Source organism: Marinomonas vulgaris, assembly GCF_018145875.1.
GTDB classification, from domain to species: Bacteria; Pseudomonadota; Gammaproteobacteria; order Pseudomonadales; family Marinomonadaceae; genus Marinomonas; species Marinomonas vulgaris.
Map to the genome: position 1 here is coordinate 1 of NZ_JAGSSV010000010.1, position 57671 is coordinate 57671.

Annotated in this window: 34 protein-coding genes and 2 tRNA genes (1 of these 36 running past the window's edge); 24 read left to right on the plus strand and 12 right to left on the minus strand. The window is 45.2% G+C overall.

The features are described 5' to 3' along the window. The first annotated feature begins 416 nt into the window (after positions 1–416). The 5 genes from J9B83_RS09440 (at position 417) to J9B83_RS09460 (ending at position 18347) form a co-directional block, all read left to right on the plus strand. On the plus strand, positions 417–11480 hold the full coding sequence (locus J9B83_RS09440) for a beta strand repeat-containing protein (RefSeq protein ID WP_211536511.1): 11064 nt from the start codon (positions 417–419) through the stop codon (positions 11478–11480). An 86-nt stretch (positions 11481–11566) separates the two neighbouring features. Continuing rightward, positions 11567–13645 carry a sulfotransferase gene (locus J9B83_RS09445; protein WP_211536512.1) on the plus strand — a complete coding sequence of 693 codons (2079 nt, stop codon included), beginning with the start codon at positions 11567–11569 and terminating at the stop codon, positions 13643–13645. After that, on the plus strand, positions 13642–14916 hold the full coding sequence (locus J9B83_RS09450) for a TolC family protein (protein ID WP_211536513.1): 1275 nt from the start codon (positions 13642–13644) through the stop codon (positions 14914–14916). Before J9B83_RS09445 ends, J9B83_RS09450 begins: the two co-directional genes overlap by 4 nt. Next, positions 14906–17104, plus strand: a complete 2199-nt coding sequence (locus J9B83_RS09455) for a peptidase domain-containing ABC transporter (protein ID WP_211536514.1) — start codon at positions 14906–14908, stop codon at positions 17102–17104. Before J9B83_RS09450 ends, J9B83_RS09455 begins: the two co-directional genes overlap by 11 nt. Then, entirely contained in the window at positions 17094–18347 is a 1254-nt protein-coding gene (locus tag J9B83_RS09460; RefSeq protein WP_236037235.1) for an HlyD family efflux transporter periplasmic adaptor subunit, read from the plus strand. The genes J9B83_RS09455 and J9B83_RS09460 overlap by 11 nt, the downstream gene beginning before the upstream one ends. A gap of 23 nt (positions 18348–18370) precedes the next feature. Here the strand turns inward: J9B83_RS09460 and J9B83_RS09465 are convergent, their stop codons facing one another. Then, positions 18371–19360 carry a 2-hydroxyacid dehydrogenase gene (locus J9B83_RS09465; RefSeq protein WP_211536515.1) on the minus strand — a complete coding sequence of 330 codons (990 nt, stop codon included), beginning with the start codon at positions 19358–19360 and terminating at the stop codon, positions 18371–18373. A gap of 195 nt (positions 19361–19555) precedes the next feature. On the opposite strand from J9B83_RS09465, the gene J9B83_RS09470 reads away from it, so the two are divergent. Beyond that, positions 19556–23446, plus strand: coding sequence for a CHASE domain-containing protein (locus J9B83_RS09470; protein ID WP_211536516.1), 3891 nt, complete (start codon positions 19556–19558; stop codon positions 23444–23446). Between the two features lie 30 nt (positions 23447–23476). On the opposite strand, the gene J9B83_RS09475 is transcribed toward J9B83_RS09470, so the two are convergent. After that, positions 23477–25804 carry an FdhF/YdeP family oxidoreductase gene (locus tag J9B83_RS09475; protein ID WP_211536517.1) on the minus strand — a complete coding sequence of 776 codons (2328 nt, stop codon included), beginning with the start codon at positions 25802–25804 and terminating at the stop codon, positions 23477–23479. Next, entirely contained in the window at positions 25797–26630 is an 834-nt protein-coding gene (fdhD, locus tag J9B83_RS09480; protein ID WP_211536518.1) for a formate dehydrogenase accessory sulfurtransferase FdhD, read from the minus strand. Before fdhD ends, J9B83_RS09475 begins: the two co-directional genes overlap by 8 nt. A 330-nt stretch (positions 26631–26960) precedes the next feature. Here fdhD and J9B83_RS09485 point away from each other — a divergent pair, with 330 nt between their 5' ends. Continuing rightward, positions 26961–28361, plus strand: coding sequence for a peptidoglycan DD-metalloendopeptidase family protein (locus J9B83_RS09485; protein ID WP_211536519.1), 1401 nt, complete (start codon positions 26961–26963; stop codon positions 28359–28361). A 38-nt stretch (positions 28362–28399) separates the two neighbouring features. On the opposite strand, the gene J9B83_RS09490 is transcribed toward J9B83_RS09485, so the two are convergent. From J9B83_RS09490 to folX, 3 genes are read right to left on the minus strand one after another with little or no spacing between them, the layout of a single operon-like run. Next, the gene (locus J9B83_RS09490) at positions 28400–29191 is read right to left on the minus strand and encodes a CsiV family protein (protein ID WP_211536520.1); all 792 of its coding nucleotides are present in this window, start codon (positions 29189–29191) and stop codon (positions 28400–28402) included. Further along, positions 29188–32601, minus strand: a complete 3414-nt coding sequence (gene mfd / locus J9B83_RS09495; protein ID WP_211536521.1) for a transcription-repair coupling factor — start codon at positions 32599–32601, stop codon at positions 29188–29190. Before mfd ends, J9B83_RS09490 begins: the two co-directional genes overlap by 4 nt. Positions 32602–32608: 7 nt before the next feature. Next, complete coding sequence (gene folX / locus J9B83_RS09500) at positions 32609–32977, minus strand: dihydroneopterin triphosphate 2'-epimerase (protein WP_211536522.1); 369 nt, start codon at positions 32975–32977, stop codon at positions 32609–32611. Between the two features lie 434 nt (positions 32978–33411). Between folX and J9B83_RS09505 the strand changes: the two genes are divergently transcribed. The 9 genes from J9B83_RS09505 (at position 33412) to sthA (ending at position 42045) form a co-directional block, all read left to right on the plus strand. Next, positions 33412–34749, plus strand: a complete 1338-nt coding sequence (locus tag J9B83_RS09505; RefSeq protein ID WP_211536523.1) for a Na(+)-translocating NADH-quinone reductase subunit A — start codon at positions 33412–33414, stop codon at positions 34747–34749. 3 nt (positions 34750–34752) lie between these two features. Further along, complete coding sequence (locus tag J9B83_RS09510) at positions 34753–35949, plus strand: NADH:ubiquinone reductase (Na(+)-transporting) subunit B (protein WP_211536524.1); 1197 nt, start codon at positions 34753–34755, stop codon at positions 35947–35949. Continuing rightward, complete coding sequence (locus J9B83_RS09515) at positions 35942–36742, plus strand: Na(+)-translocating NADH-quinone reductase subunit C (protein ID WP_211536525.1); 801 nt, start codon at positions 35942–35944, stop codon at positions 36740–36742. The genes J9B83_RS09510 and J9B83_RS09515 overlap by 8 nt, the downstream gene beginning before the upstream one ends. After that, on the plus strand, positions 36742–37404 hold the full coding sequence (locus J9B83_RS09520; protein ID WP_211536526.1) for an NADH:ubiquinone reductase (Na(+)-transporting) subunit D: 663 nt from the start codon (positions 36742–36744) through the stop codon (positions 37402–37404). The genes J9B83_RS09515 and J9B83_RS09520 overlap by 1 nt, the downstream gene beginning before the upstream one ends. Then, entirely contained in the window at positions 37405–38013 is a 609-nt protein-coding gene (gene nqrE, locus J9B83_RS09525) for an NADH:ubiquinone reductase (Na(+)-transporting) subunit E (RefSeq protein ID WP_211536527.1), read from the plus strand. It abuts the gene before it with no gap. Between the two features lie 42 nt (positions 38014–38055). Continuing rightward, complete coding sequence (gene nqrF / locus J9B83_RS09530) at positions 38056–39282, plus strand: NADH:ubiquinone reductase (Na(+)-transporting) subunit F (RefSeq protein WP_211536528.1); 1227 nt, start codon at positions 38056–38058, stop codon at positions 39280–39282. Between the two features lie 64 nt (positions 39283–39346). Continuing rightward, complete coding sequence (locus tag J9B83_RS09535; RefSeq protein WP_211536529.1) at positions 39347–40360, plus strand: FAD:protein FMN transferase; 1014 nt, start codon at positions 39347–39349, stop codon at positions 40358–40360. Positions 40361–40396: 36 nt separating this feature from the next. Further along, positions 40397–40630 carry a (Na+)-NQR maturation NqrM gene (gene nqrM / locus J9B83_RS09540; RefSeq protein ID WP_211536530.1) on the plus strand — a complete coding sequence of 78 codons (234 nt, stop codon included), beginning with the start codon at positions 40397–40399 and terminating at the stop codon, positions 40628–40630. Positions 40631–40650: 20 nt separating this feature from the next. Beyond that, complete coding sequence (gene sthA / locus J9B83_RS09545) at positions 40651–42045, plus strand: Si-specific NAD(P)(+) transhydrogenase (protein ID WP_211536531.1); 1395 nt, start codon at positions 40651–40653, stop codon at positions 42043–42045. A gap of 81 nt (positions 42046–42126) precedes the next feature. On the opposite strand, the gene J9B83_RS09550 is transcribed toward sthA, so the two are convergent. Next, positions 42127–42678 (minus strand): hypoxanthine-guanine phosphoribosyltransferase, encoded by a 552-nt coding sequence (locus J9B83_RS09550; protein ID WP_211536532.1) that lies wholly within the window; start codon positions 42676–42678, stop codon positions 42127–42129. 52 nt (positions 42679–42730) lie between these two features. After that, positions 42731–43555 carry a YihY family inner membrane protein gene (locus tag J9B83_RS09555; protein ID WP_211536533.1) on the minus strand — a complete coding sequence of 275 codons (825 nt, stop codon included), beginning with the start codon at positions 43553–43555 and terminating at the stop codon, positions 42731–42733. 325 nt (positions 43556–43880) lie between these two features. Between J9B83_RS09555 and J9B83_RS09560 the strand changes: the two genes are divergently transcribed. The 8 genes from J9B83_RS09560 (at position 43881) to J9B83_RS09595 (ending at position 52347) form a co-directional block, all read left to right on the plus strand. Then, positions 43881–43957: transfer RNA gene (locus J9B83_RS09560), tRNA-Arg, on the plus strand. A gap of 118 nt (positions 43958–44075) precedes the next feature. Beyond that, entirely contained in the window at positions 44076–45401 is a 1326-nt protein-coding gene (gene tig, locus J9B83_RS09565) for a trigger factor (RefSeq protein WP_211536534.1), read from the plus strand. Between the two features lie 72 nt (positions 45402–45473). Beyond that, the gene (clpP, locus tag J9B83_RS09570; RefSeq protein ID WP_211536535.1) at positions 45474–46106 is read left to right on the plus strand and encodes an ATP-dependent Clp endopeptidase proteolytic subunit ClpP; all 633 of its coding nucleotides are present in this window, start codon (positions 45474–45476) and stop codon (positions 46104–46106) included. 14 nt (positions 46107–46120) lie between these two features. After that, entirely contained in the window at positions 46121–47401 is a 1281-nt protein-coding gene (gene clpX, locus J9B83_RS09575; RefSeq protein ID WP_211536536.1) for an ATP-dependent protease ATP-binding subunit ClpX, read from the plus strand. Between the two features lie 171 nt (positions 47402–47572). Continuing rightward, positions 47573–49966, plus strand: coding sequence for an endopeptidase La (gene lon / locus J9B83_RS09580; RefSeq protein ID WP_211536537.1), 2394 nt, complete (start codon positions 47573–47575; stop codon positions 49964–49966). A gap of 124 nt (positions 49967–50090) precedes the next feature. Beyond that, on the plus strand, positions 50091–50363 hold the full coding sequence (locus J9B83_RS09585; protein WP_211536538.1) for an HU family DNA-binding protein: 273 nt from the start codon (positions 50091–50093) through the stop codon (positions 50361–50363). A gap of 7 nt (positions 50364–50370) precedes the next feature. After that, a tRNA-Asp gene (locus J9B83_RS09590) sits at positions 50371–50447 on the plus strand. 76 nt (positions 50448–50523) lie between these two features. Beyond that, positions 50524–52347, plus strand: coding sequence for a SurA N-terminal domain-containing protein (locus tag J9B83_RS09595; protein ID WP_211536539.1), 1824 nt, complete (start codon positions 50524–50526; stop codon positions 52345–52347). Positions 52348–52477: 130 nt separating this feature from the next. Here J9B83_RS09595 and J9B83_RS09600 read toward each other — a convergent pair whose 3' ends face one another. The 4 genes in view from J9B83_RS09600 to J9B83_RS09615 are tightly spaced (at most 45 nt apart) and all read right to left on the minus strand, a layout consistent with a single transcriptional unit that may run on beyond the window. Next, positions 52478–53398, minus strand: coding sequence for a Dyp-type peroxidase (locus J9B83_RS09600; protein WP_211536540.1), 921 nt, complete (start codon positions 53396–53398; stop codon positions 52478–52480). A 45-nt stretch (positions 53399–53443) separates the two neighbouring features. After that, positions 53444–55288, minus strand: coding sequence for a BatD family protein (locus tag J9B83_RS09605; protein WP_211536541.1), 1845 nt, complete (start codon positions 55286–55288; stop codon positions 53444–53446). Beyond that, a complete protein-coding gene (locus J9B83_RS09610) occupies positions 55282–57039 on the minus strand; it encodes a VWA domain-containing protein (RefSeq protein ID WP_211536542.1) in 1758 nt (585 codons plus the stop codon). Before J9B83_RS09610 ends, J9B83_RS09605 begins: the two co-directional genes overlap by 7 nt. After that, on the minus strand, positions 57036–57671 hold the 3' portion of the coding sequence (locus tag J9B83_RS09615; protein ID WP_211536543.1) for a VWA domain-containing protein. It continues 363 nt past the right edge of the window; 636 of the gene's 999 nt are visible here — the last part of the coding sequence; its start codon lies off the right edge, out of view; its stop codon occupies positions 57036–57038. The genes J9B83_RS09610 and J9B83_RS09615 overlap by 4 nt, the downstream gene beginning before the upstream one ends.

A 57671-nucleotide genomic window follows, 5' to 3' on the forward strand; every position in this document is an offset into this window, starting at 1 on the left:
AATCCACTGGTTTTCACTTACCGTCCCCTGTCTATTTATAATAACAAATGAGGCGACAACTATCCTGACACAGGGGGTAAATGCTCAACAGGAAAGTTGTGCTGTCCTAAAAGACGAGATGAATTATTTGTGAGGTCAATGGCAAGTAACTTTGCACTGCTTGCACTCACCATAGAACAGGCACTTTTTACAAAGATGCTCCAATCTTTCTGACCTAGCCCGCATTCATAAATTAGGTTGATAACACTCGCTAATGTGGAAGAACCCATTAAATTTTCCTTTTTATTGGGGTAAATACGCTAATTAACTCAAATATACCCTAAATGGGGTATGACGTAATCCACGTTGTCTCTTATATTGCAAATATAGTGAAAATATATGCACTTAAAAAATATTTGCCTACACGGAGTCCAGTAATGAAGAGTTCAATATTTATTCTTAAGAAAACCTCAGATCTACCTGCTCAACAACTTAAGCTGGGTGAGCATAGTCACATCTTCGCTGAATCTGGTTCTGTTTATTCACTTGTAGACGCTGAAACAGGTCTTTACCCAGAAGGCGTATTGTTACAGCAAGAAGGTGATGACTTGCTGCTGATGCTGGACGGCGATGTCCTGTTGGTACTGAATGAATATTTTAATGAAGAAAAAGACGTGTCTTTCGACCAAGTAGGCCATTATTTTGCGGCTTCTGATAGCAGCGAAGCGCAACAGCCAGCTGAACACGCGCCATCTAAGCCAATTTGGAGTGCAGAGACAGATACTCTTGTTAGTCTCGACAACCCTGATGCAGCAAGCAAAGCACCAGAAACTGTGTCGGCTGATGGCGCAGTGGATACCTCGCTACCAAACGAGCTGAGTTCAGCCAATGGTGAGGTGGCGGGTATGGATCCTGCACGTCCCGCTCCTGATCAAGCCCATGATAAAGGTCTAGGCGTAGAAGAAGGGGTTGTGGGTAAAGGCGGACTTGAGTCCATTGGCTGGGGATGGTATGCCGGCGCGATTGGCTTGGGGGTAATTGGCGCGGCGGCGGGCGGTGGTGGCTCTTCTTCAAGTAGTGACTCTTCAAGTGGGAGTGGTGTTGGAGCTGCTACCAACTCGATTTCTATCTCTGCCGCAGCGGGTACGTTTTTCTCGACTGTACAAATTGATGTTTACGATACGGATGGCAATTTATTAGTTTCTGAAGATCATAATTATTCGGACGGTGATTACGTTTATACAGGCACCTATTCTGGACCTATTTTGGTTGAAATCAGCGACATAAATAATGATGCTGCTGACTATACCGATGAAACCACAGGACAAGCAAAAAGCTTAGGCACAACATTACGCGCCATGATGAACACCGAAGGCTCGGCGGATGCCGCAGTGAGCGTCACGCCATTGACTGAACTTGCTACACAACTTGCTGGGGTTACTGGTAAGGCGATAACAGCTGAGAATGTTGGCTTTAACGGTCAAGTTGCTAAATTATTTGGATTGGACAGCATTACAGCTAAGCCTGCCCTTACAACAGACAATCCAGATGACCCAGCTACAGCAGACAGCTACGGTAAAATATTGGCGATTTTATCTGGTTCAGATTCCGATAAAGATGTGAGTGCAGCAGAGACTATTTCAACCATTAGCGCATCTTTAAAAGAGGTTATGGAGGTTGGAAAAGATCTTCAATTTAACTCTGAAGTAGCAGTCATTCTTTCTAACGGATTAGCGGAATTTAATGATAAGAATCCTGATAATACCATGACTTTAGATGTGGAATCGGGTCTCTCTAAATTGAATGTTCCTGTTCTAGTGCTTGGGAATGATGAAGCAGAAAAAGCAGTAAAAGTGCTTAATTCAGACGATGCTGGCAGTGAGACAAAACTAAAATTGAACGGTTTGTCTGCTAGCAATGAAGTTGTTTTAACTATTAATGGAGAAGAAATTACTGGTGCAGTTGTTGAGGATGGCTACTTAACCATACCTAGTTCAATATTTACTGGCACGGGTAATGTGGACGTTGTCATCAAAACTGACGGTCAAGAGTTTTCTGTAAAGGTAAAGGTCGATACTGAGGCGCCAGTAGCTCCGACAGTGATGATTACTGAAGATGCGAACGACGACAGCCTGATCAGCGCGGCAGAGCTTGATGGTCAAGTGAACGTGACCATTTCTCTAACCGACACAGGTGCGGTTGTAGGTGATACCTTGACGGTGAACGGCGAGAGCATCACGTTAACAGCAGCTCACATCATAGAAGGCGAAGTGTTGACGGCGGTAGATGCGCCAGCAGAAGGGGCGACGGTAACAGTCGAAGCGAGCATTACCGATGTAGCGGGTAACGAGTCAGAGACAGGAACTGACAGTGCGAAACTGGATACGACAGCGGCGGGTGCGCCAGGTGTGACCATCATAGAAGATGCGAACGACGACGGCCTGATCAGCGAGGCAGAGCTTGATGGTCAAGTGAACGTGACCCTCTCTCTAACCGACACCAATGCGGTTGAAGGCGATATCTTGACGGTGAACGGCACAGAGATCGAACTGACAGCGGCTCACATCACAGCAGGCGAAGTGTTGACGGCGGTAGATGTGCCAGCAGAAGGCGCGACGTTAACAGTCGAAGCGACCATTACCGATGCGGCGGGTAACGTGTCAGAGACAGGTTCTGACAGTGCGAAACTGGATACGACAGCGACGGGTGCGCCAGGCGTGACCATCACAGACGATGGGAACAGCGACGGCCTGATCAGCCAGGCTGAGTTGGGCGCAGACAACGTTCAAGTGAGCGTAGCAGTGAATGCAGCGGATCTTGCTGAAGGCGGCTCAGTGACGTTGACTATTATTAACGGTGACGCAGAAAGCCCCGTGACGTTGACAAAAGCGGATCTGGATGAGAGTGAGACTTACAGCTACGATGCGAGCACAGGTAAGATCACGTGGACAGAAAGCGTGGCGGAAGGTGCGAATATCGACGTCAGTGCGACGCAAATGGATGCAGCGGGTAACGTGTCAGAGACAGGAACTGACAGTGCGAAACTGGATACGACAGCGGCGGGGGCGCCAGGTGTTGACATCACAGAAGATGCGGATAACGACGGCTACATTAACAAAGACGAGCTGTCTGGTGACGTGAACGTGACCCTCTTTCTAACCGACACCAATGCGGTTGAAGGCGATATCTTGACGGTGAACGGCACAGAGATCGAACTGACAGCGGCTCACATCACAGCAGGCGAAGTGTTGACGGCGGTAGATGCACCAGCAGAAGGCGCGACGTTAACAGTCGAAGCGACCATTACCGATGCGGCGGGTAACGTGTCTGATAAAGGCACAGACAGTGCGAAACTGGATACGACAGCGGCGGGTGCGCCAGGCGTGACCATCAAAGACGATGCGAACGACGACGGCCTGATCAGCGCGGCAGAGCTGGATGGTCAAGTGAACGTGACCCTCTCTCTAACCGACACAGGTGCGGTTGAAGGCGATACCTTGACGGTGAACGGCGAGAGCATCACGTTAACAGCAGCTCACATCATAGAAGACGAAGTGTTGACGGCGGTAGATGCACCAGCAGAAGGCGCGACGTTAACAGTCGAAGCGACCATTACCGATGCAGCGGGTAATGTGTCAGAGAGAGGGACTGACAGTGCGATCATAGATACTTCGGTATCTGCTCCTTCATTATCTTTTTCTACTACTCCAAATGACTTGATTAGTACTACAGTTACTGTGTCTTTAGCCGAAGATGTTGCCAGTTGGCAGTACAGTCTTGATGGTGGTGATTCTTGGCAAGATGGCCAAGGTGAGCGCTTCAGTTTAGCGCCAGAAACGACCTATAACGTAGGTGAAATACGAGTTCGTCAAAGAGACATGGCTGGTAATGTAAGTGATTCTGTTTCTAATGAAAGTGTACTAGAAACAGATGTAGCGATCGATCCACCAAGCTTTGAGTTAGCCTCTGATACAGGCCAATCTAATGTGGATTTCATCACATCATCTACTACAGTAAATGTTAGTTCGCTCGAAGGAGCGGAGTACTGGAATTATAGCGTTGACGGTGGGGGCTCTTGGTCTGATGATCAGTCGGTCGAAACAACGAGTTTTGAGTTAGAAGATGGTGTTTATACAATAGGTACTATTCTTGTTACTCAAACGGATGCTGATGGCAATGAAAGTACTTATGCGAACAATCCCACTAAAATTACCATTGATACCAACATTGATTCACCAGCATTTAATATAACTGATACTGGAGCATTTAACTCAGATGGTGTGACAAATGAGTTAAATGTTGATGTTGATTTGGCTATCGATGTTGCAAGTTGGCAATTCAGTTTAAATGGAGGTCAAACTTGGCAATCTGGATCAGGGGGAAGTTTCACTTTATCCGCAAATGAGAGTTATGAAGAAGGTCAAATTCAAGTTAAGCAAACGGATATAGCAGGAAACGAGAGTCTTGTCGTAATGAATACGAACGAGATAACAACAGACATATCCTTATTATCGTCACCTGTGTTTGGGTTAAATGATGATACTGGAGAAAATAAAACTGACGGCATTTCTAAAGACGCGACGGTTTTAGTTGAAATGTCTGAGGATGTTTATATTTGGCAGTATAGCCTTGACAGCGGCTCTACTTGGTCTGGCGAGCAATCACCCGAAGTAGAGAGTTTTGAATTAAATGGAAATACAATTTATCAAGCCGGTCAGATTCAAGTTCGCCAAATAGATTTGGCTGGTAATGTTAGTACGTCATCTAATCCAAATATAATTACGATTGATACTACTATGCTTTCAGAACCGACTATTACATTAAACGACGATACTGGGTTCAATGATTCAGACAGCATTACGCAAGATTCAACGATTAATGTTGAGTTAGCCGAAGACGCTGTGAGTTGGACGTTCAGCACGGACGCGGGCGAGACTTGGTCTGGTTCACAAGATATATCAGTCACTAGTTTTGAGTTGGGCGAGAATAGCTATTATGGGTCAAGCGGTATCCAAGTTAAGCAATTCGATGCGGCGGGTAATGAAAGTGATCCTACGGTATTGTCCTATGTTCAAACTGATACTGAGGTAGAAACGCCTATCTTGGAGCTCACTATTACCGGTGCGAATGGAACACATACTAGTGAGTTAGAAGTGTCTGTTGGCCTTGTTAATGACGTATCTACTTGGCGATACAGTTTGGATGGTGGTTCAAATTGGCAAGAGGGCAACGGCACTAGCTTTACATTGGAAGATAGCTCTACATATGCTGCGGGCGATATTAAAGTGGAACAAACAGACATGGCCGGTAACATCAGTGCCTCTGCTGTCGTTGATCAAGCCGTGATTACCAATACGTCTCTTCCTAGTATTCCTCAATTAAACTTCTCTTACAGCAATGACTATTATAGCTATGTCACGAGTGATACAACCGTTACCGTGACCCTCGATGAAAATGTAGCAAGCTGGCGTTATAGTAAAGATGCGGGGTTTAGCTGGACAGAAGGGGTTGGAGACAGTTTTGAACTAGAGACTGGTCAAGGCGTTTATTATGGTGTGGGTGATCTTCTTGTTGAGCAGACAGACCCTGCTGGTAATGTTAGTAGTCAAGGGCTAAACGAATCTTATATTTCTATTGATACTATTGCACCAAAACCAACTTTCGAGTTGGTAGAAGATACGGGTGCTAACGACGCTGATGGCATCACCAGTAATATTACAGTGAATTTTACCTATATAAATGAATGGTTGCCCGATAGCTGGCAATACAGTCTTGATGGCGGTGAAACTTGGTCTGAACCAAGTGCTAACAATAGTTCAAATAGCTTTGCTTTAGAGAGTAATACATTCTACGAAGTAGGTGAGATTCAGGTCCGTCAGACAGACCTGGCAGGTAACGTAAGCTTGGCTTATTCGAATGAGATTGAAATTACGACTGATACCCTCGCGCCAGTCGCGCCATCCTTTGCCCTTCATAATGATACGGGTGATTCTGACAGTGATTATATTACCAGTGACACGACCATCGACGTGACTTCGATAGAAAGTGGTGCCAGCTGGCAATACTCTTTAGACGGTGGCGAGACATGGATAGAGGGTTCCGGTACCAGCTTTGAAATGGGAGCCTTACAGACCTATAAAATTGGTCAAATCCAAGTTCGTCAAATCGATGTCGCAGGGAATATCAGTGCAGTAGCCAGCAATGATGTGGTGTTTGTGTCTGACTCCTTACCAGCACCTATTGTTACCTTAGCGGAAGATAGTGGTGTATCTGACAGCGACAATGTTACTAATGTTATGACTGTAAATGTTGGCTTGGATGCGAACGCGACAAGTTGGCAATACAGCCTTGACGCTGGTGGAAATTGGCTAGATGGTGTTGGTGATAGCTTTGAGCTGGCTGAAAACACTACTTATGAAACTGGTCAGATTCAGGTCAAACAGTTTGATGTTAACAGCAATGAGAGCTCAATTTTTAGTAATGATACGCAGGTTATTACAGATATTATCGCTCCATCTGAAGACAGTATTGATGTCTTAGAAGATGGCAGTGCTGAAATTGAATTGGGTGAATACTACCGAAACGTTGAGAGTTATCAAGTTGGTGACACAGGGGAAGTTATTCAAACATGGATTTACTATCCTGATTACTCAAATCAAGCAACGCTCAATATTCAACGAGTTACAGAAGAGGGCGAGTTAAGTAATCTTCCTTACGTGATTGAGTTGGGCTCATCGTTTGAAGGGTACTATATTAATGATGTGTTAACTGCTGGCTCAGACGACTCAGTGATCATCTCTTGGCAAGGGTTTGAATATAACGACGAGGAAAACGAGTACGAAGATAGCGCTTTATTCTTTCAACTCTTTGACTCCAATTGGAGTCCGATTGGTGAAGTTCAACAGGCTGAGTCAAGCACTGATTGGCATAACGATTCAGAAATATTCGCGTTAAATGGCTCTAATCAATTTGCTTTGACATGGGTTGAAGAGTCCAATGACGGCGTTAACGCATACTTACAATTGCTCAATGCAAAGACAGGCGAACAAGGTCAACTATTAACCTTTACTGACAGTGTAACCCCTTATGTTCAAAGTATTGGTAATAGTGGTCAATTTTTAGTGGTGTGGAATGAAGTTCAGAATTTTAAAGAAGCTTCCGCTATTACTAAAACACAAACTTACAACGCCGACGGAACTCCTGCTAATGCTGCTTTCGAGCTTAATCCTGATGCAGGCGAGTACAGTGAGGACATCTATCCATTAGGCTCAGAGGGTGCTTTTGTTGCTTTGATGGTGAATGAAACAGAAGGAACCTTAAGCCTACAAACTGTCAGTGCAACTGGTCAGCTTGCTGACCGTGTTGAGCTTGGTCGTTATTCAAATGATGGCGACTTTGAAATTGATATATCTACCGTTAATACTGACAATGATTTTGCAATCACTTGGGCTGGCCTTAACGATACAGATGAAACAACGCTGTATACGCAATTGTTTCATGCTGATGGCACAGCGGACGGTGAGGCTCTTTCATTACCTATGTTGTTTGACGGCGAAGAAGAATACGGTATTGATTTTTCTTTAGTGAGTGGTACATCCGATCAAGGCTATTTTATCAATGCAGAGCAGTATTTTTACGGTGAGCAAGAAGAAGATACATCTGAAATAGCGGTGTATTTTATAAAGGATAACGAAGTCACAGTTATTGCGCAAAGCGAAGAGAATGATAATTGGCATTCTTTTGGTACGGAACTTTTAAACGACGAAGGTGATGTACTTGTTTATAAAGAAGGTCAAGACCTAGAATCATACGATAGTGATTCTTGGTTCCAAATATACAACGCAGATGGAACGGCGAAAACAGCTCAAACTTTCTTTGCTGACGGTATTTATAACCTTGATTTTACTGTGGTCAACGACGAAGGCGACTTCCTCGTATCTTGGGTTTCATATGGCGGCTATCAAGACGAAAATTACCAATGGATCTCTCAAACTACCAATCATATTCAACTTTATGCCGCTGATGGCAGCTTGATTACGCCTACAGAAATTAACCCTGGAGAAGAGTTATCTGTCTACACGGCAGAAGCTGGTGCTGTTTATATTGTTAATGCTGACGAAGAGGTTGTCAGTATGACGGATATTATTGAACTAGAAAGCGATCTTTGGAACAGCGTCGAGACAGAAGGAGATGTAAATGTTTCTGTGAGTTCGTCGGATTTAGGAGAAGGAAGCTACTATCTCTATGTTAGTGACTTGGCCGGCAATCTTACTCAACACGCCAAACTAGTCAATATTGTTCCATTTGATAGTGAATTCTCTGAACCAGATGTAGATTTAAATGCTGATACGGGTTGGAGTGATGAAGACGACATTACCAACGATACTCTGGTTAATGTGAAATTAACGGATGGAGCGATTCGTTGGGAGTACTCACTTGATCATGGTGTGACTTGGACTAAAGGTGAAAATGACTCTTTTGATCTGACTGATAATACTGAGTTTAATCTTAACGACATCCAGATTCGCCAATACGATGAAGAGGATAACGTCAGCGAAGTTGCAAGCAACTCCGATGGCTACCTTATTACCGATAATCAGATTAGCGTTCCCGAGATCGAAATTGTAGGTACAACAGTTCTAGTGACGCTAGACGATGACTGGCACGTATGGGATTACTCGCTTGATGGCGGTGATACTTGGCTTACAAGTAACACAGACAGTTTTCAGTTAGAGCCAGATACGACATACGAAGCAGGTAGCATTATAGTTTGGCAAGAGGATCGTGCGGGTAACGAAGGCGAACTTGAATACAATCAAACTTACACAACACCTGCACCATACCAAGCACCGACGTTTAAATTATTTGAAGACACGGGTATATCGGAGAGCGACGGCATTACCAACGAAGGCTCGTTAGATGTGACTTTAGCGGATGATGCTGTGGCTTTTGAATATTCACTGGATGGCGGTGAAAACTGGCAGTTTGGCTCAGGTGCCTATGTGCTACTTGGCGATACTGAGTTCGCTACCAAAGATTTTGTAGCTTATCAATATGATGCTGATGGTAACGAATCTGAATTAACCCTTGATTATGACGACGAGTCTGTTGACTTTGCGATAGGTTTTGATGTTCTGGAAGGCACGGTTCGTTGGAAATACTCTATTGATGATGGGGAAACATTTACAGAGAAAAATTGGGCTGATGTTGACGGCCACTTTATTGATCTAGATTATGGTGAAGAATATGCCATTGGTGATATTCAAGTTCGTCAAATTAATGCTGAGGGTGAAATAAGCTTAGTCGCTAAAAACGAACTAGTTATTATTGTCGATGATAATGCGCCCTATGACCTAACCGTTTCACCAAGTTATACGAAATTGGAGGGTACCGATACATCACTAGGCAGTTTTGATCTGCAAAGCACGAAGTCTGAAACACTTGGCGATAGTGGTTTATTTAATTTATCTTGGGTTGAGCAAAATTACATTGAAGGTGAATCGACAACAGAAGCGTTTGTCCAAGTGATCGATTCAGACGGTAATGCTGTTTCTGAGAAAATTGCCATTGCACCAACTACAGAAGATGTACGAATTCCCGCAATTGAAATGATCGCGCTAGGTAACACGGGATCATTTGTTGTTACATGGTGGGAGCAGAACGATGATTACACTGAGAAAAACTATTTTTATCAGGTTTATGACGCGGATGGTGCTGTAACAAGTCCTGTTGGAATGGAAGGGGAGTACTACGAAGAGTTTATTTCATCTGTTAATGATAATGGCAACTTTGTGTTGTCTTACTATTCTGACATAGGTGATGAACAGCATACTAAATCAGCATTATTCGATGTAAATGGCGACAAAATCACAGACCTTTTAGATATTGAATATAGCTATTCCTTAGCAGAGACACTTTCAGTTGGTAGCGAAGGTAACTTTGTAGTGCTTCAAAATAATACATTGGCATTGTTTGATGAAGTAGGAGTGGCGATCAATTCGACAACCTTATCGTCTTGGTCTCCTGAGTTATTAACATTAGGAACAAGTGGTGGGTATGGTGCCTTGTATACTGGCGATGTTTATTATGAAAGTTTTGGTGAGTATGTTAATAGCATTGTAATAGACCGCTTTGATGAAAGTGGGACATCATTAGAAGAGGTTGCTCTCGTTACGTTAGGTGACGGTGGGTATGCCGACATTCTTAGTGCAACTGCATCAGATAATGGTGGTTTCGCTGTATCTTGGAGTAATAATTCGCAAACCTACCTTCAAGCGTTTGATGCTGATGGTGCTTCATTCAGCGAAGCAGTTGTAATTGTTCCAGCAAGTGATCTCGGTACGGTAAATGCTTGGGGCGTGTCTATTGAGAGCATTGAATATAATTCATCGTACATAGTTACCGGTGAATATAATGTGCAGAATAATGAAACTAATTATTATAGTGGCACGGTTTACTTCGCTCGTTTAATGGATTCAGATGGCGCCATGACTACCATTTTCGAAAGTGATGCCTATAGCAATTATAAGGTTGCTGCTGTAGGTGACAATGGAGCATTTGTTGTCACGTGGGAGGAATCCGATGAATACGGCCAAGATCTTATGGTACAAGTTCACAATGCGGATGGAACAGTCAGTGATGTGGTCACATTAGAAGCGAGTCAATATTCCTATGATCAAAATGGATTCATTATTGAGCTGGATAATGGTGAATTTGCTGTTAGCTGGACTGGAGATGTTTATTACAGTCAAGATAATAAGACTTCGAACGTATACATCCAAAAATTCAACGCAGATGGCACTATTGTTGATAAAACCATTATTGATGATACTGGAGAAGTGTCGGTTGAGAGTGCCGACGATGGTATTGCTTATTTGGTAAGCAGTGACTTATTCAATGACACAGACTCTGCTAGTTTCTTTGATGACTATGGGCAGTGGGAAGATGTTTATTACGATTCTTTGATGGATAAAACTGATAATTCTTCACAATGGAACAGTGTAGAAGTAACGGGTGGGGAAGAAGCCTTTATTTCGGCAGAAGGTTTAGAAACGGGCAGTTACTATGTTCTGATGGCAGATACAGCGGGTAATGTTTACCTCAGTGATGTCGGTATTACCGTGAATCAAGCGGTAACCTTTGATCTTGTTAATGGCGAGTCAACGGATCTTGATAGTCAGACATTCGACGCAGACGAAACCTACAACATCTATATTAATATTGGTGATGGTTCTACTTTGACTCTAAACAATGGTGAGCAATGGAGTGGTGCAGCGAATTTAGGTGAAGACGATACTATTATTTTGATAACTAATAGTTCTGTTACAGGCTTCTCTGTTGATAATGAAGACATTACTTGGGCCAGTGGAAGCGGTGATGCAATCCTGAGTAACAGTGGAGAATTTACCATTGAAGACAGCCCTGCTGTAGACCTTTGGGATGGCAATGTTACAGCGATGTCTAATGTGATGGTTCAAGTCACTGAACCATCCGACGTATAACATTACATGTAAATAAAGTAAAAAAACAAAGGAGAACCGAGCTTGGCGCCTTGTGCTGGGTAAGGTTCTCTTTTTTTGGTGTATTTATGGACGCAACATTACATTTGCTTCGAGAGATGGCAGAGCAAAGAGAGTATCAAGCGTTGCAGCAGGCTTGTGCGGATTTTTTGTTACTGGACAATCACCCCGAGGTTTTGATTTTGCAGATGTTGGCTCTGGCAAACATGGGCAAAAAAGACAGCGCGGCGTCTTTATTGGCGGCATTTGAACAGACGACAGACCTTGACGGTCTGTCGTCGTTTGCGCGTTTGGATATGGGCTCTGTATATTCGGCGTTGGCCAGGTTCGAAGAGGCAGAAAACCTCTTCGATGGGTTAATCGAACAAGCTTTTTGCCTAGGTGTTGTATTAGCAAAAAAAGCTTATTGCCGCTTGATGCAAGGAGACGAAGCAGGTGCAGAGGCGCTTTTTGTTAAGGCGTTAGAGCATGAAAACTGCCCGCTCGAAGTGGTGATTAATTTATGCGAACTGCACTTAGCAAGATCCTCTCAGCTACCTTCGATAGACAGGGTGCAGGCGTATCTAGCTCATTCAGAACAAGAAGAGCATACACTTTTAGATACTGGCTCCGAGTACCAACTGGGGCTACGCGAACAGCTCGATTCCATTCGTTTAGAGTGCTGGGTAAAGCAGGGGCAAAAAGCCGAGGCGGAATCTTGGTTGCGCGATATGACGGCTGACGAGCCAAGGTACGCACAGAACATAGCCAGCTACGTGGATTATCTGGTTGATAAATGTGACCTCTTTAATAGTTGCGATCATATTGCAGCGGAAGCTATTTTGCGGTTTGGCTTAAAAACCTACCCTAATAATCCATTGCTTCTTCATCGCCTAGATGAAGTTTGCTCAATTTTTGCCGAAAACGTGGCCGCACAACCGGCAATAAAAGCGTCTTTGGGTGCCAGAGTCCGCGCTAGGTTTCATCCTACTTTTTTGTCGTCTCGACTATTGGGAGCGGATCACCATACAGTAGAAACCCCTTCGTACGCTTTAGGGCCGGACAGGTTGACGTTTTCGCCGGTGTTTTTATTGGGTTTGCCTTGCTCTGGCGTCTCTCTTTTAGCAGACGCATTGTCTGAGCAAATGTTGTCGGTGGGAGAGAAAGTGGTGCCTTGTGCGACGTCGATCATTGGTGTCGCAATTGAAGGCATTGATATGGCGCAGCGCACATTGGGCACAAGGCGAGCCTACCCTGACAACCTCGATGTACTTACCCCAGAGCAGATACAAGGATTGGCTGAGAGCATTCAGTTGGCCTATCAAAACAAATCGACCAGTGATCTAGTAATAGACACTAACTTGGATAATATTCACCATCTGGGTTTTATTAAATGGTTGTTTCCCAAAGCAAAATGTATTTTGGTGAACCAGGATGTTCGAGAGTGGCTAGCTTCATCCAGTCTAGATCAATGGCTGGTTCAACAAGGGCTTACCAGTACGGAAGAAAAAGCCGACTGTTTGGGGGAGCAATTTGCAGACTTCAAAGCCTTATCCGCTCACTGGCAGCGTTATTTTTCTGCAGACATGCTTACCGTGTCGATCGAGCAATGGCAACAATCTCCTACTGAAACCTTGGCCGAGATAGCGGATTTTATTGGCATGAAAAGTATTGGAATGGAAGGTATTGAGATGGAGCAAAACAGTGTTCCATCTATGTCCGCTTATGAAGAAACGCTTGACGATACTCTGCTCGAAGAGAAAGGCCTTGAAGAGAAAAAGTCCAAGAGTAGAGCGAGCGCCTTGCCAAAAAGATCCATGCTGCAGTTGGCGTTTAATAAAGCCCTGCTAAAATACAAAACAGCGGCTCCTGTGACCGATATGGTGACCTTGCCCAAAGCGGGTCTCTTAACCGACGCGTTTCGCTTGTATACTGATCAGCAACCTCGTGACGCCGAGTACCAATGTAAGGTGATATTGCACCATTTACCCTCGTTCGCTCCTGCACATTATTTGCTTGGTGAGCTGTACTTGGCCAATGGCCTGATTCAATTGGGTATTGACTCGATTGAGCGTGCTATTAGTTTATCGCCTTGGAAGGCGCCACGTTGGCAGCGCAATTTGCCTCAAGCTTATCAATTTGTAACAGATCAAAAGGAAGCTCAGTGAGACTCTCTTATTTATTGTGTGTGTGCTGTCTAGGTGGGTTGTTTTTACCTGCTACTGTCAGTCAAGCGATTGGACAATCCTCTGAACAGGTAGACTTGCCAACGGCGTTGATGTCGATGATGCAGCGACACCCTGCGTTGATGGGCAAGCAAGCGCAAATTGAATCCAAGGATTCCCTATTAAAAAGCGCCGAAGCGGAGCGTTTGCCCAGTTTAGATGTGTCCTATGGTGAAGACAGAGACGGCAACCAAGAGGGGGCTTTTATTGTCAAGCAGCCCTTGTGGGCGTTTGGCCGTATTGATACGGGCATCGACTACGCAACCATTGATTTGTCGGCGGAATCCATTGATAAACTGCGCTTAACCAGAGAGCTATTGGAAGACACCGCGTTGGCGTATGCGAAGGTGGTTGGGGTGCAAGAGCAGTTGCAGATAGTCGAGCAAAACATTGCTCAACATCAAGCTTTTCTTGAGCAAATTCAGCGGCGTCGAGAGGGGCGTTTAGCCTCAGAAACTGACACCAAATTGGCGGCTTCCCGCTTAACTCAAGCGCAAGTACAAGACATTCAAATGCGTGGTGATTTACGTGACGCCTTGATGGCGCTGCAAACCCTCGCACAGCGGCCGATTGATGTCGTGTTACCAATCACGCCAGACATGTTCCAAAACTTACCGGACGATACCACCATAGAGCAGCAAGTACTCAGACAAAGTGCAGAGGTACAGTATAAGGAGCAGTTGGTCAGCCTTGCCATTCAAGATGTCTATCGTAAACGCTCGAGTTTTATGCCGACGCTCTATTTAAAGTTTTCCCATGAATACAGTGACAGCGCGACCTATCCCGATGACTCTCGCGTTAGCTTGGTAATGGAAGGTGGCCTAGAAGGTCTGGGGATGATCACCCGATATGAAGAACAATCGGCTAATTCTCAGTTAAACGCTGCGGAACGGGATGTAGAAGTGACGCAGTTTGAGTTGACGAATCGGTTAAATACCTTGCTATTGAATCGTAAAATACAGCAGTCGTTAATCGATATTCATCAGTCATCTATTGATCAATTGAATTCGACTTTGGCGTCTTATCAGCGACAATACAAAAGTGGTCGCAAAGAATGGCTGGATGTTTTGAACATTCAGCGAGAAATAACCGAACAGAAAATATCCCAAGCCCAAGCTGAAAACCGCTTATTGGTCAACTTGTTAAGCTTAGCGGCGTTAATGGGTGGGCTAGATGAACTCACGAACAGAAAAGGATACCCGGGTGAGCAGTAAACACACCAATGAAGGTGACATCGCACTAAGCAGTGCTGTCGTACATCGATTATTCAATGAATTAAGGTTAGGAATTTCTAAGGGCGACATAGACAACGCCTTGGAAGCGGACGAGCTGCAAACACTGCCAGCGTTAGACCAATTAAGAGCCCTATTAAACCGACTTAATATAAAAGGCATTAAGGGTGGGGCTGTCGCTTGGCATCGATTCGACCGCAGACAATTGCCTGCCTTGGTATGTTTTGATGAACAATGGTGGTTGGCCAGTAACGATGGTGACGATGTGTTATTGCAAAGCGATGAAGGGCAATCGGATCGTGTGGTGTCCAGCAGCGAGTTATCTGGGGTGTCGGTACTTTGGTTAAAGCGCGTTAGCAGCGGGCGGGATAAAGATGCCGAGACGCCTACGGCTAGAAAACTGATTATGAGCGCCTTGTTTCAAGACAAAGCCTGGTTAGGTAATGTCATGGTGGCCACGGTTATTGTGAATATACTGGCCGTGGCGACTTCGCTGTTTGCCTTACAAGTTTACGATCGTGTAGTGCCGACGCTGGCTTATTCCACTTTGACGACCTTGGTCGTGGGTATGGCGGGTATTGTTCTATTGGATTGGTTGCTCAAACGCACTCGCGCCAAGGTGTTAGACAGTTTGGCGGCGGATGTGGACATGCGATTATCCAAGCAGGTCTTTCAGCATTTGTTGCATTTACGTTTAGACAATCAGCCGAACAGCTTGGGCACCTTGAATGCGCAGGTAAACGGACTTGAATCAGTACGACAGTTTTTTACCTCCGGCATCGTGTTTGGCCTGATTGATTTGCCGTTTGCCATTATGTTTATCGCCTTTATTGGGGTGATTGGTGGTGTGGTTGGCTGGGTGTATGCCTTATTGTTTCCTATTGCCATTATCCTTGGGTTAATTACTCAGTTTCGTCTGAAGAGCCTGATTAAAAAGCAAATTATGCGGTCGAATGAGCGCCAAGGTTTATTGATTGATGTGATTCGTGGCTCTGAATCTATTCGAGCTAACAACGCTGGATGGCGTTTTTCGAAAGAGTGGGAACAGATCACCCAATCGCTGGCGTCTTATCAGGTACGACAAAAAACCATTAGCCAGTTAAGCACTGCCACTACTGGCAGCTTATCGACCATTGCTTATGTGTCGGCTGTGGTGGTTGGGGTGTTTCAGGTGGAAGCGGGCAACCTCACCATGGGGGGCATGATCGCTTGCAGTATCTTGGGTGGTCGGGTGATTAACCCTATTTCTCAAGGCGTACAGTATTTGGTGCAGTGGCAATCTGTGTCGCAATCATTAAATATGGTGGATCAGTTATTGGCGCTGGAGTTAGAGCGCCAGCCCGATCAGCATTTGTTGGTGGGTGAGAAAACCATCGAGTCTATTGCGGTCGACAATGTGCGCTTTGCCTATACGGATTCGCCAGTCAAACACCTTGATATTGAGTCGCTTACTTTTCATGCCGGTGACCGCGTCCTTTTGGTGGGGCCGATTGGTTGCGGTAAATCCACTTTGCTTAAAGTGCTGGCTGGCTTGTATCGGCCTGGTGAGGGTCGAGTCAAACTGGGTTCCTTGGATTTATGGGAAATTGATCCGCAATTTGTGACGTCTCACATCAGTTATTTACCGCAAAATGTGCATTTGTTTAAAGGCACACTTAAAAGCAACCTGACTTTATCCGGTACGGTAAGTGATACCGAGATGATGGACGTAGTGAAAGAACTTGGTGTGGACAAAATCGCTCAAGGCAACCCAAAGGGCATGGAATTAGAGGTATCTGAAGGAGGCGAAGGCTTGTCGGGTGGGCAGCGTCAGCTCGTTGCTTTGTCGCGAACCATTACCGCGAAACCGACTATTTGGTTATTAGATGAACCAACGGCGTCATTAGATGGCGACAGTGAAAAGCGGGTTTGGGAAGTGCTAAAACAACACATTAAACCGACCGATATTTTGGTGGTATCGACTCATCGTCCTATGTTGGCGGCGCATATTGCGAATCGGGTATTAGTCATGCAGCAAGGAAAAGTAGTACGCGATGGCGCTCCAGCGGCAATTTTGCCGGGTTTGATGAGTAATAAAGCCACCAAGCCAGCAACATCGACTGCACCCGCTGCCACAAAGGAAGCATCTTCCCCTTCGAGCCGTACTAAGCGAGGTTTCAATGCCATCTAATCCGACAACAGCCGCAGCGGTTTCGTCTATGCAAACAGCGGCTCAGCAAAAAGAGGATCTAAAAGACGCTCATCAAGCCCATGAAGCTTTTGGTTACCACAAAAAAAAGCGCGCGCTGGTGGTATGGCCCTTGTTATTCGCGTTGATTGGTTTTGTGGTATGGGCTGATCGCTTTTATATCGACGAAGTGGCTCAGGCACAAGGTGAGGTGATTGCCAGTAGCCGAGTACAGTTAATCCAATCGGTAGACGGCGGTGTGATTGCTGAGCTTAATGTGCGCGAAGGCGATCGAGTGGAAGCCGGTGAGCTGTTGGGGCAGCTGGATCAAACTCGACTAAAAGCCTCGGTTGGTGAGACGGAGTCTCGAGTGTTTGCGTTAAAAGCCAAAGCCATACGCTTGAGAGCAGAAATTTTAGGTGAGGCGAGCTTGTCGTTTCCCGACGACTTGCTGCAGCGTTATCCTGATACAGCTCAAGTCGAAAAAGCCTTGTTTGATCAACGCCGTACCGGCATCAAAGAAGAACTGAGAACCTTGAATGTGTCAGTGTCTTTGGCCAAAGAAGAACTGGATATCGTGAAAAATCTTCACGAAACCGGTGATGTTAGCAGTACCGAAATGCTCAAAGCACGGGAAGCACTGAACGCCGCCGAAGCTAAGTTAATTAACCGAAAAAACCAGTTTTTAGAAGAAGCCAACGCAGAGCGCGCTAAGGTGGAAGATGAACTAGGCCAAAGTGAACAAATCCTTGCTAGAAAACAGCAAGAACTGCAAGACAGTGTGTTCATTGCCAAGGTGCCAGGCATTATAAAAAATGTCAGTGTGACCACGGTGGGCGGGGTGCTTCGCGCTGGTGAAGAAATCATGCAGATTATTCCCATTGATGATGAGCTGATTGTCGAGGCGAAAATACGACCTGAAGATATCTCCCGAGTGAAGCAAGGGCTGACCGCCAATATCCGCTTAGACCCTTTTGATTACACCATTTACGGTGGTGTGGAGGCAAAGGTGGTGTATGTCAGTGCTGATACTCTAAAAGAAGAATCCTCCCAAGGAGAGGAAGTCTATTACCGCGTGCACGTGGTGCCTTTGCAACTGCCTATCAAGACGACCATTGGACGTTCGGTTGAGATGTTGCCTGGTATGACAGCTCAAGTATCCATTAAAACCGATGAACGCACGGTGATGGATTACTTGCTTAAGCCGTTACGTAAAACCCTAAGCGAAGCCTTTGGTGAAAAATAAATTCACCAAAGGCCATATTAACTTTAAGCCAAACGTCTTGTTTGGCTGGTCTCGGCATCATGGTGAAGTAGGTTATCTACCGTAGTAGCTGCAATGTGGTTGAGCGCTTCTATGGTGAAGTAGCCTTGATGGCCGGTAACGACCACGTTGGGGAAGGTGAGCATGAGTTGGAAGACGCTGTCTTGGATGATGTGAGAAGACATGTCTTCGAAGAAGATGGCGTTTTCTTGCTCATAAACGTCTAACCCAAGGTAGCCAATTTTTCCGGAATATAGGGCGTCGATGGCTTCTTGAGCATGAACAAGAGCCCCACGACTGGTGTTGATGATCATCACGCCGTCTTTCATTTTGTCTAGTGTGTGTTTGTTGACAAGGTGATGGGTAAATTCGTTCAGCGGGCAATGCAGGCTGATGATGTCGCTTTTTTCATACAAATCGTCGAGTATGACGTATTCACAACCAAGATCGATTAAAGCGGGATCTGGGTGTAAATCAAAGCAATAAACATGGCAGCCAAAGCCTTTCATGATGCGACAAAACGCCGCACCGATGCGTCCTGTGCCAATGCAACCGACTGTTTTGCCTTCTAAGTTGAAGCCCATCAAGCCTTCCAAAGCAAAGTTGCCTTCTTTTACTCTGTGGTAAGCGCGGTGAGTTTTTCGGTTCAGTGTCATGATGAGCGCAACGGCGTGTTCCGCCACAGACGTTGGGCTGTAATCGGGCACATGAAAGACTTCAATGCCTTCGGCCTTGGCGGCATCTAAATCCACATTATTAAAGCCAGCACAACGAAGAGCAATTACTTGGACGCCTTGTTTTTTCAAACAGCGAACAACTTCTGCGTTTACATCGTCATTTACGAAGCAAGACACCGCATCGAACCCCTGAACCAAGCCTATGGTCTCCATGCTCAGCCGGCTTTCAAAAAAAGTCATAGTAAGGTGAGTGTCATGGGCATGGTTGGAAAGCGTTCTTTTGTCGTAAGGCTTGCAAGAAAAAACAGCGATCTTCATAAAACCGAATCCTATCGTTTTGGAGGTGGTATTTTGCTAGGTGTGTGGATAGTTATATAACAAAAGAAGCGTTTTTGCTTGTTTTGGGTATATTTACTAAGAAGAGTCGAAGTAATTCTTATACACTGAGCAAAAGTGGAATGTGCGTGAATTGTATTTATTGAGATGCGAACAAGATTTGCCAGGAGGCAATGTTTGAACTGGAAAATGTCAGAGTATCTACTCAATCGTTGGGTGGTGTTGACCCTATTACTTGGCGTGTTAGTAACGTTTGGTGTGTCCTATCAAATTTATTATTCCAACCAATCGCGGATTAAGGAAAAAGCACAAGAGGCTTCTCATCAAGTTTTTCAAGAAATTGTTGCGCGAATTCGTTTATATCAATACGGTTTGCGCGGAGCCCGTGGTGCAGTGGTCACAGCTGGCGAGACTAGCTTGCGTCGAGAAGATTTTAAGAAATACAGTTTAACCCGTGATATCAACGTTGAATTTCCTGGCGCCAGAGGTTTTGGCTTTATCCGCCGTGTGCCTGTGGCTCAAGAAGCAAATTTTATTGCAGCGGCAAGACAAGACGGCTGGCCGAATTTCACCATCAAAACCCTGTACTCGAACTTTACTGAACGCTATGTCATTCAATATCTTGAGCCTATGCAGGGTAATTCAGGAGCCATTGGACTTGATATCGCCTCCGAACAAAACCGTCGTGAAGCAGCGACTTCGTCTTTATATACCGGTGAAGTACGATTAACCGCGCCTATTACCTTGGTGCAAGCGTCTGGCAAGCCGGAGCAGTCTTTTTTGATCTTGATGCCAATCTATTCCGGTGGCAGTACGCCGACGTCACAAGCGGAACGCATCAAAACCGGCTTTGGTTGGAGTTATGCACCTTTGTTAATGGAAGAAGTATTAAGCGGTTTGGCTATTGACGTTAAAAAGGTACGTGTGTCACTACAGGATATAACTGACCGGGACGAGCAAATTTCGTTTTATGACAGTGGTTCACTTTACAACCCTCAGTACGAACATACTCAAACGGCTTGGGTTTTTGGGCGGCAATGGCAGAGTAAGTTTGTGGTATCGCCGGCGTTTGTTAAGGATTTGCACTTACCCAATCCTGTTTTATTTCTTATTCAAGGCTTAATTATCAACTTATTAGCGGCGATTTTGGTGGCTGTTGTGCGCCTTAGCATAGCCCGTAATCGAGAAGTGATCAGCTATCAATCTAAAATAACGGCAGTAGTAGAGAGTTCAGCCGACGCTATTATCAGTAAAAATTTGCAAGGTCAAATTGACAGCTGGAATAAGGGGGCGGAGCATTTGTTTGGTTTTACTGCAGAAGAAGCACTGGGAAATACCGTGCAGGACCTGTTAGTACCCATTTCACTTAAAGCCGAAAGTGAAGATCTGGTTGAGGTGGTGAAACAAAAGAAACAGGCATTATCTGTGGAAACCCGAAGGGTCACCAAGTACGGTACGGAAGTGCCCGTGTCTGTGATGATTTCGCCTATCTTTGATGGCGATCATGCCATAACGGGTATCTCTCAAAGCATTCGTGATATGTCTGAGCACAAAAAAGCTCAAGCCAAAATCCAAGAGTTAAACACCAGCTTAGAGAACCAAGTTAAAGAGCGCACCGCCGAATTGCGAGAGCTGAATTATTTGTTGAGCGAAGTGTTAAACGCGTCGTCTGAAGTCTCGATTATTGCTACAGACCTAGATGGCAATATCACGCTCTTTAATCGAGGTGCTGAAAAAATGCTGTGTTACAGCGCAGCCGAGGTGGTTGGCCACCTGAGCCCAGTGGTGTTCCACTGCGATACCGAAATCGAACGCAGACGTAAGGCTATTTACGAAGAGACGGGCAAGGTTGTGTCTACCGCAATGAACGTGCTGGTATTCAATGCTTTGCAAAACGATTCTGACAGCCAAGAATGGACTTATTTAGATAAATTCGGACATCCGTGCCCGGTGTCGTTAGCTGTTACCCCAATGAAGAACAGCGAACAAGTGGTGACAGGCTTTCTTGGCATAGCGATGAGCATTAGTGAGCAGAAAAAAACTCAGCAGGCTCTTACGTACGCTAGAGATCAGCTGTTAATGGCGGCCAATGTAGCGCGCTTGGGGATTTGGAGTTATAACATAGAAACCAGCGTGCTGGAGTGGAACGACCTTATGTACGACTTGTATCAGGTGCCGTTATCGAAAAAAGAGGAAGGTATTGTCTACGATGACTGGTTTACCTGTGTTCACCCAGACGATAAAGACAAAGCGTGTGCAGCTATGAAGTCTTGTGTTTTGGGCGAGAAGAATTTTGATATTGTTTTTCGTATTTTATTGCCAGGTGGTTCAACGCGTCACATTGAAGCCAGTGCGTCCTTGCAAGAAGGTGAAGACGGTAAACGAACGAAAGTGATGGGGATTAACCGAGACATTACTCAAGAACGGGAGTTGGAGCATTGGTTGCGTAAAGCGAAAAACGATGCTGACGCTACCAGCGCGGCTAAGTCGAGCTTTTTAGCGAATATGAGTCACGAAATTCGCACCCCAATGAGTGCTATTTTAGGCATGTTGCACTTGGCTAAACGCACCCCTTTGACGGCGCAGCAGCGTGATTATATTACCAAAGCCCATGTGTCGGCTCAGTCTTTGCTGGGTTTGATTAACGATATTTTGGATTTTTCTAAGGTCGATGCGGGAAAAATGCAACTTGAAAAAGCCCCATTCGAGCTGGCGGCTCTGTTGTCTGAATTGTCGGCGGTGATGTCCAGTGTCGCCACAGAAAAAAACATTGAATTGGATTTTGATATAGACAGCACCATCCCTCCCTATTTGCTTGGCGATCGGTTACGTTTGCTGCAAGTGCTGATAAACCTGTTGAGCAATGCGGTGAAATTCACCTTGCAAGGGCGGGTGGTTTTGAGCATCGAACAAACCAAGCTCGAAGACGATGTGGTTTGTTTGCTCATAGCGGTGAAAGACACCGGTATTGGTATTGCTAAAGAGCAGTTGGACAGTATTTTTGATGTGTTTTCTCAGGCCGAATCTTCAACAGCACGACGCTTCGGCGGATCGGGTCTTGGTTTGGTGATCAGCCGTCGCTTTGTCGAGTTGATGGGCGGGAAGTTACAAGTGAAGAGTGAGCTAGACAAAGGAAGCTGCTTTTATTTTACCATCGCTTTGCCAATCGTCGCTGCTGACCATGTTCATCACAATGAAGAGCGTGAAGTTAATGAGGCTCGCTTGGTGGGCTTACGAATTTTATTGGTTGAAGACAATGCTTTTAATCAGCAAATTGCTAGTGAATTGTTAACCGCTGAGGGAGCAGAAATCAGTGTCGCTAGCAGCGGTTTAGAAGGTGTGTCACTGGTATTAGATCATGATGATAGGTACTTTGATGTGGTGTTGATGGATATGCAAATGCCAGGAATGGACGGTTTAGAAGCTACAAGGCAAATTCGTCGTGTTGAACGATTCCGCTCTTTACCGATTATCGCGATGACGGCAAATGTGTCCCAAGCCGACCGTCAACAGTGCTTTGATGCGGGCATGAACGATCATATTGGCAAGCCTTTAGACATTGAGAAGATGATTCAGAGTATTGCGCAAAACACCTCTGTGTTACAGCACGACAACCCTAAGCCAATGGCAGAAACTACCGAACGTAAAGCTCAGATGATTGAAAAAGCGGTTAACATCATGAAGCAAGAAGTGACAAGTATGAATCAAGAATATGAAGCGGTCTCAGATGTTTTAGATCGTTTTGGAGGCAGTGTTGAGCTTTTTCATAGCGTAGTAGAAGCCTACAGAGAAGAGTCTTCGGCGTTGATCGTGAGCATTCATCAGGCGATTCTCGAAGGCAATCATCTGTTGGTGCGAGAGCATTTACACAGTTTGAAAGGTGCGTCGCTGACCTTGGGTTTGTCGGGGTTAGCGAAAAGGTTGGCAGAGTGGGAAGCGATATTGAAAGCGAGCCAAGACCAAGACAACATTCGCCGTCATTTGGAGGATATTGGCAAGGAGGCTTGGCAGGCAGAATTGGATGATGCCGTGTCGACCATGGTGAAACACATGGGTGACACGGCTTAAGGCGGTTTTTTAGAAACCGTAAATCCAGCGTTAGACGGCAGACAGAGAAATGTTTTGCGGACTTTCTATGTAGGCTTCTAGCTCAATCGCGATGCTTTTCGATGTTGGGGTATGGCTAAATTCACCGTAGCTATCTAAAGGCACCAAGGGGTTGGTTTCTGGGTAGTACGCCGCTATGTTGCCAGCCGGAATGCTGTAAGGCACCAGTTTAAAGCCACTTACTCGACGTGTGACGCCATCGTCCCATAGAGAGCGAAGTGTCACGGCTTGCCCTTCTTCAAAGCCGAGGCGTTGAATGTCGGCAGGGTTGATAAACACCACTTTACGCTCGCCTTTAATACCGCGATAGCGATCGTTCATGCCATATATGGTGGTGTTGTATTGATCATGCGAGCGTAATGTTTGCATGATTAGAGTGGTATTAGTGAGCAAGCCTCTAGCGCGTTTTGGCAAGATGGATTCAGGTAGCGTATGGGTGTGACAAATGGCTTTGCCTGAAGGCGTTTTCCAATTACGCTCACGAGCGCTGTTCCCTAAGTAAAACCCACCTTCCTGTAAAATCCGTTCATTGAAGCCGTCGAACCCAGGAACAACAGCGGCAATGTGCTCGCGAATTTGATCATAGTCTTCAATGGTAGTATTCCAATCAATAGGAAACGAACCAAGTGTCGCCGCCGCCATGCCAGCAATGATAGCGGGCTCGGATTTTTGTTGTTTGCTTAAGGGCTCTAACACGCCGCCAGAGGCATGAATCATACTGAATGAATCTTCCACGGTCACTTTTTGCAGACCCTTGGCTTGATGATCGATGTCGGTACGACCAAGGCAAGGTAAAATCAACGCCTCGGTTCCGGTGATCAAATGTGAACGGTTGAGCTTGGTGCTGATTTGCACCGTTAGTTGGCAGTTTTGCAGTGCTTTCGCGGTGGCCTCTGTGTCTGGAGTAGCGGCGGCAAAATTACCGCCTAGGCCAATAAACACGCCAATTTCACCATCGCGCATGGCACGAATGGTATCAACTACCGCCAAACCGTGTTCTTGTGGTGGAGCAAAGTTGAAATGTTTACCTAAGGCGTCCAAAAAGGCTTGAGAAGGGTGCTCGTTGATGCCCATGGTGCGATCGCCTTGTACATTACTGTGACCGCGAACAGGGCAGGCTCCCGCACCTGGTTTACCCAAGTTGCCACGCAACGCCAGCAGGTTGACCATTTCATGAATGGTCGGCACTGAATGATGATGTTGAGTGATGCCCATTGCCCACGTGATGATTGCACTGTCTGCTTTGGCGTACACAGTGGCGGCGTGAACGATGTCGTCTATAGACAAGCCAGATTGCTCAATAATGGCGTCCCAAGGGGTATTTTTTACTTCTTCTAGGTAGTCATCAAGGCCCTGAGTATGCTGTTCGATAAAGTCGTGGTCAAAGATGGCTTTGCCTTGCTGTTGCGCTTTTTCTTCTAGGTCGATAAGCACTTTCACCATGCCACGAACAACGGCCATGTCACCGCCAATTTTCGGGCAGTAATAACCGGTATTGGTCGGTTTAGAGCCGTTAGTCAGCATTTCGATCGGGTTTTGAGGGTTTTGAAAACGCTCTAACCCGCGTTCTTTCAAGGTATTAAACGTCAGTATCTGTCCGCCTCTTTGGACGACCTCTTTGAGCGTTTCGAGCATCCGAGGGTGATTCGTGCCAGGGTTTTGACCAAACACAAACACCGCATCGGCGCGTTCGAAATCGTCTATTTCTACTGTGCCTTTGCCAATACCAATACTGCTGATTAATGCATACCCACTGGCTTCGTGACACATGTTGGAGCAGTCTGGGAAGTTATTTGTACCGTAAGCGCGAGCAAACAATTGATACAAGAATGCCGCTTCGTTACTGGCACGACCAGACGTATAAAAAGCCACGTTGTCAGGGCTAGATTGGCTTTTTAAGGTATCGGCGATTTGCGTAAACGCTTGCTCCCAAGAAATGGCTTCATAATGATCTGTGTCTTTGTTGTAGCGCATCGGTTCGGTCAGACGACCTTGGTATTCTAGGAAATAATCGCTTTGGGAGTTTAGCCAAGAGACGCTGTGTTCGGCCATGAAAGCGGCATCCACTTTGCGTGAGGTGGCTTCCCAATTGACCGCTTTGGCACCGTTTTCACAGAAACGAATTTTAGATGGGTCGTGCTTTTCACCCCATGCACAGCCTGGGCAGTCAAAGCCATGGGGCTGGTTAGTTTTTAGTAAGGTGTTGATGTTGCGTACAGCGTTGTCGCTTTTTAACCAGTGAGATGTGGTGCTTTGCAGCGCACCCCAACCACCGGCTGGGCCCTTATATGGTGTATAAAAATCCGTCTTTTTACTCATGATTTGTGCCTTCTGATTGCTGCGACGACGCGAACACGCGAGGCGCATCTTGCTTGGGTAAGTGAATGAGGGTAAGTCCGTAATGTCGAGCAAGTTTCACCGCCAATGTACTGGGGGAAGCGAGATGTATTAATCTTGATAAGCCCACGCGAACGGCTTTTTGCACTAATTCTGTGCTGCATCGGCTCGACATCAGCACACTGTGATTGTGTAAGTTTATCCCTTGTTGAAGGGCGTAGCCAAGTATCTTGTCTAAAGCATTGTGTCGGCCGATGTCTTCCATGCAGATGATGGCGTCGCCTGCGGGGGACAATAGTAAAGCGCCATGAACCGCTCCAGTTTGATTGCCGAGGGTTTGATGTTGATGAAATTGCCTGCGTAATTGTGTCAACAGAGCGTCTTGAAGCGGCCTACATGGTGCGAGCTGCTCAAGCTCTGGCACGGCTGCGGCGATTGATTCAACACCGCATAAACCACAGCCGCTAGCACCAAGATGAGTATGCTTACGTTGTTTGAATCGGGCAAATTGTCGTGGGCTGATTACAAGGTTAATGGCAAGACTTTGAACACCCATTGCTGAGGAGCTTTCTTCTATTTCCATATCGCGCACGTTATCAAGCTGGGTGATGAGTCCCTCACTGCGGGCGAACCCTAATACAAACGCCTCTAGATGTAAGGGCGTTACCATCATGACCGCATGGGCAATACCATTAATGCTGATAGCAAGCGGGGTTTCTTCTACCAGATCGGCGCAGCCTTGTTCACCCCCAATGCGATCGAATGCATAGGCGCCATGGCTGGAGAAGGAAAAAGGTAAATGCCACATAGGTTGAATTCTAGGTTAGTAAATGATCTTAATACTACGTAGACCGCACGAGGTCGTCCAATGCTTTTGTCTTTCTTTGCCCCTCAAAATACCGTATTCTTTGGTTCTAATTTAGAGGACGTTATATATTTTGACGGGTGAAAATATCGTTCAAAAACATCGTCTTTAACAAGCAGAAAAAGAAAATTTTCTTTTCTGTGGTGGCAAGGAAAAGGCACATGCGACAAGGTATGGTTCTGTTTTTGTCATGTATTGAGCGCTACCTGGTGACGGTATTCCCATCTGAAAGTGCGTCTCTTTGAACCAATATTGTTTTATGAGTGTCTGTTTATGTCATCTTTTATCGGTTTTTTACGTGTGATCTTAGCCGGTCCACGGCTTCTTGTTGTCAGTATTATTATCGTTTTTCTTATCGGCTTGTATGCCTATGATGTGCTTGTTTCTTCGAAACAATCCTTGGACAGTTATCAAGTCCCTGTAGTTACCAAAACCCCCCTTTTGATTGAAAGCAAGAAAGTATTCGATGCACCTGCTTTTGAAGTAGATTCGGTTAGTAGTGATGTAAATGAAGAGGAGATTCCGGTTTCCTTGGTGACGACAGACCCTCTTGAAGAGGTCGAAAAAGCCCCCGTTGCGCCACCTGAGGTTAAGTATGTGGTGAAGTCTGGTGATACTCTGGCCGGCATTTTTACAGGGCTTGGCTTGTCTATCGACTCCATGTACGCCGTGCTCGAAGCAGACCAAGAATACTTGGTGCTCGAGCCTTTGATGCCAAAAGACGAGTATCATTTTAAGTTAGATGATAAAGGCGCTTTGCTTGAATTAACTCGGTCTTTAGACGCCAGCAAAAGTGTGTCGTATATACGACATGAGAATGGTGGGTTTACCTATCAAGAAACAACCAAGCCCATCACTTACACCAGCGAAGCTTTGCACAGTGAAATCGAAGGGAACTTCTACCTTTCGGCGAAAAAAATTGGCCTGACAGATGCCACGATTTTACTGATCAATGATGTTCTCAAAGGGCGAGTGAATTTCCATAAAGATTTAAGAATGGGTGATACATTTAACGTGGTGATAAAAAAAGGCAGTGTTGATGGGGTAAAAGTCGGCAAAAACCAACTTGAAGCACTACAGTTGACGGCAAGGGGCCAAACTTATCGAGCGTTTTTGCACTCAGATGGACGCTTTTATGATGGTGATGGCAACAGTTTGACGCCGGCGCTTTTGCGTTGGCCAACACGTAAACAGTTCCGGATCAGTTCGCCGTTTAATGCGAATCGACTTCATCCTATTACAGGTCGTAAATCACCACATAATGGTGTGGATTTAGCGACGCCCATTGGCACTGAATTGCTTGCGACTGGGGATGGTGTGGTCACTCGGGTGACGTCCCACAAGTACGCAGGAAAGTACATAGTGATTGATTACACTGGGCCTTACGGATCAAGGTATCTGCATTTAAGCAAAGCCTTGGTCAAAAAAGGGCAACGGGTAAAACGCGGTCAAGTGGTGGCGTTGTCTGGAAACACGGGACGCAGTACAGGTCCTCACTTACACTATGAACTGCACATCAATGGTAGGCCAGTTAACCCGATGACAGCTGAAATCCCTACTACGCAGTCCATCCCTAGTGGCGAGCATCAGGCTTATCTAGATAAGGTGGATTATTGGGTTAAACTGATGGCAGCGCAAAATACCGCTAAAAATAATCTAACCGATAACATTTAAGAATATCTGGCGTTAGGTGGCAATGAGCGTGTGGTTATTTAATTTACCAGCTCATTGGTGCTGTTCAGGGCATCGTAAGTTAGGCTGTTACCGGTTTCTGGTACAACGGCTTTTGATGCCATTCTTTCCATCGCGACTTCCAAATCTAGCGGTTCAAAGTACAGCAGAGTGCCTATGGTTGGGTGGTCTAAATAATTGACTTTCTTGCTGGCTGTTTTGTTGCTTTGATGTAAGTTAAGTACCAAACCTGGCTCAAACGCTTTGAATTTTGACACAATATCGGATTCACTGACATCAAATGGATTGTCGCTTGTTACAGCTGGTACTGGTTGAGAAAAGCTGTCAAACAAATAATGCTGATAACGAATGTCAGATTCTAAATAACGGCCTAACGTTACCTTGAAAGTACCGGTAAGTTCAGGGTAACCGTCTTTTTGTTGCTCACTGTAAAAAGTCCTTTGCAGAGTGTCGCCCGAATCTTTAAAAATCAGCGTCCATTTTTGGTGAGATAACATGGTGACACGACGAGAAAGTTGCTGTTCGACCTTGGCAAGGGGGGAATTGTCTTCATAATTTGCAGGAGTCGACTCAGGTTTTATGTTGTTGCTTGTTTGCTCGTCCGTTTGTGTAGTCGGTAAGCGTAATAAATGATCGGTGACGTAGACATTTTGGTAATCAATTTGCTCTTTTGTCTGACCCTCAGGCCATAAAAAAGTCACCAGATAGCCCTCGTAGGCTCGAGCGGTATCGGGATTGAAGTTACTTTCCTCTGCCAGCAGAGACGTGCTGACGCTGGCTGAAAGTAGAGCGGTAACAAAAAAGGCTCTCAATGTAATAATTCCAAAGTTAGGGTCGTTTGTTGAAAACGTTCTTCGGCCGTGTTCATTGTGGCGAGGAACTTCAAGGTATCTGAGCCAACTAGTTTGTAGTTGTTTGGCTTGGTCTGAATCAGTTTTATCAGCTTCATTGGGTCAACTGGAGTCTTACTGTTAAAAAAGATCTTACCTTCTTTCGCGTTAGCTTCAATTTTATTAATGCCCAGGCTTTCTGCTTTCAGCTTCAATTCGGTTTGGCGAAACAAATTTTTTGTCGCGTCTGGCAATAAACCAAATCGATCAATCATTTCTACTTGTAAATCTTTTAGCTCACCGCTGACTTTGGCGCTGGCGATGCGTTTGTACAAGATCAGCCGAGAATGCACGTCGCCCAGGTAGTCCTCTGGAATCAAGGCGGGAACGCGCAAATTCACGTCGGTTTGCGCTGGTGAAGTGATGTCAACGTCTGGTGATTCGCCGTTTTTCAAGGATTTTACCGCTCTGTCTAGCATGTCCATGAATAAAGAAAATCCAACGTGCTCAATATGACCACTTTGACCGTCCCCTAGCAATTCCCCGGTACCACGGATTTCCAAATCGTGTGTGGCGAGAGTGAAGCCTGCACCGAGAGTATCCGCAAGGGTGATGGCTTCGAGGCGTTTTTCGGCATCACTGGTTACTTTGCGATCGTTAGGTGTGAGCAAATAGGCATAGGCCTGATGGTGAGAACGACCCACGCGACCACGCAACTGATGCAACTGCGCCAAGCCAAATTTGTCCGCGCGTTCGATAATAATGGTGTTGGCGTTAGGGATATCGATACCGGTTTCTATGATGGTCGAGCAAACTAATACATTGGCACGTTTGTGGTAGAAATCGGACATAACCTGCTCCAATTCTCTCTCGCGCATCTGGCCATGTCCGACAATAACACGGGCTTCGGGGATCAATTCTTCCAATTCTTCCGCGGTTTTTTGAATGGTTTGTACTTCGTTGTGTAAGAAGTAAACCTGACCGCCACGGTGTAATTCACGCAGAATAGCCTCTTTGATCTGGTGGTCATCTTTTTGTTTAACAAAGGTTTTGACTGACAAACGTTTCGCTGGTGGTGTGGCTATAATCGACAAATCACGAATGCCCGACAAAGACATGTTTAAGGTTCGTGGAATCGGTGTCGCGGTGAGTGTCAATATGTCAACTTCAGCTCTCAATGCTTTGAACTGCTCTTTTTGTTTCACCCCAAAGCGGTGCTCTTCGTCGATAATGACCAAACCAAGATTGGCAAATTTGATGTCGCTTTGAATCAACTTATGCGTGCCGACCACAATGTCTGCTTTTCCTTCTTGGAGTCTGTCGATGGCGGCATTGGACTGCTTTCCCGAGCGGAATCGTGATAGTAGCTCTATTTCAACAGGCCAGTCGGCGAAGCGGTCACAAAAGTTCTCATAATGTTGTTGTGCCAAAAGAGTGGTTGGCACCAACACGGCGACTTGCTTGCCATCTTGTACGGCTAGGAAAGCGGCGCGCATGGCGACTTCCGTTTTGCCGAAGCCCACATCACCACAAACTAAGCGATCCATCGGTTTCTTAGCAGACATGTCTTTCATGACCGCATCAATGGCCATTTGTTGGTCTGGGGTTTCTTCGAATGGAAAACCGGCGGCGAACAATTCGTATTGATCGTCAGGCTTGGCAAAGGCATAGCCTACGCGAGATTCGCGTTGTGCATAGATTTCAAGCAATTCTGCGGCGGTGTCGCGGGCTTTTTCAGCGGCTTTTTGTTTGGCGACGCTCCATTTGTCTGTACCCAATTTGTGCAGGGGGGCTGTGTCTTCATCAGCGCCGGTGTAGCGTGAAATTAATTGCAAAGAAGAAACAGGTACATAAAGTTTGGCGTCGTTGGCGTAACCCAAGGTGAGCAGTTCCGTTTCTTGGCCGTCGATCTGTAGATTGGTTAAGCCCAAATAGCGACCAACGCCATGATCGATGTGTACCACGGGAGCATTCATTCTTAACTCGGTTAAGTTTCGAATGATGGCGTCTTCGCTGATGTTGTTTTGTTTGTTGCGACGGCGATGTTGTGAGACACGTTCACCCAATATTTCACTTTCAGGGATCAGTGTCAGTTCATCATTAATGGTGAAGCCGCGACCAATATTGCCTTCAGTAATCGCCAGAGACTTGGTGGACTTGCTAAAGGCTTTCCAATCGTCAACTTGTTTGGGTTTGATGCCATGCTTTTTTAACAGGTCAAGTAAAGCTTCTCGTCGCCCTGCAGATTCAGCAACGATCAAGACTCGCGTGTGTGTCTGATCTAAAAAGGCTTTTAATTTGCTTAATGGCTGGGGCGATTTGGAATCAATTTTCACCACATCCAAAGGGGAATAAACAGGGTGCTCACCTTCGGCGGAAAAAACCACATTGGTGTATAAATTGAGCTGTGCAAATATTTCGTCTTCTTTTAGACATATTTCTTCTGGGCGCAGCACAGGGCGTTCGATATTGTAATTTAGAGATTCGTGACGGCTGCGATAGTCGAGCTGAATGCTGGCCAGTTGCTCGTGGAAAGTGTCGGACCGCACAATCAATGTATTGTCGGGTAAGTAATCAAATACGCTGGCGGTGTGTTCAAAAAACAGCGGCAAGTAATATTCAATGCCAGCAGGAATAATGCCACTGGAAATGTCTTGGTAAATGGGGCTGCTCAGCGGGTTGGTCTCGAAGCGCTCTCGAAAGGCCTGTCGAAATTGCTGTATACCTTGGGGCGTGGTGGGAAACTCCTTAGCCGGCAGCATTTTGATCTCGTCGACCTTGTCTATACTGCGTTGAGTTTCAGGGTCAAACCAGCGGATTGAGTCGACCTCATTGTCAAACCAGTCAATACGGATGGGGTTTTCAGCGCCCATCGGATACACGTCCATCAAGGCTCCGCGAATGGCGTATTCACCGTGTTCATGAACATTGTCGACGTTTAAATAACCGGCGTTGGTGAGTTTTCTTGATAGCTGCTCAAGGGGCAGTTCCTGTCCGGCTTTTAAGTGGAAGCGTTGCGCGTGCAAATGTTGTTTCGGGCAGAGGCGCGTCAAACAGGATGCTACAGTAGTGAGAACAACCGGGTTGGTGGTTTCACTCAAGCGCGCTAGCGTTTCTAGGCGTTGCGAAACAATGTCTTGATGAGGAGAAAATGCATCATACGGCAAGGTCTCCCAATCGCTAAAACGAAGGATGTCTTTTTTGTGCTGATTCAGAAACTGCAGCTCATCTTCCAGTTCATTTAGTTCGGCAACGGTGTTTACCATAAACAAAACCGGCTGCTTGTACTGGGCGGCAATCGCTAATAACTGCAGTGCTTTTCGGCTGCCATCTAGGCCGCATAACGTGTTTTTAAAGCCGGGTTTTAAGGTGAGCGATACAGTTTCTGACATGTTGGTTTTAGGTTTCTCTAGTAGCAGACAATGTTAAGGACACGGAATCGGCAAAGCGTAAAGCGTGTGGCTTAGAAACTTCTATTTTAGCAAAGGTAACATGCTTTGAGGTCATGCATAACGCTAGTAAGTCGGCCGTCATTTTTTCGAGCAACAAAAAACGGTTGTTTTCTGTGTGAGCGATCATTTCTTTGCAAATAGTACGATAATTTACCGCGTTTTCTACGTCGTCGGTATCGAACGCTTGGGACGCCGGGTACTGAATCCAAGCATTGATGATGACGTCTTGTTTGTTTTGTTTTTCAGATTCATTAAATCCGATGTACGTTCGTAAGCGTAAGTTTTTTATATGAATTTGAGCTTCAGGATTGATCATAACGTAGCTTCCATTATTAAGCTTACTAGAAGTAAGGCGATATTGTGTCGTTTTCGGCCTGGTATGGCAACTCAGTGAATACGCATTGGGGCTTAGTTTTGGATTGATTGCTAGGGTTTTAATTCAACTTTATGGGTTTGTTTTAATAGCCGATTGTTTGTTGTGCAAGTAATTTGTCAAAAGTCAGTCAATTAAAGGAGGTTATGTCAGTAATCAACACAAACAATTGGATTTAAAGAAAAGTTGGCGATTAAAGACGACCTCGTACGCTGGTCAAGGGGGGAAATGACCTTTATAATACTCCGGTTTTTTGGTGAAGTGAGTTTGCGTTTACATAACCTTTAAGGTTTGTCCGCTTGTGCATGTTTTCCCGGAGGGGGGTATGAGCAAAGCGCATTACGCTTTTTGTGTTCAATTTATTGTTGGGCAGACATATGTATAAAATTACAAAAGGCCTAGATCTTCCGATCTCAGGTGCTCCCAATCAAGTTATCGATAAAGCAGCAGCGGTTAAAACTGTCGCTTTGATCGGTCCTGACTACCATGGCATGAAACCGACCATGTTGGTTCAGGAGGGAGATAAAGTTAAAAAAGGGCAGGTTATCTTTACAGATAAGAAAACCGAAGGTGTAAAATACACCGCGCCTGCTGCTGGAACCATCAAAGCGATCAATCGTGGCGAAAGACGTGTTTTTCAATCTCTTGTTATTCAAGTTGAAGGCAATGATTGTGAAAAATTCGCGGCGTATTCTGGTTCTGAGTTAAAATCTTTGGATCGTGCAAAAGTCGTTGAGAATCTAGTGGAATCTGGATTGTGGACGGCCTTTCGTACGCGTCCATTTTCAAAAGTCCCTGAAATTGCTTCAGAGCCAAGCTCTATTTTCGTGACGGCAATGGACACGAATCCTTTAGCGGCTTCGCCTGAAGTGGTTTTGGCTGATCAAGCGGAAGCCTTCGCCGATGGTCTGACGGTATTAACCCGTCTGACGAAAGGTAAAGTATTTGTTTGTAAGGCACCTGGGGCTAAGATCCCAACAACTTCTGATGTGTCGGTTGAAGAGTTTTCTGGTGTTCACCCTGCTGGTCTTGCTGGTACGCACATCCATTTCCTTGATCCAGTTAGCGACAAGAAAACAGTTTGGTCAGTAAATTACCAGGATGTTGTGGCATTTGGTAAATTGTTTGTTACTGGCGAGTTGAGCACAGAGCGTGTTGTCTCGATTGCTGGTCCTCAAGTTAAGAAGCCACGCCTTGTTCGTACGCAAGTAGGCGCAAGCTTGGATGGGTTGTTGTCAGGTGAAGTAGCACAAGCTGAAAATCGCGTGATATCTGGTTCAGTGTTGTCTGGTCGAAATGCGCAAGGTCCATTTGCTTACTTAGGCCGTTATCATAATCAGGTATCTGTACTAGAAGAAGGTCGTGAGCGTCAAATGATGCATTACCTTCGTGCTGGTGTGGAAAAACACTCGATCATGAACGTGTTTTTCTCAAAACTGACAGGCAAAAAGTCATTTGATATGACCACTACCACAAATGGTAGTGATCGTACTATGTTGCCACTTGGAAACTTTGAACGCCTTGTGCCAATGGATATTTTGCCAACTCAATTGCTACGTGCGTTAGTAGTGAACGATACAGAGCAAGCTCAAAAACTAGGTGCACTTGAGTTAGACGATGAAGATTTGGCTTTGTGTACTTACAGCTGCTCAGGTAAGTTCGAATATGGCCCGATCCTTCGGGATTGCCTAACTCTAATAGAGAAAGAGGGTTAATTCATGGGGCTTAGAAAAGTACTCGATAAAATGGAGCCTGAGTTCCACTCAGGTGGTAAATACGAAAAGTGGTATGCACTTTTTGAAGCGGTAGACACCATTTTCTACCGTCCAAGTTCTGTTACTAAAAATGGTTCCCATGTTCGTGATGCGGTTGATATGAAACGTATTATGATCTTAGTGTGGATGTGTACCTTCCCTGCAATGTTCTTTGGTATGTATAACATTGGCTTGCAAGCCAATAGTGCCATGGATGTGATGGGTGTTGAGGCTGCAGACACTTGGCGCCATTCCATTATTGGTAGTTTGACTAGTTATAATGTCAACAGTGTGTGGGACAACATGATTTACGGCGCAATGTACTTTTTGCCTGTTTATCTAACGACCTTCCTTGTTGGTGGTTTCTGGGAAGTCTTGTTTTCTTCTGTGCGTAAGCACGAGATCAACGAAGGCTTCTTTGTTACCTCCATTCTTTTCTCTTTGTCTTTGCCTGCTACTGTGCCGTTATGGCAAGTCGCTTTGGGTATTACCTTCGGTGTGGTATTGGCGAAAGAAGTGTTTGGTGGTACGGGCAAAAACTTCCTTAACCCTGCTCTTGCGGGTCGTGCCTTCTTGTTCTTCGCTTATCCAGCGTCTATGTCGGGTGATGCAGTATGGACAGCGGTTGACGGCTTCTCTGGGGCAACAGCATTAAGCCAATTAGCGGCTGATGGCGTAGCCGGTTTGAGTGTTGTTTGGTCGGATGCATTCTTCGGCTTCATTCAAGGGTCTATGGGTGAAACATCCACATTAGCTATTTTAATTGGTGGTTCTGTACTACTGATTATGAGAATAGCGGCGTGGCGCATTGTTGCCGGTGTTATGTTGGGTATGGTGTTAACGTCATCACTGTTTAACGTGATTGGTTCAGATACTAACCCTATGTTTTCAACTCCATGGTACTGGCACCTAGTTTTAGGTGGTTTTGCTTTCGGTATGATGTACATGGCCACTGATCCAGTGTCTGCGTCCATGACAAATCGTGGCAAATGGTTCTATGGTGCTTTGATCGGTTTGATGGTTGTGCTTATTCGTGTTGTTAACCCAGCTTACCCAGAGGGTATGATGTTGGCTATTCTGTTTGCAAACTTGTTCTCGCCATTTATTGACCACTTTGTGGTTCAGGCAAACATTAAGCGGAGGGTAGCTCGTAATGTCTAGTAGTAACGATAGCATTCAAAAGACAATCATAGTTGCTCTATCCTTATGTTTGGTTTGTTCTATCTTCGTTGCAGCGGCAGCGGTGGGCCTTAAGCCTATTCAGAACTCCAACAAAGACTTAGACCGTAAACGTAACATCTTATCTGCGGCCGGTATGCTAGAACCTGGCAAAACCGTTGATGAGATTTTTGCAACGGTTGAGACACGCATCGTTAATTTGGAAACTGGGGCTTTTGCAACAGACGCTGAATTAAACGAAGCAGGTATCAATCCGGCAACTTATGATCAAACAGCGGCATCTAAAGACCCTCAGTTATCTCAAGCGTTGAGCGGTGAAAATGATCCAGCGAGCATTAAGCGTCGTGTAGATTATTCATCTGTATACTTGGTTAAGTCTGAAGGTGAAATCGACAGAATCATTCTTCCTGTTCATGGTTACGGACTTTGGTCAACTATGTATGGTTTTATGGCACTGAAAAATGATTTTAACACCGTTATTGGTTTTGGTTTCTACGCCCAAGGTGAAACACCTGGGCTTGGTGGCGAAGTCGACAATCCAAACTGGAAAGCCCTGTGGAATGGTAAAGAAGTTTATGACGACCAAGGTGAGGCGGTTATTCGTCTTGCCAAAGCGGGCGTCGACAGTTCTGATCCTCAAGCGATGCACAAGGTTGATGGTTTGTCTGGTGCAACCTTGACCAGCCGTGGTGTGACTAACCTTGTTCAATACTGGTTGGGTAAAGAAGGTTTTGCGCCTTTCTTGACAAAACTTCGTAGTGAAGGAGCTCAATAATGTCTGATGTGAAAAAAGTTCTCTTTGGGCCGATTCTTGCGAATAACCCAATCGCTTTACAGATCTTAGGTATTTGTTCTGCATTGGCGGTAACCAGTAGTTTGAAAGTTAGTTTGGTTATGGCGATTGCCTTGACCCTAGTAACGGCGTTTTCAAACTTCTTCATCGCGATTATTCGTAACCACATTCCAAACAGCATTCGAATCATTGTTCAGATGATCATCATTGCGTCCTTGGTTATCGTGGTGGACCAAATTCTGAAAGCTTTTGCGTTTGAAATCAGTAAACAGCTTTCTGTGTTTGTCGGTTTGATCATTACGAACTGTATCGTAATGGGTCGTGCCGAAGCGTTCGCGATGAAAAATGGACCGGCTATGAGCTTTGTCGATGGTATCGGTAATGGCTTGGGCTACAGTGCAATGTTGATCATTGTTGCCTTCTTCCGTGAATTACTTGGTGCAGGTAAACTGTTCGGTGTTGAAATCTTGGCAACGGTTCAAAATGGTGGCTGGTATCAGCCAAACGGTTTGATGTTGCTGCCACCAAGTGCCTTCTTCGTGATTGGCTTGGTAATTTGGGCGCTACGTTCTTATAAGAAAGAGCAAGTAGAAGAGCCTGACTTTAAGATTGCAGCGAATTCTCGTTCTCAGGAGGCGCTATAAATGGAACATTTAATTAGTCTATTTGTTAAGGCTGTTTTTGTTGAAAACATGGCGTTGGCATTCTTCCTTGGTATGTGTACTTTCTTGGCATTGTCTAAGAAAGTAGAAACAGCTATTGGTTTGGGTATTGCGGTTGTTGTTGTGTTGGCGATTACGGTTCCACTTAACAACTTGTTGTACAAAAATTTATTGGCTGACGGCGCACTTGAATGGGCCGGTTTACCAGGGGTTGATCTTAGCTTTTTGGGTCTGTTGAGCTATATCGGTGTTATTGCCGCTGTGGTGCAGATACTCGAAATGACGTTAGATAAATACATGCCTGCGCTGTATAACGCTTTGGGCGTGTTTTTGCCACTAATCACAGTGAACTGTGCCATCATGGGTGCGTCTTTGTTCATGGTAGAGCGTGACTACAACTTCAGTGAAAGTCTTGTTTACGGTGTAGGTGCGGGTGTTGGTTGGGCGTTAGCTATTGCAGCGCTTGCTGGTATTCGAGAGAAACTAAAATATTCAGATGTTCCTGCTGGTCTACGTGGTCTTGGCATCACGTTCATCACTGTTGGTCTAATGAGTTTAGGTTTCATGTCATTTTCAGGTGTGCAGCTTTAATAAGCGGCACTGTTAGACAACCAAGAATAAGGTGTAACTAACATGGTCAACTTAGAAATTATTCTAGGTGTGGTGATGTTCACAGCTATCGTGCTTGCGTTAGTGGCAATTATCCTTGCTGCTCGTGCACGCTTGGTAAGCACTGGGGACGTTACAATTCGCATCAATGGTGAAAAAGAAGTAACTGCGCCTGCTGGTGGTAAGTTGCTTCAAACTTTGGCAAACAGTGGTATTTTTCTATCATCGGCGTGCGGCGGTGGTGGTACATGTGCACAGTGTAAATGTAAAGTAACAAGTGGCGGTGGTTCTATGCTGTCTACTGAGCAGTCTCACTTTACACGTCGCGATGAAAAAGAAGGGTATCGTTTGTCTTGTCAGGTTTCTGTGAAACAGGACATGGACGTAGAAGTACCTGAAGAAGTGTTTGGTGTAAAAGCATGGGATTGTACGGTTGAGTCAAACCCTAACTTAGCGACCTTCATCAAGGAACTGACGTTGAAATTGCCAGAAGGCGAAAACGTAGATTTTCGCGCAGGTGGTTACGTTCAGCTTGAAGCGCCCGCTCATACGGTTCACTACAAAGACTTTGATATCGAAGAAGAGTACCGTGGCGATTGGGACAAATTCAATCTTTGGAAATTTGTTTCTAAAGTTGATGAAACCGTAATTCGTGCTTACTCAATGGCGAACTACCCAGAAGAAAAAGGCATCGTGAAGTTCAATATCCGTATTGCTTCTCCACCTCCAGGTAAAGACGATTTACCACCGGGTCAGATGTCTTCTTATGTATTTAGTTTGAAACCAGGCGATAAGATCAAAGTATACGGGCCTTTCGGTGAGTTCTTTGCGAAAGACACTGATGCTGAAATGGTCTTTGTGGGTGGTGGTGCTGGTATGGCACCAATGCGCTCGCACATTTTCGATCAGCTGAAGCGTTTGAATTCGAAACGTAAAATTTCTTTCTGGTACGGTGCACGTAGCGTCCGTGAAGCTTTCTACTCTGAAGAGTACGATAAGTTACAAGAAGAAAATGAAAACTTCGAATGGCACTTGGCGTTGTCAGATCCTCAACCAGAGGATAACTGGGAAGGCAAAACAGGGTTCATACACAACGTTTTGTATGATAGCTATTTGAAAGATCATCCAGCTCCAGAAGATTGTGAGTTCTACATGTGTGGACCTCCAATGATGAACGCGTCTGTGATCAAAATGTTAGAAGATCTTGGTGTAGAAAAAGAAAACATCCTGTTGGATGATTTCGGCGGCTAGCACCTAAATAAAGACCCACCCTAAGGTGGGTCTTTATTTTTATTGGCAACTAAAAAGATGTTATATGCGTAAAAAAATACTGTTTTCTGCTTTTTTACTTGTTGTTATTGCGGTGGTGTACCGCGTATCTGTTTTTACTCCAGAATTAGTCAGTTTTTCCGGCCCTACTATGGGCACAACTTATACGGTTAAGTTTTTCACTACGGAAAACGTGACCAGTTCTCGTGACTTAAAAGACGACGTAGATGCCGTTTTAGTCAAAGTGAACGCATTAATGTCCACCTATGATTCAAACTCGGAACTTTCATTGTTTAATGCCATGCCGGCAGGGGCATCCACAACGGTAAGCGAAGAGCTTACTTATGTTGTCGATAAGGCCTTATTGATCAGTGAAATGAGTGGTGGTGAGTACGATGTTACCATTGGTCCATTAGTGAATTTATGGGGTTTTGGCCCTGGTAAACGTGATGATAAGGTGCCGTCTCAAGTTGAAATAGATGAAGCGAAAGAGCGCGTTGGTTACAAATATTTGACGCTAGACGGGCGTCAGCTAGCCAAACAAAAAGATGTTTATGTGGATTTGTCTTCCATTGCCAAAGGTTACGGCGTAGATGCTGTGGCGCAGGTACTTCAAAACAAAGGCATTAGTAGTTATCTTGTTGAAGTCGGTGGTGAGATTGTCTCTAAAGGAATGAAATCTGACGGTATCCCTTGGCGAATTGCCATAGAAAGTCCTGCCGGTGGTCATGATATTGCCGAGAGAGTCATAGATGTGACCAACATCGCTGTCGCAACCTCGGGTGATTATCGAAATTATTTTGAGAAAAATGGTGTGCGTTACTCTCACACTATCAATCCAATCACGGGACGACCTATCACGCACCGTTTGGTTTCTGTTACTGTGGTCGATAAAACTGCCACCATGGCTGATGGCTTGGCCACGGCGATTACCGTATTAGGCCCAGATAAAGGCTTTAAGTTCGCCCAAGAAAACGGCGTTGCCGCTTACATGCTGGTAAAAACAGACTTTGGCTTTGAAGAGCGCCCTTCGGATGCGTTCAAGCCTTATTTGAAATAATTTCTTAAACTTGTTTTTAATTTGTAGGAGAGTCTTATGTTAACCGTTGTTTTGGCATTTGCCCTTATGTTGTTATTGGTTGCCGCTATGGCTGTGGGTGTTCTTATGGGCAGAAAGCCCATCTCTGGTTCTTGTGGCGGTATGAGCTCTTTAGGGATGGAGGTTGCCTGTGATATTTGCGGTGGCGACAAAGGCAAATGTGATGAAGAAACCAAAAAAGGTGCTTTAGCGAAAGTCTCAGATAGTACGTATTACGACGCAACTAAATAATAGGATGGTAAGAGGGTATTATGACAACAAGACATTATGATGTGGTGGTTTTAGGCACAGGACCTGCTGGGGAAGGCGCTGCAATGAGTGCAGTAAAGGCCGGCAAGAAAGTAGCAGTTGTTGAAGCCAGCTCTCAGGTCGGTGGTAGCTGTACACATCTAGGCACAATTCCATCCAAAGCGTTGCGTCACGCTGTGAAAGAAATCATTGTGTTTAATACCAATCCGATGTTTCGTGATATCGGTGAACCACGTTGGTTCTCATTTCCTAAAGTGTTAGATCGCGCTAACCGAGTTATTGATCAGCAGGTAATGGGACGAACGGAATATTACGCGCGCAATCGTATTGACATATATTTTGGTCGCGGTAAGTTTAAAGATGCCAACACCATAGAAGTGAATACCTACGAAAAAGGTCCAGAGTTGTTAGTTGCAAAAAAAGTGGTGATTGCGACCGGCTCACGTCCTTATCGCCCTGCCAATATTGATTTCTCTCATCCTCGTATTTATTGCTCTGACACTATTTTGAGTTTGAGTCACACACCTCGTTCATTGATTATTTACGGTGCCGGCGTTATCGGCTGTGAATATGCGTCGATCTTCTGTGGTTTGGGCGTGCGTGTTGAGCTTATCAATCCGGCGAAGAAGTTATTGAGCTTTTTGGATGATGAAATCACTGACGCCCTTAGTTACCATTTACGTGATGGTGGTGTCCTCATTCGTCACAATGAAACCTATGAATCTGTAGAAACAACAGATCGTGGTGTTGTGATGCACATGGCCTCTGGTAAAAAGTTGCGCGCTGATGCCTTGTTGTTCTGTAACGGCCGTTCTGGAAACACGGATAATCTCGGTCTAGAAGCTATTAATCTAGAAGCGAATGGCCGTGGTCAGCTAGCGGTGAATGATACTTACCAAACACAAACGGAAAATGTATACGCAGCAGGTGATGTTATCGGTTGGCCAAGCCTTGCCAGTGCCGCTTATGACCAAGGTCGTGCTGCGGCAGGTAACATGTTTGGTTTAGAAAATAGCGAGTTCATCAGTGAAGTACCCACTGGTATTTACACTATTCCTGAAATTAGCTCGGTAGGTAAAACAGAGGCCGAGTTGACGGCTGAAAAAGTGCCTTATGAAGTTGGTCGTGCGTTCTTTAAGCATACAGCACGCGCACAGATAACTGGTGAAGCTGTTGGTATGCTTAAACTACTTTTTCATCGTGAAACGCTCGAGATATTAGGTATCCATTGTTTTGGTGACCAAGCGTCTGAGATTGTGCACATAGGTCAAGCGATCATGAAGCAGCCAGGCGAACAAAATACGTTGAAATATTTCTTGAATACAACATTTAACTACCCAACGATGGCAGAGGCTTATCGCGTTGCCGCATTAAATGGTTTTAATCGCGTGTTCTAATATCAGTATGAAAAACAATGCCCGCTACGCTGAAACAGTCTAGCGGGCATTTTTGTTTGGGTGATTTATTTTAGAGAAAGCCTAGCTGCCCTTAATGGCGTAAATACCTTTAAGGTTTCTAAAGTAGCCCTTGTAGTCCATACCGTAACCAAATAAAAATCTGTCCGCGACGTCTGTTCCAACATAATCCGGTGTCATATCGGTTTTACGATCATGCAGCTTATTGATGATGGTCGCGGTGCGAACGCTACGAGTTTCTTGTTGTTCCAGCCACCCTATAATTGCTTGAAGCGTGTGGCCTTGGTCAAAGATATCGTCGATGACAAGTACGTGTCTGTCTTTAAGGCTAGTTTGTGGGTAGCTTAACCAGTTCAAAGATGAGCCTTCGGTTTCCATGCCGTATCGTGTTGCGTGAATATAATCTACTTCCAGCGGAAATTTAAGGCGCTCAATTAAGGCCGCAGTCGGGATCAAGCCACCATTCATAACGCACAAAACCAAAGGTAATTTATCGGACAGATCGGCGGTGATTTGTGCAGCAATGTTATCGAGGGTCGCGTTGATGGTTGCTTCGTCGACTAAGCAATCCGCTTCCTCTAAAATTTTGTTTAGTTCGTCGATTGTGTTCGTCATGATAAGCCCTATTAAAAAATTTTTGCGATTTTACATTAATCCTGACCGGATGCTAAGTATTTATATTGTGGAGCGTGGCGCACAGACAAATGGAGCTGAGTACAATCAGCCATGAGCTTTGTAACCAAACCAGAAAAATAGGGATGGCTGCGAAGGCGCCATAGACCACCTGGTAGCTGGTAAAAAACTGCGCAAACGAACTAAAAATAGTGTTTAGCACATAAAGTGCAACACTGCCGACCAAAGCTGAGATTGACGCCCATTTGAGTGAAACATCGGCATTAGGGGTTAAAAAATTCAGTGTCAGCAACATTAAAAAATACAAAGCGACCGTGCCTAGCTCCAATAGGTTGTTTATCCATGAGCTGGTTTGCGTGTCGTAAATTTGCATAGAGATAAGCGTGCCGTAAAGGCTCAAAGAGGCGGCAAACAAAATAGGCCCTAAAGTCAAAATAGCCCAATACGTCAATAGTCTTTCACGAATCTTACGTGCATTTTTAATGCCCCATATAGATTGAACACTGCCTTCAAAACTGTTTAGCAATAAAAGTGCGGTTAAAAACAGCGCCACCAAGCCGGCGACGGGTAGGTTTTTGGCTTGTGACGAAAAGGTCATTAAATAGGGCAGCATTATGTCGCTGGAACCTGGCGCTAGGTGCTGTTCAATCAGTTGAAAGAGTTGGGTTTGCATGTCTTCTAAAGCAGGGGTGAAGCTCAGTATTCCAACAATAATAGTGATAATGGGTACGGCGGCGAGCAGGCTAGACAAAGTCAGCTGAGCCGCTCTTTGCGATAAATTACTATGTTGAAACCTTGTGGCAGTCAATCCCCCATACCGCTTGATGAGTAGAAGGGCGAAAATAAGGCGATCTTGCATGAAAGGCGGTCTCTATTTGGTGAACATAAAGAATACCATAGGCGGCTGATATTCTTGAAAACTTACGTTTGTGCACATTGCACAAATACGGTGCAATGTGAATCTTTTTGGCGCATTTGCTTGTCTTGACCTCCTCGAAGCAGTATTATTCGTCTCGTTCCTTTTGTGATATTTGTGCTGCGGCATAGTGAATATTTACTATTCTCGGTTCCTTAGTTACAAATAGTCATTTTAGCCCAGTTTTGCTGGGCTTTTTTATGTCTATTGGTTGACGATTAATATTCCGTCCCTATAATAGCCCACCACATGAAATGTAATGAGCTCAGTTCCGTTAGCTCAGTTGGATAGAGCAACCGCCTTCTAAGCGGTAGGTCACTGGTTCGAATCCAGTACGGAGCACCATTTCAGTCCATTACTTTAATTAAACTGTTATTTAGGTTTTGTTGGCTTTTTTTACATGAATATCTTACTCACTGTGAGATAACCAACAAATTTAAGCAAGTTCCCGAGAGGAAGTTTTATGCAAGTTTCTGTAGAGACAACGTCTTCAATTGAGCGCGTTCTTACCATCAGTATCCCAGCTGCTCGTGTTGACGAAAAAGTAAATTCTGAAGTGGCAAAAACAGCGAAAAAAGCACAAATCGACGGCTTCCGTAAAGGCAAAGTGCCAGTTAGCGTGATCAAAAAACGTTACGGTCAAGGCATTCGTTTAGATACGGTCGAGCAAATGATGCGTGATGCGTATGTTGAAGCGATCCAGCAAGAGTCTATTCAGCCTGCTGGCATGCCATCTATTGAGCCAAAAAACATCACTGAAGGTGCAGACCTTGAGTTCGTTGTAAAAGTTGAAGTTTACCCAGAAGTGACTCTAGCCGACAACTCAGCGATCAAAGTTGAACGCGTATTGTCTGAAGTAACCGATGCTGATGTTGATACAATGTTGGAAACGTTACGTAAGCAGAATGCAGAGTGGACAGCGGTAGAGCGCGAATCTGCAGATGGCGACCAAGTTACTATCGATTTTGTTGGTTACCTTGGCGACGAAGCCTTTGAAGGCGGCGCAGCAGAAGGTCATAAACTGGTTCTTGGTTCTAACACCATGATCCCAGGTTTTGAAACTGGCATCGTTGGCGCTAAAGCAGGTGAAGAACGCACTATTACGGTTACTTTCCCAGAAGACTACCAAGCAGAAAATTTGAAAGGCAAAGAAGCGACTTTCAAAATCACTGTGTCTGAAGTCGCTGAGCAAATTCTTCCTGAACTGAACGATGCTTTCGTTGAAAAATTCGGTCTAGAAGAAGCAACTATCGATGCTCTTCGTGCTGAAGTACGTAAAAACATGGATCGTGAATTGAACCAAGCGGTTAAATCTAAGCTGAAAAATGCTTTGTTTGAAGGTTTGTCTTCTATCAACGAAGTTGAAGTACCTGCTGCCCTTGCTGATCAAGAAGTTGATGCACTACGTAAACAAGCTGCTCAGCAGTTTGGTGGTGAAGGTTTTGATGCGTCTCAACTGCCTGCTGAATTGTTCCTAGAAGAAGCGAAAAAACGCGCTAAACTTGGCTTGTTGATTTCTGAAGTAATCAAGCAAAACGATATGAAAGTGGACGACGATCGTGTTCGTGCTTTCCTAGAAGACATGGCTCAAGCTTACCAAGAGCCTCAGCAAGTTGTTGACTTCTACTTGAAAAATAAAGAACAGCTAGCACAAGTTCAATCTGCTGTACTTGAAGAGCAAGTTGTTGATAAACTGCTAGAATCAGCTCAAGTTACTGAAGTAACATTGGGTTATGAAGACGCTATCAAGCCAAATGCCCAAGCTGAAGAGGCTGGGGAAGAAGCATAAGACGAGTCTTATCTCTTTAATAAGGTCGACATAGCTTTGCTATGTCGACTTTTTTGTTTTAAGGAATGCGATATGAATTTAATGAACCCTACTACCGGTCCAGTTGCTATCACGAGTAACGGTCTTGTCCCAATGGTTATTGAGCAGACAGCTCGTGGTGAAAGGTCATTTGATATTTACTCGCGCTTGCTCAAGGAGCGAGTGATCTTTTTAGTTGGTCAGGTTGAAGATCACATGGCTAACCTGGTTGTGGCTCAGTTGCTGTTTTTAGAGTCAGAAAACCCAGATAAAGATATCCACCTGTACATTAATTCTCCAGGTGGCTCTGTTACTGCTGGTATGTCTATTTATGACACCATGCAGTTTATTAAGCCGGATGTAAGTACCATGTGTATTGGCCAAGCGGCGAGCATGGGAGCTTTGTTATTAACGGCGGGTGCTGACGGTAAGCGTTTCTGTTTGCCTAACTCTCGAGTGATGATTCACCAACCATTAGGTGGTTATCAAGGGCAGGCGTCAGATATTGAGATCCACACACGTGAGATCTTAAGTATTAAACATAAGCTTAATGAAATTATTTCTTTTCACACTGGTAAGCCTATTGAGCAAGTGGCCATTGATACGGATCGTGATAACTTCATGAATCCTGAAACCGCAAAAGAATACGGTTTGATCGATGAGATTTTGTTGAAAAGAACCGTTTAAAAAAGGGTGAATAGATGTCGGATGATAAGTTTAGCCGTGGCGATAATTCTGATCGGCTATTGTATTGCTCTTTTTGTGGAAAGAGCCAAGACGAAGTAAAAAAACTGATTGCAGGGCCTTCTGTTTATATCTGTAACGAATGTGTTGACTTATGCAATAACATTATTACGCAAGAGTTGTCGCAAATTACCGAAGAAGGCGATGCCTCTGACGAGTTGCCAACTCCAGCTAAGTTGAGTGCAGCACTGGATGACTATGTCATTGGTCAAGATCGAGCCAAACGTGTTCTTGCGGTTGCTGTTTATAATCACTACAAGCGTTTGCGTCATCAAGGTAAAACCGACACTACGATTGAACTGGGCAAAAGTAACATCTTGCTGATTGGTCCAACTGGTAGCGGCAAAACCTTGCTTGCACAAACCTTGGCTCGTGTACTAGATGTGCCTTTTACCATTGCTGATGCGACCACATTGACGGAAGCCGGTTATGTGGGTGAAGACGTTGAAAACATCATTCAAAAATTATTGCAGAATTGCGATTATGATGTAGACAAAGCTCAGCGTGGTATCGTTTACATTGACGAAATCGATAAGATTTCTAGAAAGTCAGATAATCCATCAATTACTCGTGATGTGTCTGGTGAAGGTGTTCAACAAGCCTTGCTTAAATTGATTGAAGGTACGGTTGCTTCTGTTCCACCTCAAGGCGGTCGTAAGCATCCTCAGCAAGAGTTTTTGCAAGTAGACACTTCAAATATACTATTTATCTGTGGTGGTGCATTCGCGGGTCTTGAGCGAGTGATCAGTGATAGAACAGAAAAAAGCAGTATTGGTTTCTCTGCAATGGTGAAAAGCAAAGATGAAGGTAAATCTTTTTCTGAAGCTGTGCACCGTGTTGAAACAGAAGATTTGGTTAAATTTGGTTTGATTCCAGAATTTGTCGGACGTTTGCCTGTTGTGGCGACACTGTCTGAGCTGGACGAAGAAGCCTTGATGACCATCTTGAGCGAGCCTAAAAATGCACTCGTTAAACAATATCAGCATTTGTTTGAGTTAGAAGGGGTTGAGTTAGAGTTTACACCTGAATCTCTGAAAGAGGCTGCTAAACTTGCTCTTGAGCGTAAAACGGGTGCTCGTGGTTTACGTAGTATTTTGGAGTCCTCTTTACTTGATTGCATGTACGAATTACCAACGCGTAACGATGTAGTAAAAGTTGTTATGGATGGCAGTTCAATTCGTGGTGAGTCCAAACCACTTATGGTGCTTGAAAAAGAAGAGTCTGCGGAAAACGCTTAACTTTCTTCTTGCTGAGAAGAAAGTGAAAAGGCCGAGTTTAAGTTTAATCGCTTAAATTCGGCCTTTTTCGTTGCTGAGCTTGTATTTTGTTGCTTCGCCCCTATCTCTTTCCTAACAATGCTTTAAATATAAAAGTGCGCTTATGTTTATGCGCCCGAATTGGAAAAAAATATGACAGATTCTTTGCTCCTTCCAATGTTGCCACTGCGTGATGTGGTTGTGTATCCCCATATGGTGCTGCCGTTGTTTGTTGGTCGTGCTAAATCCATCGCCGCTCTTGAGTCAGCAATGGAAAATGATAAATACGTTTTTTTGGTCGCACAGCAAGACGCTTCTAAAGACGATCCAGCGTTAAAAGACCTTTACAATATAGGTACGACAGCCAAGGTCATGCAGTTGTTAAGGCTTCCTGATGGTACAGTAAAGGTATTGGTAGAAGGGCATAAGCGAGCTCGACTCGAGAAAATCGAGGAAGCGGATAATTTTTCTCTAGGGCGTATTGTCGAGCTCGAGTTCCTAGAGGAAGACAAAGCCGGTCATGGGGTTATTCGCAATGCGTTGTTGAAGCAGCTAGATGAATATGTGGCCGGTAGCAAGCGTATTCCTGCTGAGGTGGTTGCCTCTTTAAAATCCATTGATGACTTGGCGAAATTGATCGACAACATCACAGGTCACATGAGTCTCAAGCTTGAAGATAAGCAAAAAGTCCTCGAAATTGATTCGCTAACGGGTCGTGGTGAATATTTGATCGGCTTGATGGAAGGTGAGTTGGATATTGCTCATCTTGAGAAAAACATCCGCAGCCGTGTTAAAAAGCAGATGGAAAAAAGTCAGCGCGAGTACTATTTGAATGAGCAAATGAAAGCCATTCAGAAAGAGCTGGGCGATATGGAAGACGGCAGTAACGAGCTAGATCAGCTTCAAGAAAAGATTGCTGAAGTTGGTATGTCTGACGAGGCAAAAGAAAAAGCAGAGGGCGAACTTAAAAAGCTACGCATGATGTCGCCTATGTCGGCCGAAGCAGCTGTTGTTCGCGGCTACATTGATTGGCTGACGTCTTTGCCTTGGAAAAAACGCAGTAAAGTCCGTAACGACTTGGCGTACGCTGAAAAAGTCTTAAATCAAGACCACTACGGCCTTCAAGATGTGAAAGAACGTATTTTAGAATTCCTTGCTGTTCAGCAGCGCGTGAAAAAAGTCAAAGGGCCGGTTTTGTGTTTGGTTGGGCCACCGGGTGTTGGTAAAACCTCATTAGGGCAATCCATTGCCAAAGCGGTAAACCGCCAATATGTTCGTATGGCTCTAGGTGGTGTGCGCGATGAAGCAGAAATTCGTGGTCATCGTCGGACTTACATTGGTTCCATGCCTGGTAAATTGTTGCAAAAATTGGCCAAAGTGAAGGTGAAAAACCCACTCTTTTTGCTCGATGAAATAGACAAAATGGGTATGGATCAGCGTGGCGATCCAGCATCGGCGTTGTTGGAAGTGTTGGATCCTGAACAAAATCATACGTTCAACGATCATTACCTTGAAGTCGATTTTGATTTGTCTGATGTGATGTTTATTTGTACATCAAACAGTATGAATATTCCCGGCCCACTGTTGGATCGTATGGAAGTTATTCGTATTCCAGGCTACACAGAAGACGAAAAACTGAATATTGCCAAGCGTTATTTACTGCCTAAGCAAGTTAAGTTGGCGGGCTTGAAAGATAGCGAAATCAGTGTCACTGATGACGCTCTTATGGACGTTATCCGCTATTACACTAAAGAAGCAGGTGTGCGTGGCTTAGAGCGTGAATTGAGTAAAATTTGTCGTCGAGTGGTGAAAAAACAAGCATTGAGCGCCAAAAAAGACGCCAAGGTGGTGGAGGTGTCTGCCGAAAATCTAGAAGATTTCTCGGGTGTGCATAAATTTAGTTATGGTAAAGCCGAGGAAAAGAACCAAATTGGTCAGGTAACTGGTTTGGCTTGGACGTCAGTGGGTGGTGAATTATTAACCATAGAAGCGGCTGGTGTGGTTGGTAAAGGCCGTCATGTCAAAACGGGTTCGCTTGGTGATGTTATGCAAGAATCCATTCAAGCGGCACTCACGGTGGTAAGAAGCCGAGCCGTTGGTTTGGGTATCGATGAAGATTTCCATGAAAAAACCGACTTGCATTTGCATGTACCCGAAGGCGCGACACCCAAAGATGGTCCAAGTGCTGGCGTAGCGATGTGTACTGCTATCGTTTCTGTTCTAACTAAGGTGCCTGTTAAAGCGTCTGTGGCTATGACAGGGGAGATTACCTTACGCGGCGAGGTGTTACCTATTGGTGGGTTAAAAGAGAAGCTTCTGGCGGCTCACAGGGGGGGCATAAAAACAGTGATTATTCCTCATGAAAATGCTCGCGATTTAAAAGAGATACCAGACAATATCAAAGCTGATATTGAGGTTATTCCAGTAAGATGGATTGATGAAGTGCTGGATATTGCTCTAGAGTACATTCCTTCACCAAAAACAGCAGAAACCTTGCCTGCGAGTGAAAAAACTGTTGATGAACAAGAAACTGTCAGTCATCATTAGGCAAATATTGTGTGTTGACAGGGAATAGGCTGGGCTTGTATAACTTCTCGCTCGGCCTTGTTGGTAGGCATTTATTCTGTGCCGAAAATAGTAAGGAACCACGAAAATACTAAAGGGGTACAACGTGAACAAATCTGAATTGATTGATGCTATTGCAGCGACAGCTGATTTATCTAAGGCGTCTGCTAGTAATGCTTTAGACGCGACTTTAAAAGCAATTGAAGCAGCGTTAGCAAAAGGTGACCAGGTTACACTAGTTGGTTTTGGTACTTTTGCAGTTAAAGAACGTGCGGCACGTACAGGCCGTAACCCTCAAACTGGTGAGGAAATCCAAATTAAAGCAGCGAAAGTTCCAGGATTTAAGGCCGGTAAAGGTCTTAAAGACGCTGTAAACTAATGTTTTAGGAGTGGTAGTTCAGTTGGTTAGAATACCTGCCTGTCACGCAGGGGGTCGCGGGTTCGAGTCCCGTCCATTCCGCCATTAGACACAAAAGGTGTATTCCAAGCGGAATGCACCTTTTTTATTTGTTATTTAATTCACTCATGTGGAGGCAGTAATGCTCCAAGATATAAGAGATAAGTCACAAGGTATTGTGGTAAAGATCATAGTCGGTTTTATCGTTGTGACTTTTGCTCTATTTGGCGTAGACGCCTTGGTTCAAAGTTTCAGTTCATCGGATACCGTAGCTGAAGTAGATGGGGTCGAAATTAGCCGCACTCAAATGCTACAAGGCGCAGAAACACAACGTCGTCAGTTAATTTCGATGATGGGTGGTCAAATCAATCCTGCCTTGTTAGAAGACAACCTTCTTCAACGTCGTGCGTTGGATGAACTGGTTCAGCGCATTGTTTTAGAGAATCAATCAGAGAAGTTAGGGCTTGGCGTATCGGATGATCAGGTGAACGCATATCTGCTGCAAGCGGAGCAATTTCAAACAGATGGCCAGTTTGATCAAAACAAATACCTAAACTTTATTAATTCCCTTGGTTTTACGCCTTTAGCTTTTCAACAACGTATTAAACAAGATGTATTAATACAGCAACCACGTAATGCTATTGCTGGTTCTGAGTTCGTTTTACCTTATGAAGTGGAGGCAGTGTCTAAACTGCAGTCACAAGAAAGATCATTTGATTATGTGTCTTTTTCATTGGCTGATGAAGCGGAAAACATCAGTGTGACAGACGATGAGCTCAAAGCCTATTATGATGCCAACAAAGACAGTTTTAAAACGCCTGAACAGGTAAAAGTTGACTATGTCTTGATTTCGTCAGAAGACTTTTACAACAAGGTGTCAGTAACAGACGAAGAGTTGCAACAAGCGTATCAGGCGTCCATCTCTGATTTGGCGCAAGAAGAGCGCTCTGCCTCTCATATTTTGTTCGAAACGTCGGATCGCACCGATGCTGAAGCACAAAGCTTATTAGACGAAGTGCAAGCCAAACTCGATGCTGGCGAAAGTTTTGCCGAGCTTGCTGCACAATATTCTGATGATATTGGTTCCAAAGACGACGGCGGTAATCTAGGGTACGTTGAAGCTGGCATGATAGACACTGCTTTCGACGATGCGCTTTTTTCAATGGTAAAAGGCGATGTTCGATCTGTTAAAACGCAGTTTGGTTATCATTTGATTCAACTGAACGACATCACATCGGCTGAGTTACCTAGTTTTGCGTCTTTAGAAGACGAGCTAAAACAGGGTTTAATGCAAGACAAAGCGCGAGATGCGTTGTTGACGGCTCACGAAGACATTACAGATCTAGCTTATGCCAGCGACAAGCTAGACATCCTTGCTAAGGAATACGGTGTTGATGTAAAGCAGAGCGGTTATTTTGGTCGCGATGGTGGAATAGATGACGTAACTAGCAATGCGAGTGTTATCGCTGCTGCTTTCGATGTTGCTGTGCTTGAAGACAATCAAAACAGTGATTTGATTGAGCTGAGCGACGATCAAGTAGCAGTGATTCATTTGAATGATCACAAATTAGAAGCTGTACAGCCGTTTGAAGAAACACTGGAAGAAGTGACTTCTGTTGTGGTCCAGCAAAAAGCGTTGGCGTCCTTGAAGCTTAAAGCAGAACAAGCAAAAGACGATGCAACGACAATTTGGTCTTCAGTGAGCGATGCTCAGCGTGGCCAAGATGAAATGGCGTCTTTGGCTTTCACCATGGCGCACCCAGAAGGCGCACCGGTAGTTGATATTAAAAACTTATCTAATGGCGATTTGGCGTTGATTCGTTTGACTAGTGTAAGTATGGGCAATATCGAGGTTCCAGAAGATCAGCAAGCGGCTTACGAGCGTTATTTGAGTCAAACTCAAGCGACTTTGAGCACGCAAGGTCAAGAAGATTTCTTGACGAATTCGGCGGTTATCGAAAGATAAAAAGTTACGCTACTGGTCTAGTAAAGTAAAACGAGCGTCGTACATTGATCTCAATAAAAAGCCACTTCACTGACAATGTGAAGTGGCTTTTTTTGTTTGATTGGAAGCTGTTGAGGGTGTTTTGCTTGTTTTAAGCTGTCGTCAGTTCAGTGAACCAAGTATTTGACGGTATAAAGAAAGCTTGGCCAGTGGTCGCTTGTGTGTACTGCATCAGGTGATCGGTGTTGCCGTCTTCGTCACCCTTCACCATACTTTCTAACATGCGATTGAAAATCACCGGTGTTTTGCTGTAACTGGCAAACATCAAGCCTTTTTCAGTCAAAGACGCAAAAGGCATGCTGTGACGAAGAATCTCTAAAGATTTGCCCTGCTCATCTTTTAGCGAGGTGCGCTTAGTGTGAGCGTGAACGGATTTTTCGCTCGAAGGGTACTCTTCGTTGTCGAACTTGGTTCGGCCGTAAGTATCTTCTTGAGTTTTCAGGTCTTGTTGTTCCCATTTAGCCAAATCATGTACAAAACGCATCAGGTTGAAATAAGACCCTTGGATAAAGCGTTCGTCTTCTTCGCCGACTAAGGCCACCGCTTTACGCTGTTCTCCTTCTGGGTTTTCAGTGCCATCCACAAAGCCCGTTAGGTCGCGGTTATCTAAGTATTTGAAGCCACTGACTTCTTCGACCAAGATAGCGTATTGGCTCAGTGTAGAATATAAGGCTTCGCCAAGTAGATAAGTTACATCACGTCGAGACGATCTTAAATGCAACACCATGTCCACGTCCGTTGAAGGGATTTGTATGTCTTTGCCCTCTATGGTCGGGAAGGGGGACAAATACTGAGGGCGCTGTGTGTCTAGCTCATCCCAAATTAGATGACTAAAACCAATGGCCGCATGCAAGTGGGCGTCGGCATAGTCCTGTTGATATTGCTCAACCACAGAGGGCAAGCTTGCGAGTGTGGTCTTCAGCGCAGAAAGGTCAGAGCGATCAAGGTTAAGAGTGATAAACAGCGCATCGCTGGAGGCTTCTGCAATGATGCCGGATTGATAAGGGGTCATTATGATGATCCTTCTGACAATGTGTAAGTGGGAAACACCCCAACTCTAAAAGTTAGGGTACAGTGTTTTGAGTTGACTCGCCTGCGAGGGCTTAGCGTAGCCGCTGGTGTATTCTTCAAGCGCATCGGCCAAAGGCTCGCCTTGCCATTCATTGCTTGGGTTACTGGAATACATCATTAATTCGGCTTCCATTAAGAGTTGAGTCACTTGAACGCTGGTTAGCCGTTTTATGTCGTCTACGCTGCGGATTTCGTTGTCCCCCCAGCGGTGTCTAGCCCATTCTAGAAGGCTAGGTCGTAAAGAGGATAAATCATTCTGGCGACAACAGCTTATTAAGGCGTCAAATGCGCTGAATTCATCCACGGTATTGAGCGCGGCAAACTCTTGAAGTGTCGGTACATTAAGTTCAGCTTCCGGCGAGGGCTGGCGTTTTTTGAGCCAGATCCAAACCCAAAGAGCCAGCATAACCGTTGTCAGCACAAGTAATCCGGCAATTAAATAGGATCGCACAGAAAAAGAGGTGTCGCCTTGTTCTGTGTTGATTGGAAATGCGTCGTTATCTGGTGCGTTTCTCCTCGCTGATTCTGTTCCTGTCTGTGCTGTTGTTGCGCTAGACGGTGACGGTTTTTTGGCTAAAGAGATAGGCGCAACAGATCGTGTTTGAGCGGGTAAAGGGTCACTGATTGGTGTTTTTGTAGGATTGCTGGCCGTAGGCAGCGGTGCAATGTTGATGGTCGGCGTCGTGGCAATAACCGTTTGCAAGGCTCTTTGTTCGGTATCCCAATAGTTAATAGTGATATCAGGTAAGGTCAAAGGGCCTTCTTGGGTCGGAACCACCTCAATCACAATAAGCTGACGACCCACAACGCCATCGGCGCTTTTCTGAGTGTCGAATTCAGGGTTTTTAGGGTAAAGCTTATAGGCGCGGGTGCTGTTGAAATCGATCGGCGGAATTTGCTCTGGTAGCGCGCCTTTTGCCTGTACTTCAATAGTCCAAATTAGAGTGTCTCCTACTCGTGGAGAGTCGTTGGTTTTATCTAATGCCGTTGAGATTTTAACGCCTTGGCTGGGCAGCCAGGCTGTGCCTGAATAACTTGCTGGAATTGGCAATACCTGAATGTTCAAAGGCTCGCTTTGAACCTTGATCATGCGTCTGCCAGTGGATGTATTCACCATGGCTTGAATGCTCTGGGGCGGCAAGGTCAACAAACCACTGCGTTGTGGAAAGGCTAAGTATTCCCGAGTAATCACCTGATATTGGGTGCCATTAACGGTTTGATAATTCATTTGATCATCGCTTAATCGCTCGACCACTAAATCTGGGTGCTCTGGCACAGAACGGTTGGCGTTTTGTAAGGCAACTGAGGTGAAAAGTTGTACGCTGATAATGGTTTCTTGCTGCAAATACGGCTCGATCTCAGACACATCGGTCTTGATCATTACAGGTGGGTTGCCATTGGCATCCAACAGTTGAGGAGAGTTCTTGATTACCAAGCGAATCGGTTCAGAGGCGTGATCGCCGATCTTGATTGGAGGGATTTCAAAGGTGCCAACAGATTTCGGCATCAAGCTGACGACCCAAAAATTCAGTGCCGTTGTCGTGCCTAAATTAAAGCTAAATTGGCTGTTTTGGCTTTTGCCTAAAATCGTGAAGTCTCGCTCTAATGGCGATAAATCAGGGCCGTTTCCAGTATCTGAAAAATCGGCCCTTAAGGTGAGCTGAACCACTTCATTTTCAACGGACACCGTTTTATTCAGCGATGCGCTGACAGTGTCAGCAAAAAGAGCATTGGAAAACAACAGACAAAGCAGAAGCATCACCGATGCCAAATAGACTCGATAGCGCGCGTCGTTGGCCTTGAAGGACGGTAAGTCGTGCTTTATTACCATGGGTCTTGCTTATCCTCTTGAGTGAATTGCTGTTCGTTGCGTCGTTCTTGATGTAAGTACCAGAGCTTACGTTGCAGTAATAACCCAGGGTCGTCTTGAATTTGTCGTAGCCATTGATCAAGTGCCTGCTGTTCTTCTTGATTTAGCGGCGTGTTCTGATCGAGTGGCGTGTCCTTAGCATCCTCTTGCTTATTATCCTCAGGTGTTTTGTTTTTGTCTTGTTTTTCAGGCGTTTTATTGTCATTTTTTTCGTCAGACGGTGGGTTCTGAGTGTTTTTATTTTCAGTATCGGAGTCCGAATTTTGCTCTTTGTTGTCAGGATTTGAATTATCTTGGGAATCCTGTTGCTCTGATTCTTGGTTTTGCTCTTGCTCTTGCTCTTGCTCTTGTTGCTGTTGCTGCTGAGCTTGTTGTTTCACGTACTCTAGATTTTCTCGGGCGGCGTCTAAATCTGGGTCTTGTTCTAAAGCCGTTTCATAGGCCTCAATGGCGCCTTGAAGGTCACCAGACAAAGCAAGGGCATTGCCTAAATTGTAGTTTTCGGCGGCGCTTCGCTGGTCTAGTGACGTTAGGGTTTGAATGGTTGAATCGTAGTTTTCCAGCGCATAAGACGACGCCGCCTTCCATTTTGGCTGTTCAAAATAGCGGTCTGCCGTTGCCCAATCGCCTTGGTCGACCGCTTGTTGGCCTTTTTGATCGGGGGTGAGAAACCACTCTAGCGGTGACGCTTGCAGTGAATCAAGGGGCAAAAAGCCCACACTGAGCAGCAACGCAAACACAGCACCACGACGAAATTGAAACGCTAGCCAAATCAATAAGGGCAAGGCAAACCAGTGACCTTGTTCCACCCAGTGAATGCTTTTGTTTCGTGCTTGTTGCGTTTGCTCATTGCTGAGCGTATTGCGAGTGATGACGGACAGATCTTGCGGTGAGAGTCGTCCTCGATAAAAGCGACCGCCCACTTTCTCCGTAAAGGCACTGAGTTCTGAAATGGGGGTGGAAGCGACAATGTTTTTGCCGTTACGTTTGAGAATCTGCCCGTCCGGTAGCTGTATTACTGCTCCTGCTTGAGTACCAATTGCCACGAGGTCTAGAGTGATTGCGTAATCGGCTAAGCGCTTAGGGATCTCGACTCGGTCTTTATCAGTTATCTCATCGGTTAAAATAATCAGGTGTAATGCTTGTTGTTTATCTTTGTGTAAGGATAAAGCCGTCTCGATGCCGCTGGTTAAGTTACTGCCGTAGGTGGGCATAATGATCGGATCGAGCGCCAATAAAAAATGGGTGATGGTTTCCCTGTCTTGACTAAAAGGGCTGATCACAAACCCTTCTCCCGCGAACGCCACGAGTGCCATTTCGCCATCTTTGTTCTGCGCCAAAATATCGCGAATGGTTTGCTTCAGTTGAGTTTGGCGATTAGGCGTAATGTCAGTGGCGTACATGGACAGCGACTGATCAACCACCAGTACGGTCTTTTGAGTACTTTCAAACATGGTAGTGGGAGCTTTTGTCCAGCTGATCCCCGCCAGACCAATCCAACATAAAGAAACGCAAATCAATCCTAACCACCTCACCACACGAGGCGAAGAGGATTTGTACACCAGATGCGGCATCAAATGATCATCGATGAGATGTTTCAAAGGGCGCTGACCGTCACTGTGGCGGATAAAATACAAGCTTACTACCCAAGTGATGGGCAGGCACAATAGCCAAAAAGGGCGTTCAAAATGAATCAAATCAAAGAGCGTCATTGATGTTTGCCTCTTTGCCAGTTAATCGGCTTGCTGATTAGCGCAGACAGGGCAACGAACAGCAAGGCAGCCAAACCAAGCCAATGAAACAAACTGGTTAAAGGACGTTGCCAAACGTCTTCTGTCGGCGTTGGTTCTAAGGCGTCCAGTGTTTGATATATTGCCTGAAGGTCTTCTGTACTTTTGGCGCGGAAATATTCGCCGCCGGTTTGAGCAGCGATGTTACGCAACAAGGTTTCGTCTAGGTCGCTGGAAGGGTTTACCACTTTGGCGCCAAAAAAACTTTGCACCACCATGCTCTCAGCACCCATGCCGATGGTGTGTATGCGTACATTTTGCGCTTGAGCGAAAGCGGCGGCCTGCTCAGGTTGCACGCGGCCTGCGGTGTTGGCTCCGTCTGTCATTAATATCAATACTTTTTTATCGGAGGGTTTGTCTTCCAAGCGCTTTATGCCTAATCCGATGGCATCGCCAATGGCCGTTTGTTCGCCAGCGAAGCCAATTTGCGCTTCTTGAACTAATTGATTGATGGTGTCGGTATCAAAACTCAGCGGCGCTTGTAAATAGGCTTTGGTACCAAAAACGATAATGCCTACTCGGTCGCCGCGTCGCGCCTGAATGAAGTCGGCCAG

What these genes read in the sequence shown, in the direction of transcription:
- J9B83_RS09440 (WP_211536511.1), top strand. Translation starts at nt 417, where the DNA reads ATGAAGAGTTCAATATTTATTCTTAAGAAAACCTCAGATCTACCTGCT.
- J9B83_RS09445 (WP_211536512.1), top strand. Translation starts at nt 11,567, where the DNA reads ATGGACGCAACATTACATTTGCTTCGAGAGATGGCAGAGCAAAGAGAG.
- J9B83_RS09460 (WP_236037235.1), top strand. Translation starts at nt 17,094, where the DNA reads ATGCCATCTAATCCGACAACAGCCGCAGCGGTTTCGTCTATGCAAACA.
- J9B83_RS09465 (WP_211536515.1), bottom strand. Translation starts at nt 19,360, where the DNA reads ATGAAGATCGCTGTTTTTTCTTGCAAGCCTTACGACAAAAGAACGCTT.
- J9B83_RS09475 (WP_211536517.1), bottom strand. Translation starts at nt 25,804, where the DNA reads ATGAGTAAAAAGACGGATTTTTATACACCATATAAGGGCCCAGCCGGT.
- fdhD (WP_211536518.1), bottom strand. Translation starts at nt 26,630, where the DNA reads ATGTGGCATTTACCTTTTTCCTTCTCCAGCCATGGCGCCTATGCATTC.
- J9B83_RS09485 (WP_211536519.1), top strand. Translation starts at nt 26,961, where the DNA reads ATGTCATCTTTTATCGGTTTTTTACGTGTGATCTTAGCCGGTCCACGG.
- mfd (WP_211536521.1), bottom strand. Translation starts at nt 32,601, where the DNA reads ATGTCAGAAACTGTATCGCTCACCTTAAAACCCGGCTTTAAAAACACG.
- folX (WP_211536522.1), bottom strand. Translation starts at nt 32,977, where the DNA reads ATGATCAATCCTGAAGCTCAAATTCATATAAAAAACTTACGCTTACGA.
- J9B83_RS09505 (WP_211536523.1), top strand. Translation starts at nt 33,412, where the DNA reads ATGTATAAAATTACAAAAGGCCTAGATCTTCCGATCTCAGGTGCTCCC.
- J9B83_RS09510 (WP_211536524.1), top strand. Translation starts at nt 34,753, where the DNA reads ATGGGGCTTAGAAAAGTACTCGATAAAATGGAGCCTGAGTTCCACTCA.
- J9B83_RS09515 (WP_211536525.1), top strand. Translation starts at nt 35,942, where the DNA reads ATGTCTAGTAGTAACGATAGCATTCAAAAGACAATCATAGTTGCTCTA.
- J9B83_RS09520 (WP_211536526.1), top strand. Translation starts at nt 36,742, where the DNA reads ATGTCTGATGTGAAAAAAGTTCTCTTTGGGCCGATTCTTGCGAATAAC.
- nqrE (WP_211536527.1), top strand. Translation starts at nt 37,405, where the DNA reads ATGGAACATTTAATTAGTCTATTTGTTAAGGCTGTTTTTGTTGAAAAC.
- nqrF (WP_211536528.1), top strand. Translation starts at nt 38,056, where the DNA reads ATGGTCAACTTAGAAATTATTCTAGGTGTGGTGATGTTCACAGCTATC.
- J9B83_RS09535 (WP_211536529.1), top strand. Translation starts at nt 39,347, where the DNA reads ATGCGTAAAAAAATACTGTTTTCTGCTTTTTTACTTGTTGTTATTGCG.
- nqrM (WP_211536530.1), top strand. Translation starts at nt 40,397, where the DNA reads ATGTTAACCGTTGTTTTGGCATTTGCCCTTATGTTGTTATTGGTTGCC.
- sthA (WP_211536531.1), top strand. Translation starts at nt 40,651, where the DNA reads ATGACAACAAGACATTATGATGTGGTGGTTTTAGGCACAGGACCTGCT.
- J9B83_RS09550 (WP_211536532.1), bottom strand. Translation starts at nt 42,678, where the DNA reads ATGACGAACACAATCGACGAACTAAACAAAATTTTAGAGGAAGCGGAT.
- J9B83_RS09555 (WP_211536533.1), bottom strand. Translation starts at nt 43,555, where the DNA reads ATGCAAGATCGCCTTATTTTCGCCCTTCTACTCATCAAGCGGTATGGG.
- tig (WP_211536534.1), top strand. Translation starts at nt 44,076, where the DNA reads ATGCAAGTTTCTGTAGAGACAACGTCTTCAATTGAGCGCGTTCTTACC.
- clpP (WP_211536535.1), top strand. Translation starts at nt 45,474, where the DNA reads ATGAATTTAATGAACCCTACTACCGGTCCAGTTGCTATCACGAGTAAC.
- clpX (WP_211536536.1), top strand. Translation starts at nt 46,121, where the DNA reads ATGTCGGATGATAAGTTTAGCCGTGGCGATAATTCTGATCGGCTATTG.
- lon (WP_211536537.1), top strand. Translation starts at nt 47,573, where the DNA reads ATGACAGATTCTTTGCTCCTTCCAATGTTGCCACTGCGTGATGTGGTT.
- J9B83_RS09595 (WP_211536539.1), top strand. Translation starts at nt 50,524, where the DNA reads ATGCTCCAAGATATAAGAGATAAGTCACAAGGTATTGTGGTAAAGATC.
- J9B83_RS09600 (WP_211536540.1), bottom strand. Translation starts at nt 53,398, where the DNA reads ATGACCCCTTATCAATCCGGCATCATTGCAGAAGCCTCCAGCGATGCG.
- J9B83_RS09605 (WP_211536541.1), bottom strand. Translation starts at nt 55,288, where the DNA reads ATGGTAATAAAGCACGACTTACCGTCCTTCAAGGCCAACGACGCGCGC.
- J9B83_RS09610 (WP_211536542.1), bottom strand. Translation starts at nt 57,039, where the DNA reads ATGACGCTCTTTGATTTGATTCATTTTGAACGCCCTTTTTGGCTATTG.